The following is a 57164-nucleotide window of genomic DNA, read 5'->3' on the forward strand; positions in this document are numbered from 1 at the left end:
TCCCTCCGCGAGAACCTCGTGCTCGGCCTGCAGGCGCTGCGCGGCTGGGCGCACCCGCTGTCGGCCGCCGAGACCGACGCGCTCGTCGCGACCTACGTCGAGGCGCTCAACATCACTCCCGCCGATCCGGACACGCCGGTCAAGTACCTCTCCGGAGGCAACCAGCAGAAGGTGGTCCTGGCGCGCTGGCTCGCGACCAGGCCCCGCCTCCTCGTGCTCGACGAGCCCGCCCGCGGCATCGACGTGGCGTCGAAGGTCGAGATCCAGGCGCACATCGCGCAGCTCGCGAAGGAGGGGGTGTCGGTCGTCTACATCTCCTCCGAGCTGGAGGAGGTGGTGCGGCTGAGCGACCGCATCGTCGTCTTCAAGGACCGCGAGAAGATCGGCGAGGTCAGCAACGGCCCGTGGCTGACCGTGGACACCATCGTCGAGATGATCGCCGCCGACACCTCCGACGAGGCCGACGACACCTGGTGACCGCGGGCGCGGCCGGCGAGCGCTGCGGCTGTTGACCCCTCTGAAAGGTTTCACATAGGGTGGCACCGCCGGGGGAAAGCGCATTCCTGCAGCCCGGTCGCCATCGATGCCGAGGGATTCAATGCCGAATTCACGTCCACACACCGCTGCCCGCACGTCCGCCGCGGGGCTCCCGCGGCGCCGCTCCGCTCTCCGCTCCGGCCTGGGGCTCGCCCTGATCGCGGGCGTCGCGCTCGCCGCCGCGTCGCCCGCCGGCGCTCAGACCGCCGCCACCGCGAACCCCGCCCTGACCGTGCAGCTCGAGGACCTCGACCGCGGCGTCGTCGCGCTCGCCTCGCCCGACGGCGGCGTGTTCGTCAGCTGGCGCCTGCTCGCGACCGAGGTCACCGGCTCCTCCGGCACCGGGATGGTCGGAGCCGACTTCGCCGTCTACCGCGGCGCGGAGCGCGTCGGAGTCGTCACCGACAGCACCAACCTGCACGACCCCGCCGGCTCCCCCGGCGACGAGTACCGCGTGGTGGCGCTGGTCGACGGCGAGCCGGGCGAGCCCAGCGCGCCGGCCACCGCCTCCGCCGACGCGTTCGAGACCCTGCCGCTGCAGAAGCCGGCCGACGGGGTCACTCCCGCCGGCGAGGCCTACACCTACAGCGCCAACGACATGAGCGTCGGCGACATGGACGGCGACGGCGACTACGAGTACGTCGTGAAGTGGTACCCCTCCAACGCCAAGGACGTCTCGCAGAAGGGCTACACCGGCAGCACCTACCTCGACACCTACGAGGCCGACGGCACCCTGCTGCACCGGATCGACCTGGGCGTGAACATCCGCTCGGGCGCCCACTACACGCAGTTCATGGTCTCGGACTTCGACGGCGACGGCCGCTCCGAGATCATGACCAAGACCGCTCCGGGCACCGTGACGCTGCCCGGCGGCGACCCGGCGCGGGCGGAGTCGATCACGCTGCTCCCCGAGGACGTCGCCGCGGGAGTCACCCCCGCCGACGACTACCGGCTCTCGGCCGCCGACTACCGCGAGCACCTCATCGGGGTGTTCGAGGGCTGGAGCACCCGCGACGAGGTGACGAGCGGCCAGTGGCCCGCGACCCTCGAGGAGGCGTTCGGCACCGCCCCCACGCACACGTACCCGCTCGACCGCGCCGGGGCCACCGAGCTCGTCGACTACTTCATCGACGTCTACGCGCCCAGCCGCAGCGACCGCAACGACCTGACCACCTTCGAGGGCTTCATCCTCGACGGCCCCGAGTACCTCACCGTGTTCGACGGCGAGTCGGGCGTCGAGCTCGAGACCGTCGCCTACGAGCCGGGCCGCGGAGACGACGGCCTGCTCTGGGGCGACTACGCCTACTCGCGGATCGAGCCGGGCAACCGCAACGACCGCTTCCTCGCAGCAGTCGCCTCCTTCGACGGCGAGACCCACTCGGCCGTCTTCGCCCGCGGCTACTACACCCGCGCCGTCGTCGTCGCCTACGACTGGGACGGCACCTCGCTCACGCAGCGCTGGGTCGCCGACAGCGGCCACGTGCCGATGACGAACCCGTTCAACGACGCCCCGCACGGCCGGGAGGGGACCAGCCCCGAGTGGGCGACCCTCACCACCCAGGGCTTCCACTCGCTGAGCGCCGCGGATGTCGACGGCGACGGCCGCCAGGAGATCGTCTACGGCTCCGCGACCCTCGACGACGACGGCAGCCTGCTCTACAGCTCCTACGACACCCTCCCCGAGGGCAGCTCCGCGCCCGGGACCTCCGCGAAGCTCGGCCACGGCGACGCGATGCACGTGACCGACATCGACCCCGCGCGCCCGGGCCTCGAGATCTTCACCGTGCACGAGGGCGGTGTCGGCGCCCCCTACGGGTACGCGCTGCGCGACGCCGCGACCGGCGAGGTGCTCTTCGGCGCCTACTCCGGCAAGGACACCGGTCGCGGGATGATCGGCGACATCGACCCGGCGATCCCGGGCCAGGAGGTGTGGGCGATCGGCGAGCTGTCGGCCGCCGGCGAGCCGCTCTCGGACACGCAGCCCGGCACCAACCAGAGCATCCGCTGGGCGGCCGACATGACGACGCAGATCGTCGCGAGCACGACGATGCAGGACGCGACCCCGGTCACTCCGACGATCGTGACCGGCGACGGCACGGTGCTGCTCTCGGCCGACGGCACGGTGACGAACAACGGGACGAAGGGGAACGCGTCCCTGGTCGCCGACGTGCTGGGCGACTGGCGCGAGGAGCTGCTGCTGCCGACGGCCGACTCGAGCGCGATCCGGATCTACTCGAGCACCGAGGTCACCGACCGCAAGCTCACCACGCTGATGCACGACCCGCAGTACCGGGTCGAGGTCGCGCGCCAGAACACCGCCTACAACCAGCCGTCGTACACCTCGTACGGCCTGGCGAGCGACATCGACTGGTCGACGGTGCCGGTGCTCGCGCAGGAGGGGACCGAGCCGACGCCGGTGCCGACGCCCGCGCCGACCGAGCCCGCGGTGACGCCCGCGCCCTCGCCCGAGCCGACCGCGGTCGTCGTCCCCGTGACGACTCCGACCGCTGCGCCGGCGGCGGGATCGCACGACGCCCTCGCCGCGACCGGCGCCGACCTGTCGCTGCTCCCGGCAGGAGCGCTCGCGCTCCTGCTCGGCGGCGGGATGCTGCTGCTGCGCCGCCGCGCCGCCTGACACCGAGGGAACCCCGGAGCGTCGAGGGAGCCCGCCCTACGGGGCGGCCTCGACGGTTCGGGGTTCCCTCACTGCTCGTGCGGCGCCGTCCCGAGCAGCTGCAGCGACGGGGCGCGGCCCTTCTCGATGTGGGTGAAGGCGATCGACTCGGCGAGGCGGTCGTTGCCCGCGAGGATCGCCTCCAGGAGGCCCTGGTGCTCGTCGGACTGCTGATGCTGGTCGCGCGCCGACGTCAGGTAGAACAGCCACGTCATCCGCCCGCTGACCGCCCGCATCAGCGAGCCGAGCAGCGCGCTGCCGGCGATGTCGACGATCGCCTCGTGCACGATCGTGCTGGTCTCGGCGACGAGCAGCCAGTCCTCGCTGTCGAGCGCGCGGTGCTCGGCGGCGATCGCGTCGTGCAGCGGGGCGGGCGACACGCCCTCCGCCACGCGGCGCGCGGCCAGTCGCGCGGCCAGGGTCTCGAGGCTGAGGCGCACGTCGAACAGCTCGGTGACGTCGGCGGCGGTCCACTCCGAGACGCGGGAGCTGCGCCTCGGCAGGGTGCGGACGAAGCCCTCGTTCTCGAGCTGCGGCACCGCCTCGCGGATCGGGAGCCGCGACACGTTCAGCTCGCTGGCGAGCGTCGACTCGACCAGCCGCGAGCCCTGCGGGTAGCGGCCGAGGATGATCTCGCGGCGGAGCGTGCGGTAGGTCTGGGCGGTCAGCGACTCCTCGGGGGCGATGCTCGACACGCGGGCCTCCTTCGCTCGACTCCCCCTATTCAACCGGGTCGGCACGCCCACCGTCACCGCGCGGCCCGCGTCTCGACCTCGACGCCGAGCGCCGCCCGTTCGGCCCGGGCGAGGACGTAGGCGCCCGCGGCCAGATCCTGCAGGCCGATGCCGACGGAGTTGAACACGGTGACGTCGTCGTGCGAGCGGCGGCCGGTGGCGCGCCCGACCAGCACCTCGCCGAGCTCGGCCACATCGGCGGGCCGGAGTCCGGAGCGGCGCACGTTGTCCGACTCCGAGAAGGCGATCCCGCGGGTGTCGACCACCACGCGGTCGGCGCGCGCGAAGGCGTCAGCGCCCAGCTCGCGGTAGCCGTGCCGGGGCGGCGAGCCGACCGCGTTGACGTGCACGCCGTCGGCGAGCCAGCCCGCCTCGAGCAGAGGCTCGACCGACGGCGTCAGGGTGCACACGACGTCCGCGCCGCGCACGGCGCTCTCCAGGTCGTCCGGCGCCGTCGCCGGGACGCCGTTGGCGACGAGCTCGGCGGCGAGCGCCGTGGCGCTCGATCCCGACGGCGACCACACGCGGACCTCGTCGAGGGTCAGCACCGAGCCGAGGGCGAGCGCGTGCTCGCGGGCGAGCGGGCCGGCGCCGACGAGGGTGAGGATCCGGGATCCGGGGCGGGCGAGCGCCCCCGTGGCGAGCGCCGAGACGGCGGCCGTCCGCAGCCGGGTCAGCGCGCGGCCGTCGATCAGCGCGAGGCACTCGGCGGTGTCGGCGGAGTAGAGGGAGACCGTCGAGCGCTGCGGAGGAAGCCCGCTCGCACGGTTGCGCGGGGCGTCGATCAGCAGCTTGACGGCGGCGAGACCGAGGTAGGGCGCGAAGGCGCTCATCGGGACGGCGGCGGGGCCGTCGGCGCTGGCGTCGCCGGGGATCCGCAGGGCCTCGGGGACCGGCTGCACCGCGCCTGCGTCGGCGAGGGCCCGGTGGGCGTCGGCCAGCGCGGCGATGAGCCCGGGCCATTCGGTGAGCGCCTCGCACTCCTCCGACGTGATGATGCGTGTCGACATGTCGTCCTCCTGCGCCCATTCTGTATGCAGAATTACCGCCACCGCACCTGGGCGAGCAGCGGCCTCGCGCCCGGTGCCGGTATGCAGAAGGTGCTGACGGGCCGCGAAATGAGCGGAATTCGGGCGACAACTGGTGCTTTGCGGATACAGAACCGCGGTCCGGATGTTTACACTCCCGAAACCTCCCGTGATGCGCACGAAACAGAGAAGCGGCAATTCTGTATACCGACAGCAGTACCGACAGCAGTACCGACATCCCACGAGAACGGAGGTGGCGCCATGGGCCCGTACATCTGCCGACGACTCCTGCAGGGTCTCGCGACGATCTTCGCCGTCGTCACGATCGCCTTCGGCCTGGGCCGCCTCAGCGGCAGCCCCGCCGCGCTCCTGCTCACCGAGAACGCGTCGCCCGAGCAGATCGCCGACCTGAACCACCGTCTCGGCTTCGACCTGCCGCTCTGGCAGCAGTACCTGCAGTACCTCGGCGGGCTGGTCACCGGCGACTTCGGCGACTCCTACCGGCAGGCCGGCGTCTCGTCGATGCAGCTGGTGCTCGAGCGGCTGCCCGCGTCGCTCTCACTCGGCGCGGTCGGCCTCGTGCTCGGCCTGGCCCTCGCGCTCGTGGCCGGAGTCGTCATCCAGCTCACCCGCTCCCGAGGGCTCCGCGCCCTGTCGCTCGGGCTCGGCTCCACCCGCCAGGCCATCCCGGACTTCTTCTTCGGCCTGCTGCTGGTCCTGGTCCTGTCGGTCTGGCTGGGCCTGCTGCCCTCGCTCGGCAACCGGGATCCGCTGGCGATCATCATGCCGGCGCTCACCATCGCGACGGGCCAGTTCGTGCTCTACACGCGACTGCTCGACAACGCCCTGACCGAGCAGTCGACGCAGGACTACGCCCGCACCGCCTTCGCCCGCGGCGAGAACCGCTTCCGCGTGGTCGTCGGCGAGCTGCTGCCCAACGCGTTCCTGCCGGTGCTGACGGTCGCCGGCATCAGCCTCGGCTCCTTCCTCGGCGGCCTCGTGATCGTCGAGAACGTCTTCGCCTGGCCGGGCATGGGGCAGCTGATGCTCGGCGCCGTCTACTCCCGCGACTTCCCGGTCGTGCAGTCGGGCCTGATCGTGGTCGCCCTGCTGTTCATCCTCGCCAATCTGCTCGTCGACCTCGTGTCCGGGCTCATCGATCCCCGAGTGAGGCTCGCATGACGACCACCGAGATCATCCGCACCGGCGCCCTCCGCGCCGGCATCACCACCGCCTTCGCCCGCGGGCGCCGGGTGCCCGCCCTGCAGGTCCTCGGCGCCGCGATGGTCGGCTCGATCGTCCTCTTCTCGCTCGTCTACCCGCTCCTGCCCGGCTACGACCCCTTCGCCCAGGACCTCTCGACAGTGCTCGCCGCGCCGGGAGCGTCCGCAGAGCACTGGCTGGGCACCGACGCGCTGGGCCGCGACGAGGCGAGCCGCCTCGCACTCGCCGGCCGGGTCACGCTGGGCATCGTCCTGCTGATCGTGGTCGTCAACAGCCTCGTCGGCATGGCGATCGGCACGTGGTCGGGCTACGTGGGCGGCAGGACCGACAACGTGCTGATGGGCCTCGCCGACATCCAGCTCGCGATGCCCGTGATCCTGGTGCTGATCGCCCTCGCCGCATCACTCGGCCCGAGCGTCTGGCTGATGATCACCGTGCTCGCCGCGACCTACTGGGTCGGCTACGCCCGGGTCGCCCGCAGCACCGCGATGGCGCTGCGGGACCGCGACTTCGTGCTCGCCCCGCGGATCCAGGGGGCCGGCGGTCTGTGGACCGTGCGGCGGCACATCGTGCCGAACGTCGCGGTGCAGATGATGATCCTCGCCTCCAGCGACATCGGCGCGGTCATGCTGCTCACCTCCTCCTTCGACTTCCTCGGCCTCGGCGTGCAGGCGCCGACGCCCAGCTGGGGCCTGATGATCAGCGAGGGCCAGGACTACGTCCGCCAGGCGCCGCACCTCGCGGTCATCCCCGGCGTCGCGATCTTCCTCACGGTCGCCGGCACCAACCTGCTGAGCCAGCGCTTCACCGCAGAGGGCTCGGCGACCACTGTCCGACGCACGTCACGACGATCCGTGAAGCGGAGCCTCCGATGACCCCCCTCGACGACACCTCGCCCGCCGACGACCGAGCGGTCCTGCTCGACGTCCAGAGCCTCAGCGTCGGCTACACCGACGAGCACGGCGACACCGTCACCCTCGTCGACCGCGTCTCGTTCACCCTGCACGAGCGCGAGGTGCTCTGCCTGGTCGGCGAGTCGGGCTCGGGCAAGAGCGTGACGATGCTCGCCGTGCTGGGCCTGCTCCCCGCGGGCCTCGAGGTGCTCGGCGGCACCGTGCACTACCGCGGCCGCGACGTGCTCGGGATGCCGGAGCCGGAGCTGCGGGGCCTGCGCGGCAGCGAGCTCGCGATGATCTTCCAGGACCCGATGACGGCGCTGAACCCGGTCAAGCGGGTCGGCGGTCAGATCGGGCGGGCGCTGCAGGTGCACGACCGCTCGCTCGGCCGCGCCGAGGTGCGGCGCCGGGTCACGGGCCTGCTCACCGACGTCGGGGTCCCCGATCCGGAGCAGCGCGCCAAGGCCTATCCGCACCAGTGGTCGGGAGGCATGCGGCAGCGGGCCGTCATCGCGATGGCGATGGCGAACGAGCCCTCGGTGCTGATCGCCGACGAGCCGACCACCGCGCTCGACGTCACGATCCAGGCGCAGATCATGACCGTGCTGGGCACCGTGCGGGCCGAGACCGACGCGGCGATGGTGCTCATCACGCACGATCTGGGTCTCGTGGCCGAGGTCGCCGACGTCGTGTGCATCCTCTACTCCGGCCGCGTGGTCGAGCGGGGATCGGTCTGGGACGTCTTCGCCCACCCCGCGCACCCCTACACCGCGGGGCTGCTCGGCAGCCTGCTGTCGGCCGAGCACAGCGGCGACCGGGTCTACGCGATCCCGGGGTCGCCTCCGTCGCCGCAGAACCGCCCGCGCGGCTGCCCGTTCGCGCCGCGCTGCGAGCTGCCCGCCAAGTCGGAGCTCTGCACCCAGCTCGAGCCGCTGCTCGACGACGTCGGAGGCGACCAGTGGGCCGCCTGCCACTTCGCGCGGCAGACCCCGCGGTTCGCCGCCGAGGTGACCGCGTGAGCGCGCCGGTGCTGAAGGTCGACGACCTGCACGTGCGGTTCCGTCAGCGCACCGGCCTCCGCTCGCGCCGCGTCATCGAGGCCGTCAAGGGCGTCTCGTTCGAGCTCGGGCGCGGCGAGACCCTCGGGCTCGTCGGCGAGTCCGGCTGCGGCAAGTCGACGCTCGTCCGCACGATCTTCGGCCTCAACCCCGTCGCGAGCGGCTCGATCGAGGTGCTCGGGCGCCGGCTCGACACCCTCTCGACCCGCGAGCGGCGGAGCGTGCAGAACCGGATGCAGCTGGTGTTCCAGGATCCGTACTCGGCCCTCAACCCGCGGTTGACGGCGCACGAGATCGTCGCGGAGCCGCTGCGCATCGCCGGACGCTACTCCCGCGACCGCGTGGTCTCGCTCCTCGACGACGTGGGCCTCGGCACCGACGCGCTCGAGCGCCGCCCCGCCCAGTTCTCGGGCGGGCAGCGCCAGCGGATCGGCATCGCCCGCGCCCTGGCGCTCGAGCCCGACGTGCTGGTGCTCGACGAGCCCGTGTCGGCCCTCGACGTCTCGGTGCAGGCGCAGGTCATCAACCTGCTGAAGGACCTGCAGGCCGCCCGCGGACTCTCGTACCTCTTCATCGCCCACGACCTGGCCGTGGTGCGCTACCTCTCCGATCGCGTCGCGGTGATGAACCGCGGCGAGTTCGTCGAGGTCGGCACCCGCGACCAGGTGTTCGACGCCCCCGCGCACCCCTACACGCGCTCGCTCCTGGACTCCATCCCGCTCTCCGACCCCCGGCAGCGCCCGGACGCGCCGGCCGCCCCGCACCCCACCGAAGCCCCCTCACTCATCGAAGGAACCCACCGCTCATGACCAGGAACCGCGCCACGCCCGTCATCGCCCTCACGACCCTCGCGCTCACGATCGCGGCCCTCACCGGCTGCTCGGGAGCCTCGAGCGGAGCCTCGGCCGACCGCGACATCGTCATCGGCCAGGTGGCGGAGCCGGAGAGCGCGCCCGACCCGATCATGGACGGGTCGCTCGCGGGCTACAACTACTACTACAACGTGTTCGACCAGCTCACGAAGCTCGACGCCGACGGCGTGATCGAGCCCTCGCTCGCCACCGAGTGGACTCCGAGCGCCGATCTGACGACCTGGACCTTCACCCTCCGCGACGACGCCGTGTTCTCGAACGGCGACCCGGTCACCGCCGGCGACGTCGCGTTCACCTACAACACGATCCTGGCCTCGCCCGACTCCGACAACCTCGGCTACATGGGCGTGCTGCAGTCGGTCGAGGCGACCGACGACACCACCGTCGTCTTCACCCTGAACGCGCCGTTCTCTCCGTGGCCCTCGATCACGACCGCCATCTCGATCGTGCCCGAGACGGTCTACACCGAGCTCGGCTCGGAGGGCTTCGCGGCCGCCCCCGTCGGCAGCGGCCCGTTCCGCTTCGTCAGCTACACCCGCGGCGTCGAGTACGTCATCGAGAGGAACCCCGACTACTGGGGCGAGGAGCCCGAGGTCGAGAAGGTCACGTTCCAGACGGTCGGCGACTCGGATGCGCGGCTCAACGGAGTCTCGTCGGGCAGCCTCGACATCGCCCTGATCTCGCCCAACCAGGTCGACTCCCTGAGCGGCAGCGGCGTCGACGTGGCCTCGCGCACCGCCAACGGCGTCACCTTCCTCGGCATGAACTCGAGCACCGGCGTGCTGGCCGACGCGCGCGTCCGCCAGGCGATCCGGCTCGCGATCGACAAGCAGTCCCTGGTCGACGGCGTGCTCAGTGGCCGCGCGGTCGCGAACGACCAGATCGTGGCTCCGGATGTGACGGGCTACGCCGACATCGACGCCACCGAGTACGACCCCGAGGCCGCGGAGGCGCTCCTCGCGGAGGCGGGTTACGCCGGCGAGACGATCCCGCTCCAGTACGCGACGGAGGGGCGCATCCCGCTCTCGTCCGAGATCGCGCAGGCGATCGGCGGCTACCTCGAGGCGGTCGGGATGACGGTCGAGCTGAAGGGCACCGACCAGGCGAGCCTCTCGAACATCATCTACGGCACCGTCTCGGTCGAGGGCCTGTACCTCAACACGTGGGCGCCGTCGACGATGGACGGCGACATGCCCGCCACGAACCTCTTCGCGGGCGGGCAGAACGACTACGCGAAGTCGCCCGAGCTCGCGGCGCTCGTCGAGGAGCAGCGGACCGTGACCGGCGACGAGCGCGCGGCCGTCTTCGCCGAGATCGCGCAGACCAACATCGACAACGCGTTCATCGACCCCCTGTTCACTCCGGACGCCGACTACGCAGTCGCCCCCGGCATCGAGTGGACGCCCCGCGCCGACGGCGAGTACGTGCTGAGCGACGTGACGTTCACCGACTGAGCATCGGACACCGACTCCCTCTCGATCTGAAAGGCTCCACCCCATGCCGAGCTCCACGCTCCTCCGCGACGTCCGCCCCTGGGGAGGCGAGGCGCGCGACGTCGTCGTCGACGAGACCGGGATCGTCGCGATCGCCCCCGTCGGCGAGGGCGCGGCCGACGCGGTCGTCGACGGCCGCGGCGGCATCCTGGTCCCGTCCTTCTCGGACGTGCACGTCCACCTCGACTCGACGCGCCTCGGACTGCCGTTCCGGCCGCGGACCGGAGAGGAGGGCCGCTGGGGCCGGATCATGAACGACCGCGCGCACTGGCGCAGCGCCGAGGCCTCCGTGGCCGACCGCGCGACCTCGACGCTGGGCACGATGATCGAGAAGGGCGCGACCCGCGTGCGCAGCCACGCACAGGTCGACGCCGACTCCGGTCTCGAGAAGTTCGAGGGCGTGCTCGCGGCCCGCGAGGCGCACCGCGACCGCAGCGACGTCGAGATCGTGGTGTTCCCGCAGGTGGGCGTCTTCGTGGAACCCGGAGTCGTCGAGCTGCTCGACGAGGCCCTCTCGCTCGGCGGCGACCTGATCGGCGGGATCGACCCGTGCGAGATCGACCGCGACCCCGTGCGCCACCTCGACGCCGTCTTCGCCCTCGCCGAGAAGCACGGTGTCGGCCTCGACATCCACCTGCACGAGCGCGGCTCGCTCGGCCTCTTCTCGATGGACCTGATCGCCGAGCGGGTCCGCGCCCACGGTCTGCAGGGTCGCGTCTCGATCTCGCACGCGTTCGCCCTCGCGTCGACCGACCGCGGAGTCGCCGCGGCGATCGAGACGCTGGCCGCCCTCGACGTCGCGCTCACCACGATCGCCCCCGGACCGGGCGCCGAGCTGCCGCTGCTCGACCTGCTCGCCGCCGGCGTCCGCGTCGGCCTCGGCATGGACGGCCAGCGCGACTACTGGTCGCCGTGGGGTAACGGCGACATGCTCGAGCGCGCGTTCCTGCTCTCCCACGGGCAGGGCTTCGACAACGACGTGGACATCGAGCACGCGCTCGCGGTCGCGACGTGGGGCGGCGCCTCCGTGATCGACGGCGGACTGCACCGTCTCTCCTCCGTCGCCGACCGCCCGGGCCTCGCCGTCGGCGACCCGTCGGAGCTCGTCGTCCTGCGGGGCGACACCCCGACGGCCGCGGTGATGGACCGCGACCCCGACCGCCTCGTCGTGCACCGCGGCCGCGTCGTCGCCTCGGGCGGCACCCTGGTGTGACGCCGCGTCGATCCGTCACAGAAGCACCGTGTGCGCGACTCGCACGGTGCTTCTGTGACGGATCGGATCCGCAACGGCTGCCGATCTGCGCCCGCGCGATGCGCCTCCGCTGAGCCGCTACTCGACCAGGGTCGAGCGCGCGGCCGCCGACGACGCGATGACGGGCGCGCCCGCCTCGAGCACGGCGGTGCCGTACGGAGGCAGCTGCACCGCAGAGTCGACGCCCCAGCCCTCGAGCGGCACGTCGACCGGAGCCGACCCCTGGTTGATCACGAACAGCAGATCGCCGCGGCGAACGATCTCGACACCCGCGGGAGCCGCCGGCGGCACGATCACGGAGGCGGCGGTCAGCACCGCGTCGAGCAGCAGGTCGACCCCCTCCGGAGACGGCTGCGTCGCGACGTACCACGCCGCGCCCGAGCCGTGCGCCCGGCGGGTGACCGCGGGCAGCCCGTCGAGGTCGCCGCCGACGAAGCCCGCGAGGACCGTCGCCGTGGTCGGCACCACGATCTCCGACCACACGGTGCCCACGAACGCACCGAGCTCGAGTCCGTCGACCACCACGGTCGAGTCGACCGCGCCCTCGAGCAGCAGCGGGGCGAACTCCTCGACGCGCACGCCCAGAACCTGCCCGAGCGGGCCCGGATAGCCGCCGTCGTGGATCCGCTCGACCTCGTCGACGATGCCCGAGTAGTAGCCCACCAGCAGCACCCCGCCCTCGGCGGCGAAGCGCTCGAGCCGCGCGGCGTCCTCGACCGACAGCACGTAGAGCTGCGGCGCGATGACCACGCGGTAGCCGCTCAGATCGGCGGAGGGCGGCACGAAGTCGACCGGCACGTTGCGCGCGTAGAGCCCCCGGTACCAGCTCTCGACGCCCGCGAGGTAGTCGAAGGTCTGCGCGTGCGCGCCTGCCTCCATCGCCCACCGGCTGTCCCAGTCGAGCACGATCGCGACCTCGGACCGCGAGCGGACGCCCTCGACGGCTCCGAGCCGCGACAGCGCGTCGCCCAGCTCGACGACGTCGCGCCAGATCCTCGTGTCGGTGCCGCCGTGCGGCAGCATCGCCGAGTGGAACTTCTCGGCGCCCGAGACCGACTGGCGCCACTGGAAGAAGTTGATCCCGTCGGCGCCGCGCGCCAGGGCCTGCAGCGACATCGAGCGCATCTGGCCCGTGGGCTTCCGCGCGTTCGTCGTCCGCCACTGCACGTGCGAGGTCGCCTGCTCCATCAGGAGCCAGGGGCGGCCGCCACCGAGCGAGCGCATCAGATCGCGCGAGAAGGCGGCCTTCATCGGGCTCGACTCGTCGAACGGGTCGTAGTAGTTGTCGTCCGAGATCACATCGAGGTGCGGCGCCCATCGCCAGTAGTCCAGCGGCTCGAACGCGCCGATGAAGTTGGTGGTGACGGGGACGTCCGGTGAGATCTCCCGCACGATGGCCTTCTCCATCAGGAAGCACTCGAGGAGCGCGTCCGAGCTGAAGCGGCGGAAGTCGAGCAGCTGAGTGGGGTTCCGGAAGTTCGGCGCGATCCGCGGCGGCAGGATCTGCTCGAACGAGGTGTAGTGCTGCGACCAGAAGGCCGTGCCCCACGCGGCGTTCAGCGCGTCGATGCCGCCGTAGCGTGCCTCGAGCCAGACGCGGAACGCCCGCGCCGCGTCGTCGGAGTAGTCGAGGTTGGTGTGGCAGCCGTACTCGTTGTTGATGTGCCACATCACGAGAGCCGGATGCGCGCCGTAGCGCTCGGCCATCGCCCGCACCAGCCGCGCGGCGTGCGCGCGGTACGCCGGGGAGGTGGGCGAGTAGTGCTGCCGCGAGCCCGGCCAGCGCCGCACGCCCCGCTCGTCCTCGGGCAGGATCTCGGGGTGCGCGGCGAACAGCCACGGCGGAGGCGACGCGGTCGCGGTCGCGAGGTCGACGCCGATGCCCGCGCCGTGCAGCAGATCGAGCACGCGGTCGAGCCAGCCGAAGTCGTAGCGGCCCTCCTCCGGCTCGAGCAGCGCCCACGAGAACACGCCGACCGTGACGAAGTTCACGCCCGCCTCGCTCATCAGCCGCACGTCCTCGGCCCAGACCTCCTCGGGCCACTGCTCGGGGTTGTAGTCGCCTCCGTACTTCAGCGCCACGCGTCAGCCCTTGCTTCCACCGGCGGTGAGGCCGGACTGCCAGTACCGCTGCAGGAAGAGGAACGCGATGATCAGCGGCAGCGTCGAGATCAGCGAGCCGGTCAGCACGGAGGAGAACAGCGCCTCACCGCCGTTGCCGCGGGTCGCCGAGGCCTGCCACTGCGCGAGACCGACGGTCAGGGGCAGCAGGTCCTTGTTGTTCAGCATGATCAGCGGCAGGAAGTAGTTGTTCCAGGTCGCGACCAGCGAGAACAGGAGCACGGTGACCATGCCGGGGGCGAGCAGGCGGAAGCTCAGAGTGCGGAAGATCCGGAACTCGCCCGCGCCGTCGATCCGGCCCGCCTCCAGCATGCTGTCGTCGATCGCGCCCTGGGCGTAGACGAGCATCAGGTAGACGCCGAACGGGTTGACCAGCGAGGGCAGGATGATCGCCCACGGGGTGTCCGTCAGCCCGACGGAGCTGAACAGCAGGAACGTCGGGATCGCGAGCGCCGTCGCCGGCACCATGATCGCGCCGAGCACGATGCTGAACATCGCCCTCTGCCCGCGGAACGCGTACTTCGCGAAGGCGTAGCCGGCGAGCGTCGACAGCAGCGTCGCTCCGACCGCGCTGACCCCGGCGTACACGACTGTGTTGAGCAGCCAGCGGGTGAAGATCCCGCCGTCGCGGGTGAAGACGTCGGCCGCGTTCTGGAAGAACGCGAAGTCGGCGCCGAACGCGAAGCCGAACGAGTTGAAGAGCCCGCTGTTGGTCTTGGTCGAGGCGATCGCGAGCCACGCGATCGGGAGCAGGAAGTAGGCGGCCGCCAGCAGCATGAGCGCCGTGAGCGGGAAGCTCGGGCGGTCGAACCGGGGCCGGCGGGGCTTCCGGCGAGCCGGGGCCGTGGTCGTCGCGACCGCAGCGGGGGGCGGGAGTGTGGCAGTCATCGCGACCGCTCCTTCCTGGTGGTGCTGAGCTGCACGACGTACGAGACGACCATGATCACGAAGCCGAGGAGGAACGAGACCGCGGCGGCGTAGTTGAGCTCGTTGCGACCGAAGGCCAGCGTGTAGGCGTAGAGGTTGGGGGTGAAGGAGCCGTCGATCACGGTCGGCGCGATCGCCTTGAGCAGCTGAGGCTCGGTGAAGAGCTGGAACGAGCCGATCACCGAGAAGATCGCCGAGAGGATCAGCGCGGGGCGGACCGCGGGGATCTTGATGCTCCAGGCGACGCGGATCGCTCCGGCGCCGTCCATCTTCGCCGCGTCGTAGAGCTCCTCCGGGATCGAGCGGAGCGCCGCGTAGATGACGATCATGTTGTAGCCCACGAACGACCACGTCACGATGTTCGCGATCGAGCCGAGCACCCACTCGCTCGAGAGGAACGCGGGCGCCGGCAGCCCGATGCTGCGGGCGATCTGTGCGAAGGGGCCGAAGTCCTGCCCGTAGAGGTAGCCCCACATCAGCGCCGCGATGACGCCGGGGATCGCGTACGGCAGGAAGATGCTGAGCCGGACGAACCCCGAGAGGCGCAGGCGCCCGGTGTCGAGGATCAGCGCGAAGATCAGCGCCAGGGCGAGCATCACCGGCACCTGGAGCACGAGGAACAACGCCACGCGTCCGAGTCCGCCGAGGAAGTCGGGGTCGGTGAGCGCGCGTGCGTAGTTGGCGAGGCCGACGAAGCTCTGCCCGCCGACGAGCTGCACGCGGTAGAGGCTGAGCCAGAACGCGTAGACGAGGGGGACGACGAGCATGAGCGCGAACACGATCATGAACGGCGCGACGAAGCCGTAGGCGGCGAGCGTCTTCTGGCGGGTCGCGGGCGACGCGCGCCGGCGCTCGGGCGCGGGGCGGGCCGGCGCGGTGACTTCTGCGGTCATGGTGTTCTTCCTCTGAAGAGGTGAGCGGGAGGGGGAGCCCCGGAGCTGAGCCCCCGGGGCTCCGCGCGGTGAGCTGCAAGGCGGAGGAGGGAGCGATACCGGCGGTATCGCGACCGACGACAACGCCGCAGATCGCCGTGTGGAGCCCCGGGAGTCAGAGCCGGGGCCTTCAGTCACTTGACGGTGAAGCCCTGGCTGGTCGCGTACTCCGTGACCTGGTCGTCCCACGCCTGGAGGGCGTCGGTCAGGCTGGTCTTGTCCGTGAGCGCCTTGCCGAAGGTGTCCTGGTAGGCCTCGGACACCGGGTCCATGAACGGGAGCCACTGGAAGTCGGCGCTGACCGTCGGTGAGATCTCGGAGTAGAGCTCGTTGGTCTTCTGGCCGCCGAAGAACTCGACCGGCGCGTCGGTGAACGCGGGGTCCTCGAGCGCCGAGGTGGCCGCGGGGAACAGCGAGAGGTCGTTGCCCATGGCGAGCGCGGAGTCGTGGTCGCTGTTGATGAACTCGGCGAACTTCGCGGCCGGGATCGGGTTCTGGCTGGTGCCGATCACCGTGTTGGCGGATCCGCCGACGCTGCCGGAGACGTCCTGGCCCTCCTCCCACTGCGGGAGCTTCGACGCCGACCACTTGCCGGCCGTGTCGGCCGCGGTGCCCTGCAGGAACTGCGGGCCCCAGGCGGCGGCGACCCACGAGGCGTACTTGCCGCTCGCGAGACCCTGATACCACTGGTCGGTGAAGTCGGGGTCGGTCGAGACGAGGTCGGAGTCGACGAGCCCCTGCCAGTACTCGGCGACGTTCTCCATCTCGGGGCTGGTCAGGTCGATCCCGACGGTCTGGTCGCCGTCGTAGCTGAACGGCTTGGCCCCGCCCTGCCAGAAGAGGCCGAGGGTCGCGGTGGCGTTGCTGGGCGAGATGTTGGCGATGTAGGTCGACGGGTCGGCCGCGTGGATCGTGGCGGCGTCGGTCGCGAACTCGTCCCAGGTCGCGGGCGAGGTGGTGATGCCGTTGGCCGAGAAGATGTCGTTGCGGTAGAGCAGGCCGAGAGGGCCGGTGTCCTGCGGGACTCCCCAGATGCCGTCGTCGGTGGCGACCTGGTCCCACGCGAAGTCCTGGAACTGCGACGAGAGGTCGGCGTCGAGGTACGGGGTGAGGTCGGCGAACTGCTTCTCGAGGATGAACGAGGGCATGTTGTGGTACTCGATCTGCGCGACGTCGGGGGCGCCCTTGCCCGCCTTGAGAGCGCTGCGCAGCTTCGTGTAGTAGTCGTTGCCCGAGCCCACGTTGACCAGGTCGACGGTGATGTCGGGGTACTCCTCCTCGAACATGGCGACCTCGGCCGAGAGGTCGTTCCAGGTCCAGAAGGTGATGGTGGTCGGAGTCGTCATCGCGGTGTCGATGTCGTCCTGCGACACGTCCGCGGCGGCCGGTGCGGCCGACGGCGTCGAGCACCCGGTCAGCACCAGGACGGAGCCGAGAGCTGCAGCCGCCAGCATCGTCGCTGCGCGGCGGGAGGGAGAGCGCATGTTCACTGCTTTCGATCGGCCGTCGGTTCCGTGTCGGAGCCGGCGGCGGGTGACCGACGGACGTCGCCTCGTCGGTGAGTTCGGTTACCGGTAACAGTTGCTGTTACCGGTAACCGCTCTGCGAGACTAAGCGCGCACGAGGCGGAGCGCAAGGCCGGTCCGTCACCGAGCGGCGGTCGACCTCCGGACCACCAGCGAGACCTCGTCCGGCTCCGCCGGACTGTGCTCGGCATCGGCGCGGCCCTCGATCATCCCGATCAGCTGCTCGACCGCCGATCGGCCCCGCACAGCGAAATCGAGCCGCACCGTGGTCAGCGGCGGCACCGTGAACGCCGACTCCGGCACGTCGTCGAAGCCGACCACGCTCACCTCGCCGGGGACGTCGACGCCCCGCTCCCACAGCGCGCGGAACACGCCCATCGCCATCTGGTCGTTCGCCGCGAAGATCGCCGTGGCCTCGAGCGGGTCGGAGAGTCCGCGGACGGCCTCGTACCCCGACTCCGCCGTCCAGTTGCCCTCCACCACGGGCAGGAGGGGGAGTCCGGCCGACTCGAGCGCCTCCCGGTAGAGCGCCTCGCGGTTGATCGCCGAGATCCAGTCGCGCGGCCCGGAGACGTGCAGGATCCGGCGGTGCCCGAGCCCGAGCAGGTGCTCCATCGCGAGCCGCGCGCCGCGCGAGTTGAGGCTCTCGGTCGCCGGGGTGCCGTCGTAGACCGGCTCGGTGTCGGGCAGGAACGGCACGCGGTGCTCGAGGCCGGCGAGCGCGTCGCGGAGGCGGCGCGTGGGCGCCATCGCGAACACCCCGGCGAGCTGCTGATCCTCGAGGAGGTCGATGGCGTGCGCGATCTCGACGTCGTTCTCGGGGTCGAGGCTGATGATGTCGAGGAGGTACCCCGCCTCGCGCGCCGCCCGCGCGGCTCCGGCGACGATGCGGTTCGGGCCGAGCTCGTGCAGCTGGTAGACGAGGGCCCCGAGCCGGTAGGACCGGTTGGTCGCGAGGGCGCGGGCCGTCTGGTTGGGGCGGAAGCCGAGCTCCTCGATCGCCGCCTCGATGGCGGCGCGGGTCGCATCGCGGATGGTGGTGCCCTTGACGTACCGCGACACCGACTGGTGCGAGACCCCGGCGCGATCGGCCACGTCGTAGATGGTCGGGCGCCGCTTGCGGGTGGTGTCGGGCAGTGCCATCGGTCACCCACTCCCCTCGGCGGCGGGCGTTCCCGGCGGCGCTGGAAAGACCCTACGACCTCCGCCGCGGGGGCGAGTCCGGCGGTGGTGCCCAATCGTTACACGAGCACTGCGGACGCCTGTTGCGTCACAAGAATTGTTCACGGTAACATCCGGGGTGAGGACGCGCTCAGTCGTTGTCCACTGCACATCCTGCTCTCACTGCACCCCGGGCCACCAGGCCCGCTTTCAGGGCCCCTGGGCCCACACCCGCACGGGCGCACCCGCGTGCCCGTGATCTCAAGGAGGAGATCCATGTACAACACGAGGCGTTTCGGCCAGATCCTCGGATTCGCAGCAGTCGGCGCCCTGGCGCTCGGCCTCGCCGGCTGCTCCGGCGGATCGGACTCCGGCTCCGGTTCGGACGACGACCTGACGACCATCGGCTTCGTGGCCGTCGGCCCCGAGGGCGCCTGGCGTCAGGCGAACGAGACCAACATCGAGGAGACGTTCACCGAGGACGCCGGCTACGACCTCAAGTACGCACCCGCCACCAACGGAGACCAGAAGTCGCAGATCGACTCCTTCACCTCCTTCGTGGACGAGGGCGTCGACGTGATCCTGCTGTCGGCGACCGAGGGCTCGGGCTGGGAGGACTCGCTCGAGCGCGCTCAGGAGGCCGAGATCCCGGTCATCCTGATCGACCGCGGCATCGAGCCCGACAACACCGACCTCTACGTCACCCGCATCGCGCCCGACAACATCGCGGTCAGCACCTCGGTCGCCGACTGGGCCAAGACCGCGTTCCCCGACGGCGCCAAGTACTTCACGCTCGAGGGCCCCGCGGGCGTCTCGGTCGTCAACGAGCGCAACGAGGGCTGGGACGAGGTCATCGGCGCCGACTCCGCCTTCACCAAGGTCGGCGCGCAGACCGCCAACTGGTCGACCGAAGAGGCGAAGAGCGTCTTCGAGACCGTCCTGAAGTCGAACAACAACGACGTGCAGATGGTCTTCGCCCAGAACGACGAGATGGGCCTCGGCGCCGTCCAGGCCGTCGAGGAGGCCGGCCTCACCCCGGGCGTCGACGTCAAGATCGCCACGATCGACGGCACCAAGAACGCCCTGCAGGCGCTCGCCGACGGCAAGCTCAGCTTCGTCGCCGAGTACAACCCGCTGTTCGGAGAGACCGCCCTCGACGCCGTCGAGGCGACCCTCGCCGGCGAGACCGTCGAGTCCTCGATCGTCGTGCCGAGCGAGACCTTCGACTCGCCCGAGGCCGCCTCGGCCGCCCTGCCCGACCGCAAGTTCTAGAGCGCACCTCTAGGAAGACCACTCCACGCGGAGCGACCGGGGCCCCCAGCGGGTCCCGGTCGCTCCGGCCTCCGGCGCAGCGAAGCGCCACTCGAGAACGGAACGACGCGGCATGACAGGTTCGCCTCCGATCGTCGAGATGAAGAACATCTCGATCAGCTTCCCCGGCGTGAAAGCCCTCGACGGAGTCGACTTCCGCCTGTTCCCGGGCGAGGTCCACACCCTGATGGGCGAGAACGGCGCCGGCAAGTCCACCCTCATCAAGGCGCTCACGGGCGTCTACACGATCGACAGCGGAGACATCGTCATCGGCGGCGAGACCCGTCGTCTGACCGGCACGGCCGATGCGCAGTCCGCGGGGATCTCCACCGTGTACCAGGAGGTCAACCTCTGCACCAACCTCAGCATCGGCGAGAACGTCATGCTGGGCTACGAGGTGCGCGGTCCCTTCGGCATCAACTGGCGAGCGACCCACGAGGCCGCCCGCACCGCGCTCGAGAAGCTCGGCCTCGGTCACCTCGACCCGCGCCGGCCGCTCGCGTCGCTCTCGATCGCGATGCAGCAGCTCGTCGCCATCAGCCGCTCGACCGTCAGCGACTCCCGGGTCCTGATCCTCGACGAGCCGACCTCGAGCCTGGACGCGAACGAGGTGGAGAACCTCTTCGTCGTCATCCGCCGCCTCCGCGCGGAGGGTGTCGCGATCCTCTTCGTCTCGCACTTCCTCGACCAGGTCTACGCGATCAGCGACCGGCTCACGGTGCTGCGCAACGGGCAGTACGTCGGCGAGTACCTCACGCACGAGCTCGACCGCACCTCGCTCATCTCGAAGATGATCGGCAAGGACATCGCGGCGCTGCGCTCGCTCGACTCCGAGCGCGAGAACAGCGACCACCTCTACCGCGAGGCCCCGCTGTACTCAGCGAAGGGCCTCGGCAAGAAGGGCTCGATCGAGGCGACGGACCTCACTCTGCACCGCGGAGAGGTCGTCGGACTCGCCGGGCTCCTCGGCTCCGGCCGCACCGAGCTCGCGCGCCTGATCTACGGCGTCGACAAGCCCGACACGGGCGAGATCACGCTGCACGGCAAGAAGATCGACGTCCCGACGCCGACCGCCGGCCTCGCGCACAAGATCGCGTTCTCGAGCGAGAACCGCCGCGACGAGGGCATCATCCGCGACCTGTCGGTGCGCGAGAACCTCATCCTCGCGGTGCAGGCCAAGCGCGGCTGGGCCCGCCCCCTCTCCAAGAAGGAGAAGGACGAGATCGTCGGCAAGTACCTGGTCGAGCTCAACGTGCGCCCGGCCGACCCCGACCGCCCCATCAGCAAGCTCTCCGGCGGGAACCAGCAGAAGGTCCTCCTCGGACGCTGGCTGGCCACCGCCCCCGAGATCCTCATCCTCGACGAGCCCACCCGCGGCATCGACGTCGGAGCCAAGGCCGAGATCCAGGAGAAGGTCGTCGCTCTCGCGGGCGAGGGCGTCGCCGTCGTGTTCATCTCGTCCGAGCTCGACGAGGTCGTCCGCCTCAGCGATCGCATCATCGTCCTCAAGGACCACCGCGTGATCGCGGAGATCCTCAACGGACCCGCTGTCACTGCGGAGTCGATCGTCACTACCATCGCCGCAGAGGGAGTCGTCGACGAGGACGTCGTCGTTCTCGAAGGCGCCACGCAGGAGGCCGCATCATGAGCAGCGACAGCAAGCCCGACCGGGGCTCCGTGCTCGCCGGGCTGATCCGCCGTCAGTACTTCTGGGGAGCCGTGGCGATCGCGCTGCTGCTGCTCGTCAACGTCGTGAAGGATCCGAGCTACCTCGCCGTCTCGGTCAGCCCGACCACGGGCTACCTGGTCGGCAACGTCATCGACATCGCGCGGGCGGCAGCGCCCATCCTGATGATCGCGGTGGGCATGTGCCTGGTCGTGGCGACCGGAGGCATCGACCTCTCGGTCGGCTCGATCATGGTGGTCGCCGGCGCGGTCTCGATGGAGTTCCTGAACGCCAACGGCGCTCCCGACTCGCTCGGCGCGGCCGCCGCGGCCTTCGCCGTCGCGCTCCTGGTCGCCGGGGTCCTCGGGGCCGTGAACGGCATCCTGGTCTCGGTCGTGGGGCTGCAGCCGTTCATCAGCACCCTCGTGGTGATGCTCGCCGGCCGCGGTCTCGCCAAGGTGATCACCGGCGGGCAGAACACCGCCGCGACGAACGAGCCGTTCCGCTGGATCGCGAACGGCTACGTCTTCGGACTCCCCGTCGTCTTCCTCCTCGCCATCGCGATCGTCGTCGTGGTCGGAGTGCTGGTGCGCCGCACCGCCCTCGGCCTGATGATCGAGGCGATCGGCATGGACCCGAAGGCGGCCCGTCTCGCCGGCATCAACCGCCGCGGCCTGCTGATGACCGCCTACATCGGCAGCGGCCTGCTCGCCGGAGTCGCGGGCGTCTTCGCCACGGCCAGCGTCATGACGGTGGACGTGTCGCGGACGGGCTACCAGCTCGAGCTCGACGCGATCCTCGCGGTCGTGGTCGGCGGCACCTCGCTCGCGGGCGGCAAGTTCAACATCACCGGAGCCGCCATCGGCGCCATCCTGATCGCCACGCTCGACAAGACGGTCGTCTTCCTCGGCGTCTCCTCGAGCGCGACGCCCGCCTTCAAGGCGATCGTGATCGTCGCCCTCTGCCTGCTGCAGTCCGAGCGCGTGCGCTCGGCCTTCACTCAACGTCGCGAGGCGCGCCGCAGCGCACCGCAGAAAGAGGCGATCCCCGCATGAGCGCCGTGATGACCCGCTCCGCCCCTCCGACGAGCTCGAACCGCTCCTCGGCGCGGTCGTGGCTGACCCAGCACCTCGACAAGCTGCCGACCCTCGCCGCGCTGATCATCTTCCTCGCGATGATCGTCTACGGAGAGGCCGCGTACGGCCGCATCCTGCAGGCGAGCACCGTCTCGAACCTGCTGATCAACAACGCGCACCTGATCATCCTGGCCGTGGGGCTCACGTTCGTGATCCTGACCGGGGGCATCGACCTCTCGGTCGGCGCGATCATCGCCTTCAGCAGCGTGAGCGGCGTGCTGCTCATCAACGCCGGCTGGAACCCGTGGCTCGTGATGGTGCTGATGATCCTGATCGGCTCGGGCTTCGGCCTCGTGTCGGGCGTGCTCATCCAGTACTTCAACGTGCAGCCGTTCATCGCGACGCTCGCCATGATGTTCCTGGCCCGGGGCCTCGCCTCGATGCTGAGCACCGTGCCGGAGCGCCTCCCCGAGGACTCGGCCGTGCTCAGCCTGGCGGCTCCGATCAAGCTGATCGACGGCCCGAAGGTCAACGACTTCGTGATCAGCCCCGGCGTGATCATCGCGCTGCTGGTCGTCGCGGGGGCGTTCTTCGTCCTGCACCGCACCCGCCTCGGCCGCACGGTCTACGCGATGGGCGGCTCCGAGCAGTCGGCGGCCCTCATGGGCCTGCCGGTGCTGCGGACGAAGCTTCTGATCTACGTGATCAGCGGCACCCTCGCGGGCCTCGCCGGCGTCGTCTACACGGCCCGTCTCGGCAGCGCGCAGAACATCACCGGCACCGGCTGGGAGCTCGACGCGATCGCGGCGACGGTCATCGGAGGCACGCTGCTCACCGGCGGCGTCGGCTTCGTGCTCGGCTCGGTGATCGGCGCCCTGGTGCTCGGCCTGATGAACGTCCTGATCACCCGCGACGGCGGCATCCCGCCCGAGGCGACGACGATCATCACCGGCGGCATCCTCCTGGTCTTCGTGCTCCTGCAGCGCGCGGTGATGGCCCGCAACAAGACCTGACGCGCCTCCGCGCCACGTCCACCGCCCCCTCGCTGCTCGTCCGGCGAGGGGGCGGTGCCGTCTCTCCTCCTCCAGGCGGGCGCGGCCTGCCCGAGGTCTGAGAGAGCGGGCAGATTCGTCGTCGCGTTGACGTCAACATCGTGTTACCGTGAACATCGCCGACTCGCGTCGGACCCCCTCTCCTCAGCAATGGTGCCGAACTAGGAGCAAGTGCGATGAAGCCCTTCCTGCGACCGCTCGTCCTCGCGACGACACTCGCGCTCGCCGTCCCCCTCCTCACGGCGCAGTCCGCCGCGGCGGCACCGGCCGACGATCTGATCCTCCGCTACGCCCTCGACGAGACGAGCGGCACGGTCGCCGTCGACAGCTCGGGCAAGGGCCGCAACGGCACCCTCTCGGGCGGCGCCGTCGCCTCCGGCACCTCGGGCGTGAAGCTCGACGGCGTCGACGACTACGTGAAGCTCCCCGACGACGTGCTCGCCGGGCTCACCTCGATCACGGTCAGCGCCGAGGTCCTGCTGAGCACCACGCAGGGCACGCCCTACTTCATCTGGGGACTCGGCAACACGACCTCCGGCGCCGGCAACGGCTACCTGTACACCACGGGCAACAGCTACAAGGCCTCGATCGCGACCGGCAACTGGACCACCGAGCAGACCGTGAACTCGGGCGCGAACCTCGCGCGCGGCGTCTGGAAGACGCTCACCTACACGCTCGACGACGCCTCCGACACCGCGCGCCTCTACCTCGACGGCACCCAGGTCGCGCAGCAGACCGGAGTCACCATCACCCCCGGCGCCATCGGCGGCGGGAAGACGACCGCGAACGCCATCGGGCGCTCGGTCTACACCGCCGACAAGACCCTCTCGGGATCGGTCCGCGACTTCCGCATCTACAGCAGCGCGCTCACCGCCTCCGACGTGGCGGGCCTGCAGGCCACCGACACCACGAGGGTCGCGCGCGACACCGCCGCTCTCGACCTCGGCGACCTCTCGTCGGTCACCGCGAACCTCACCCTCCCGACCACCGGCGCGAACGGCTCCGCCATCGCCTGGTCCTCGAGCGACACCGCCGTGATCTCGACCAGCGGAGTCGTCACCCGCCCCGCCAGCGGCGTCGCCACGGCGACGCTCACGGCCACGGTGACCCGCGGCTCCGCGACGCAGACCCGGACCTTCACCGCGAAGGTCCCCGCGCAGGACGTGAACGCCGACGCGCAGAAGGCGCTCGACGCGCTGCGCATCGTCAACGCGGGCGACGTCCGCGGCAACGTCACACTGCCCGCGAAGGCCGGCGCCTACGACGTCTCCTGGACCTCCTCGAACACCGCCGTGATCGACGCGACCGGAGTCGTGAAGCGCCAGGCCGCGTCGACCCCCGTCACCCTCACGGCGTCCGTCGCCGGCACCACCGCGACGCGGCAGATCCCCGTCACCGTCACCGCCGCTCCCGCCGGGCTCGACACCGACTACGACGCCGGCTACCTCTGGACCCACTTCGCCGCGACCGACTACGAGAAGATCTACTTCGGCTCGAGCACCGACGGCCTGCACTGGTCGAAGCTCAACGGCAACAAGGCCGTGCTCGCCAACCTCGCCGGCACGCTCGGCGTCCGCGACCCGCACCTCGTGCGCTCCCCCACCGGCGACGAGTACTGGATCCTCGGCACCGACCTCCACGCCGAGGGCACCGCGGCCGGAGGCTCGTGGGACCAGGTGAACGCGAGCCAGAAGCTCGTCGTCTGGCGCTCCACCGACCTCGTGAACTGGAGCGACCAGAGCCTCGTCTTCGCCGGCTCGCCGAACGCGGGCAACGTCTGGGCTCCCGAGGCGATGTGGGACGAGACGACGGGCCAGTACTACGTCTACTGGTCGGGTCGCGACAAGACGCAGGTCGGCACCGACGACTGGGCGCTGCGCGTCTACGTCAGCACCACCCGCGACTTCACGACGTTCTCGACCCCGACGGTCTGGCTCGACGAGAACTCGCCGACCAACAACGCCGACGGCCCCAACATCATCGACACGACCATCGCCAAGGAGAACGGCGTCTACTACCGCTTCTCCACCTCCGACTGGCGCACCGTCGTCGACACCGCCCCGAGCCTCGCCGGACCGTGGAAGCGCGTCATCGCTCGGGGCGAGGACACCGCGCACGGCCTCTCGAACCACATCGAGGGCCTGACGGTCTACCAGCTGCCCGACGGCCGCTGGGTCGTGATGGGCGACTCGGGCGGATACTCCGCCTTCGTCACCGACTCGCTCGCGAGCCTGCAGTTCACCGCGCTCACCACCGGCGCGACCGGAGCGAACACCTACTCCTTCGCGGCCCCGTTCCGCCACGGCTCGGTCCTGCGCCTCTCGAGCGCCGAGGAGGCGCGCATCACCGCCGCCTACGGCACCTCGACCGGCCCGACCCCGAAGCCGGTGAACGCCGCCGGCGAGATCCTGCGCTACTCCTTCGACGGAGGATCCGGCACGACCGTGCAGGACGTCACGGGCCACGGACTCACCGGCACGCTCGTCTCGGGCGCCGCCTGGCAGACCGGCTCGGTGAAGCTCGACGGCACCGACGACTACATCGACCTGCCCGACAACCTGCTCACGGGAGTCACCGACATCACCGTGCAGGCCGACGTCTGGATCGACTCCGCCCAGAGCGGCGCGTACTTCATCTACGGACTCGGCAACACGACCGCGGGCGCCGGCGACGGCTACCTGTTCACCTCCGGGAACAACTACCGCACGAGCCTCGCGACCGGCAACTGGACCACCGAGCAGACCGTCTCCTCCGGCTCGGCCCTGCCGCGCGGGACGTGGGCGCACCTGACCTACACGCTCGCCGGCACCACCGCCACGGTCTACCTCGACGGCGTCAAGGTCGGCACGGGCACCGTCACGGCCGACCCGAAGGACATCGGCGGCGGCACGACCACCGCCAACGCGATCGGACGCTCCAACTACGACGCCGACAACCGCTTCCGCGGGCAGATCCGCGAGTTCGCGATCTACAACCGGGCGCTGAGCTCGGCCGAGGTGCTCGCCTCCTCGGGCAACACCACGGTCCTCGCCGACGCGACGCTGACCGGCGACGTGCTGAAGACCGCTCCGATCGTCGACCAGGCGAACCGCGTCATCACCTTCCCGGTGAAGCCCGGCACCGACCGCACGAAGCTCACCCCGACGTACTCGACGGCGGCGGGGGTCACGGCGAGCCCCGCCTCCGGCACCGTGCGCGACCTCTCCACCCCCAAGACCGTGGTCCTGACTCCCGTGGGCGGCGGCGCGAGCACCACCTGGACGCTCAAGGCCGTCGAGATGAAGAGTCCGGTGATCCCCGGCCTGTACGCCGACCCGAACATCGCGGTCTTCGGCGACACGTACTACATCTACGCGACCACCGACGGCACCCCGGGATGGGGCGGCAAGGACTTCTACGTCTGGTCGTCGAAGAACCTCGTCGACTGGACCCGCTCTGCGACCCCGTTCCTGACCCTCGACGGCGCGAACGGCAACGTCCCCTGGGCGACCGGCAACGCCTGGGCGCCGACGATCATCGAGAAGGGCGGCAAGTACTACTTCTACTTCTCGGGCCACAACGCGGCGCTCAACCGCAAGACGATCGGAGTCGCGGTCGCGGACAGCCCGATGGGCCCGTTCACGGCGCAGCAGTCCCCGATGATCACCAACGGCGAGTCGGTGAACTCGGGTCAGGCGATCGACCCGGCCGCCTTCACCGACCCGGCCACCGGCAAGAGCTACCTCTTCTGGGGCAACGGCTCGCCGGTCTACGCCGAGCTGTCCGACGACATGCTCTCGGTCAAGGCGGGCACCATCAAGCGGATCAGCGGTCTCACCGACTTCCGCGAGGGCGCCTTCGTCAACTACCGCCAGGGCCTGTACCACCTGACCTACTCGATCGACGACACCGGCAGCGAGAACTACCGGGTCGGCTACGCGACCTCGACGAGCATCGACGGACCGTGGACCTACCGCGGCGTGATCCTCGAGAAGGACGCCTCGCTCGGGATCCTCGCCACCGGCCACAGCTCGATCATCAACGTCCCCGGCACCGACGACTGGTACATCGCCTACCACCGCTTCGCGATCCCCGGCGGGAACGGGACCAACCGCGAGACCACCGTCGACAGGATCACCTTCGACCCGGCGACGGGGCTGATGCAGAAGGTCGTCCCCACCCTCGAGAGCGTCGCCCCGCAGAAGGTCCCGACGGCCGCACCCGCGATCGCGGTGACCGCCTCCGCGAGCACCCGCTGCATCTCGGGCAAGGTCGTCCTCTCGGTCCTCGTGACGAACCCGAACGCCTTCCCCGTGAAGGTCGTCATCGGATCGACCTACGGCTCGAAGACGATCGCCGAGGTCGCCGCGGGCAAGTCGGCCACCCACTCCTTCACCACCCGCGAGGCGAGCATCCCGGCCGGTCAGGCGAGCGTGAGCGCGACCGCGTTCGTCGCGGGCAAGCCGGCCACCGCCGCCGCCACCGCCCCCTACTCCGCTGCCAGCTGCGGCTGAGAACGGCCCCCACCCGAACACCACCCCATCGAGCCGGCGACGCAGCCGGCCGGAGAACGGAGAACACCCGCAATGAACACTCGCTCCCTCCTGACCCGAGGCGCCGCCGGACTCGCCGGAGGACTCCTCCTCCTCGGAGTCGCCGGAACCGCCATGGCCGCCGAGATCGAGGTCGGCAACGACGACGTCGACGTCAACGTCGACATCGCACCGCTCACCACCCCCGGATCGCTCTCGATGTCGGTCGCCGGCACCTCGACGAGCCTCACCGAGAACGGATCGACCAGCGTCATCCGCCAGTTCACCGGCACCCTGCCGACCGTGACCGTCACCGATACCCGCGACCCCGAGGACATCCCCGAGGGTGCCGGCTGGTACGTCCTCGGCACCGCCAGCGACTTCACCAGCACCACCGGCGACGTCATCGGCGCCGAGAACTTCGGCTGGGCCCCGAACCTCATCGACGGCGGAGACTCCGGTCTCGTCGCCGAGGGCGACGTCGTCGACACCGCCATCGACGGCGGACCCGACGGAGTCGGCCTCGTCGACCAGGAGCTGCTCGCCATCACCAACGACTCGGCCGCCGTGGCCGAGGAGGGATCCTGGACCGCGAACGCCGACCTGTTCCTCCGCACCGAGCCCACGGTGGACGCCGGCCAGTACAGCTCGACCCTCACCCTGTCGCTCTTCGAGTGATCCCCGGGGGCGGGACCGCCCCCTCCCCCCGCACGATGCGGCCGAGCCCTCCGCCCGGCCGCATCGTGCGTCCCCCGTGAGATCCTGAAGGTGCCATGACCGATCAGCGCCGATCCCCCGCCCGTCCGACCGTGCGCCTGCGCGCGCTGCTCGCGCTCCTCGTCGGCGCGCTGGCGCTCAGCGCCGCTCCCCCGGCGTCCGCCGCCGATCAGATCTCCTGGGCCGTGAGCCCCGCCTCGGACGGCGCCCCCGACAAGCGCTCGTGGATCGAGCTCGACCTCGACCCCGGCGCTGTCGTGTCGGAGGAGGCCGCGGTCACCAACCTCAGCGACCAGACGGTCACCTTCCGGATCGACGCCGCCGACGGCTACTTCACCGACAAGGGCCGCTTCAACATGCTCCCCTCGGACCAGGAGTCGGTCGACGCGGGCACCTGGATCCAGGCCCCCGAGACCGTCACCGTCGAGCCCGGGGCGGTCGGCATCGTCCCGTTCACGGTGACCGTGCCGGACAACGCCGAGCCCGGCGACCACGCGGCCGGCATCGCCGCCTCCCTCGTCTCCGTCGGCGCCGACGCCGGCGGCTCCTCCGTCGGGGTCGAGAGCCGCATCGGCTTCCGCGTGATGACCCGCGTGACCGGTGACGTCGCCCCCTCCGTCGCCGTCGAGGACATCGCGACCGACTACCGCCTCTCGTGGAACCCGTTCGCGCCCGGATCGCTCTCGGTCGACGCCGAGATCGTCAACACCGGCAACGTCCGCCTACTGCTCGACGGCACCGTGAGCGCGCAGGGCGCCTCCGCCCCGCTCGTGGCCGAGGACGCGGCCGCCCAGGAGCTGCTGCCGGGCGACCGGCGGACGATCTCGGTCGCGCTCGACGGCGTCTGGCCGCTGTTCGCGATCGGCGCCGACGTGACCGTCGCGCCGACCGTGGTGGCCCCCGACGGAGTCGACCCCGCGTCGATCGCGCCGGTCACCTCCTCCGCCACCGTGCTCGCCGTGCCGCTGCCGCAGCTGCTGGTGCTGCTCGGGGTCGCGCTCATCCTGGCCGCACTGCTCGCCGGCCGCTCGCGCTCGCGCCGCCGCATCGCGCAGCTCGTGCGCGAGGCCCGCGAGGAGGGCCTGCGCGAGGGCGCGGACGCGCGCTGACGCACGGAGACCACTCCGAAGAGCGGCGCTACTGGTAGGTGATCAGGTCGGGCAGCGGCGCGACCTCGGCCATCGTCTCGGCCGGAGTCAGCATCGGCAGGTCCTCGTCGTAGAAGTTCTTCCAGCCCCACGCGACGCCCTCCGGCGCGTCCTCGTGCAGCGCCGCCCACGTCGCCTGCTTGTCGGGCTGCCCGCCCTGGCCGTCGACGTGGATGAGGAACTCGAGCTCGGGACGATCGCGGCGGATGCTCTCCCTGTCCTGCAGCATCGACAGCCGGAACTGGTGCAGCACGAACATCTTCGGCGGCAGCCCCTCGGCCTGCACGAGGTCGGCGAGCCACTCGGACACGCTGTCGACCTCGGCCGCCGACACCCGCCCGATCTGCTCGAGCGGCACCTGGTCGGGCAGCAGCCGCCACTCGGGGTCGAGGGCCAGCCCGACGTTCGGCAGCCGCAGCAGCTCCTCGTAGGCCCTCGCCTGGGTCAGGAAGTCGGAGCGCCCCGGCTGCAGGTCGAGCACGACGTACATGCCGGCCTCGGCGGCGGCGTCGATGTAGGGGCGGATCCCCTCGGCGGAGAGCTCGTTGGAGTAGTCGCCGTCGTCGCCCGCGCTGCCCGCGGCGACCGTCGTGATGATCTCGAGGCTCGGGACCACCTGCAGCCCGGTCAGCGAGCGGTACGGCTCGGCGACCGCCTCCGCGCGCGCGATCGTGGCCTCGAGGCCCTGCTCGCCCAGGACGCCGAGGACCGGCGCGCCGGGGGTGCCGTAGATCGCGACGAACAGGTGCCCGCCGAAGAGGCGCTGCCCGCCGCCCGGCAGCTGCCAGCCGCTCGCGGCGGCGCGCACCGACCACTCCGGCGCGGTCTGCGCGGCGAGCCCCGGCCCGAGCAGCAGGGTGCAGGAGGCGCGCGACTCGGCGATCGCCGTCACCGCCGGCCCGGAGGCGAGCAGGTCGGCGGTGTCGACGAGCGTCACGGGCACGCCGGCCGCCCGCGCGTTGGCGACCGCGGCGACATCGGAGTCGACGGGCTGCGCGAGCGCCGCCACCCCTGCGAGCGGCTCGGCCCGGACGGGCAGCGCCCCGAAGGGCGGCTCGGCGGGCGTGCCGGGCGAGAACGAGACGAGACCGGAGGCGTCCAGCCCGCCGACCGCGACGCCGGTCGCCTCCTGGATCGAGTCGGCGTCGGCCGCCGCGGGCACGGTCTCGATGCCGTCGCGCTCGGAGACGGCGCCGATCGCGAGGATCCGGGTGGTGCCGAGCCGGGCGAGCTCCGCGGCGAGCGGGGAGCCGGGGTCGGGCGAGGCGGCCGAGGCCGCCGAGCCCTCGGCCTCGACCAGCAGCGGGACTCCCCAGGCGATGCCCACCTGCGCGGCGAGGAGGATCGAGGCCGGCACGTCCTCGACCACGACCACCAGCGGCGCCGCCGTGAACAGCAGGCCGCTCGTTGTCGCGGGGTCGGCGGCGAGCGCCACGGGCCCGGCGGGCGCCGCGGTGCGGGTGCGGGGCGTCTCCTGGGTCGCAGCGTCGGAGGACTCCTCGGCGTCGAACGTGCACGCGCTCAGCAGCGGCAGCACGGCGAGTCCGCCGAGGACGACGCCACGGCGCGACAGCAGACGGGAGGCGGGGAGGGGTCGGGGTTCGGAGGACACGGCAGACCTCTCCTCTCGGAGCCGGCGGGCTCGCTCGTGGGCGGGTGGTCCGCCTCCACTATCGCAGGAGCCTCCGACACGGCGTCGCTCGGCACGGAGAAGGGGCGGCGCCGTTCGGCACCGCCCCTCCCACTGCGCGACGATCTAGACCGTGCGCGGGGCCTTCGCGAGGTTCGCCTCGAGCTCGTCGCGGTTCTGGCGCACGACGTAGGCCGGGCGGTCGCGCTCGACCCGCCACGACTCGCTCAGCGGAGTGATCGCGACGGTGTCGAAGCCGAGGCGGTCGTAGAGGTCGGTGACGAAGTGGATCGCCTCCGGGTAGTCGCTCGACGTCGCGAGCGCGCGCCGGTCGGCGGTGCCGGCGGGAGTGCCGGTCGTCGTGATGTCGGCGGCCATGATGTGGTTGAACGCCTTCACGACCTTCGACTCGACCAGGCGCTGCTGCAGCATCTCGCTGACGGTCGTCTCGCCCTCATCGAGGGCCGCGATCCGCCCGTCGCGCTCGAAGTAGTAGTTGTTCGTGTCGATCACGATCTTGCCGGCGAGCGGCTCGACCGGGATCGCGTCGAGCGCCTTCAGCGGCACCGTCACGACCGCGATGTCGGCGGCCTCGGCCGCCTCCTGCGCCGTCGCCGCGCGCGCCTTGGGGCCGAGCTCCGCGATGAGGTCGGCCAGCGTCTCCGGGCCGCGGGAGTTCGCGATCACGACCTCGTCCCCGAGTCCGATGACCGCTCGCGCGACCTGGCTGCCGATGTTGCCTGCTCCGATGATTCCGTACGTCGTCATGCCACAGTCCAACGCGCCCGGCTCGGGGGCATTCCGGCTCCCCGTCTTCTCCCACGCCGCATCCAGGCTCGCCCGGCGGACGGATCGGGAGATCGTGCTCTCTGCGGTAGTTTCGAGCGTTCGACGTCGACACCGGGTGAGCACCGCCGCCGCCCCGCCAGAAGGAGACCTGATGCCGCAGTTCGACCTCCCGCTCGAGCTCCTCGAGCAGTACGCGCCCGAGCTGCCGGCGCCCGAGGGCTTCGCGGAGTTCTGGCGAGGCACGATCGCCGAGGCCCGCGCCGCCGCCACCGAGCCGCGCTTCGAGCCGGTCGACGCGGGCTACGCGCTGCTCGACACGTACGACGTGACCTACTCCGGCTTCGGCGGCCACCCGATCCGCGGCTGGCTGATCCTGCCGCGCGGCATCGAGGGCCCCCTGCCCGCGCTGGTGACCTTCATCGGCTACGGAGGCGGCCGGGGCCTCCTCGACGAGTGGACCGGGATGAGCGCCGCCGGCTACGCGCACCTCGTGATGGACACCCGCGGCCAGGGGTCCGGCCACCGCAGCGGAGCGACGCCCGACCCGGTCGGCAGCGGCCCGCACGCGAGCGGATTCATGACCCAGGGCATCGAGTCGCCCGACGACTACTACTACCGCCGCGTCTTCACCGACGCGGTCCGCGCGCTCGACGTGCTGCGCGCGCACCCGGCGGTCGACCCCTCGCGGGTCGCGATCTCGGGCGGCAGCCAGGGCGGCGGCATCTGCCTCGCCGTCGCGGGCATCCTCGGGCTGCTCGGCGAGTCGTCGTCGGCGCGGGCGGCGATCATCGACGTGCCGTTCCTCAGCCACATGAGCCACGCGGTGCGGATCATCGACACGTTCCCCTACGGCGAGGTCGGGCGCTACCTGCGCACGCACCGCGGCTCGGAGTCGTTCGTGTTCGACACCCTCTCCTACTTCGACGGCACGTCGTTCGCCCCGCACGCCGAGGTCCCCTCGATGTTCTCGGTCGGCCTGCTCGACGACATCTGCCCGCCGTCGACGGTCTACGCCTCCTACAACCGCTACTCCGGCCCGCGCGAGATGCGCGTCTACCCCTTCAACGGGCACGAGAACGGCGAGGCGTACCAGACCGCCGAGCACGTCCGCTTCCTGGCACGCGAGCTGGCGTAGCCCCGGGAGGGACAGCGCGACGGCCGTCGGTTTGTGACGCCGCGAGTCGGCGCCGCCGCCCGCACTCAGGCGCGGTCGGCACCATCGACGCATGACCCGTCAGATCCGCTTCAACGCGTTCGACATGAACTGCGTCGCCCACCAGTCCTCCGGCATGTGGCGCCACCCCGAGGACCAGTCCTGGCGCTACAAGGACCTCTCGTACTGGACCGACCTCGCGAAGCTGCTCGAGCGCGGCACCTTCGACGGCATCTTCATCGCCGATGTGCTGGGCACCTACGACGTGTACGGAGGCTCCAACGAGGCCGCGATCCGCCACGGCGCGCAGGTCCCCGTCAACGACCCGATCCTGCTCGTCTCGGCCATGGCGGCCGCGACCGAGAACCTCGGCTTCGGCATCACCGCCGGCACCGCCTACGAGCACCCGTACCCGTTCGCCCGCCGGATGTCGACGCTCGACCACCTCACCAAGGGCCGCGTCGGCTGGAACGTCGTGACCGGCTACCTCCCGAGCGCCGCCCGCAACATGGGCCACGAGGACCAGCTCGAGCACGACGACCGCTACGACGTCGCCGACGAGTACCTCGAGGTGCTCTACAAGCTGTGGGAGGGGTCGTGGGAGGACGACGCGGTCATCCGCGACCGCGATTCCGGGGTCTTCACCGACCCGGCCAAGGTGCACGAGATCGGGCACAGCGGCAAGAACTTCACCGTCCCCGGCATCCACCTCTCGGAGCCGTCGGTGCAGCGCACCCCGGTGATCTACCAGGCGGGCGCGTCGCCCCGCGGGATCCGCTTCGCGGCGGGCAACGCCGAGGCGATCTTCGTGGCCTCGTCGACGAAGGCGGGCCTCAAGGCCACCGTCTCGCGGATCCGCGACGCCCTGGAGGCGGCCGGCCGCGACCGCCACTCCGCGAAGATCTACACGCTGCTCACGATCATCACCGATGAGACCAGCGAGAAGGCGCACGCGAAGCACCGCGACTACCTCTCGTACGCGAGCGAGGAGGGCGCGCTGGTCTTCATGTCGGGCTGGATGGGCATCGACCTGTCGCAGTACGACCTCGACGAGCCGATCGGCAACGTGAAGAGCAACGCGATCCAGTCGACGGTCGCGAACTTCCAGGAGGCGAACGAGGACGGCTCGGAGTGGAAGGTGCGCGACATCGCGCGCCTCGGCGCCATCGGCGGGCTCGGCCCGTTCATCGTCGGCTCCCCGTCGGAGGTGGCCGACCACCTGCAGGAGTGGGTCGAGGACACCGACGTCGACGGCTTCAACCTCGCCTACGCGATCACGCCGGGCACCTTCGAGGACGTCGTCGAGTACATCGTCCCCGAGCTGCGCCGCCGCGGCGCGTACCCGGAGGAGTACGTCGAGGGCAGCCTCCGCAACAAGCTGCACGGGCGCGGCGACCGGCTCCCGGAGGAGCACCTCGGCGCCGGCTTCCGCTATCGCACCGAGGCCTGAACGCAGAGGCACCCCGCCGCAGTGCGCGACGGGGTGCCTCTGTCGGTGCGGAGAGGGTCAGCTCTCGAAGGTCGCGTCGAGGGTGATCTCGACTCCGGTCAGCGCCTTGCTGACCGGGCAGGTGTTCTTGGCGTCCTCGGCGGCCTTGAGGAAGGCCGCCTCGTCGATGCCGCTGACCTCGCCGCTGACGACGAGGGCGATCGTGGTGAGCTTGAAGCCGCCGGCCGAGTCCGGGCCGAGCGAGACGTCGGCGCGCACGTCGAGGGCCTCGACGGTGCCGCCGGCCTGGCCGAGGACGGCCGAGAACTGCATGGCGTAGCAGGCGGAGTGCGCGGCGCCGAGGAGCTCCTCGGGGCTGGTCGCGCCGTTGGCGTCGTCGGCGGCGCGCTTGGGGAACGAGACGTCGTAGGTGCCGAGCTTCGAGCTCGAGAGCTCGACCTGGCCCTCGCCGGTCTCGAGCGAGCCGTTCCAGGCGGTGCGTGCAGAACGAGTGGGCATGGTTCCTCCTTCGTGGCGGGAGCAGGCCGCAGAACGGTCGTTCTCCCTGGATGGTCCGAGCATACGGGGAACGAGCGTTCTCCCGCAACGCCCCGCACTCAGTGCAGAACCTTCAGCCCGATCACGCACGCCACGATGCCGAGCACGAGCAGCGTCCGGACGACCGAGAAGCCCTCGCCGCCGAAGAACATGCCGTAGAGCACGGTCAGCGAGGCGCCGATCCCGACCCAGACGGCGTAGGCGGTGCCGGTGGGCAGCTCGCGCATCGCGAAGGCGAGGCCCGCCATGCTGGCGACGACGGCGACTCCGAAGACCACCGACGGGCCGAGGCGGGTGAACCCCTCCGACTTGCCGAGGGCGGTGGCCCACACGGCTTCGAGGACTCCGGACACCACGAGGACGATCCACGACACTCTCGACTCACTCCTTCGAGTCAGTCTTGTCGCGCTGCCGGGTACTGCTCCCTCGTCCGGATCGCCGTCATCGGCTCCTGCCATCGTGCCACCGGGCTCTGTGCACGGCCTGGGCAGCCGGGGGTCAGGAGGCGCGCGACGCCCGGCGGGTCACGAGGTGCACGACGACGCCGACCGCGAGCAGGATCGCCGCGTAGAGCCAGACCTCGGGGTCCTGCTGCGTGAGCAGGAGCACGCAGGACGCGACTCCGAGCACCGGGATCGCCGTCCAGACGCGGAAGTGGTCGTGCTCGACGCGGTCGCGGCGCAGCACCAGCACCGAGACGTTCGTGCTGATGAAGACGAGCAGCAGCAGGAGCACCACGGTCTCGGCGAGCGTCGCCAGATCGCCGACGAGCGTGAGCAGGGCGGCGGCGAGGGTCGTCACCGCGATCGCGACCCAGGGAGTCCGGCGCTCCGGCAGCACGCGGCCGAGCACGGCGGGCAGGAGGCCCTCCTTCGCCATGCCGTAGGTCACGCGGCTCGCCATGATCATGGTGAGCAGGGCGCCGTTGGCGACGGCGATCAGGGCGATGAGGCTGAACAGCCACGCGGGCACGCCCGCTCCCGAGGCGGTCACGACGTCGAGCAGCGGGGCGGAGGACCCGGCCAGTTCGTCGGACGGCAGCGCGATCGAGCTCGCGAGACCGACGAGGACGTAGACGCCGCCCGCCGTGAGCAGCGCACCGAACAGCGCGCGCGGGTAGACGCGGCTCGGATCACGGACCTCCTCGGCGACGTTCGCCGAGGTCTCGAAGCCGACGAACGAGTAGTAGGCGATGATCGCCGCTCCGAGGACGGCGAGCGCCGGAGCCTGCTCGGAGCTGAGCTCGACGGTGCGGCCCAGGTCGCCGCCCCCGCCCGCGACGAGCAGCGCGACGCACGCGATGACGATGAGCAGGCCGGACACCTCGATGATCGTCATCACCGTGTTGCTGAGGAGCGACTCCGCCACGCCCCGGGCGTTGAGCAGGGCCACGAGCACGAGGAACACGATCGCCGTCGGCACGGGCGGGACATCGAGGAAGGTGCCGAGGTAGTCGCCCGCGAAGGCGAGCGAGAGGCCGGCGGCGCTCGTCACGCCAGCCGCGAGCATCGCGAAGCCGACGAGGAACGAGACCACCGGGCGGCGGAACGCGCGCTGCGCGAAGACGGCGGCGCCTCCGGCCCGCGGGTACTTGGTGACCAGCTCGGCGTAGGAGCCGGCGGTCAGCAGCGCCAGGCCGAGCGAGAGGAGGAGCGGCATCCACACGGCGCCGCCCACCTCGGCCGAGAGGGTGCCCATGAGGGCGTAGATGCCCGCGCCGAGCACGTCGCCGAGGATGAAGAAGTAGAGCAGCGGGCCGGTGATGCGGCGCTTGAGCGAGGGCTGCTCTGCGCCCGCCGTCGAGGCCTCGGTCGTCGCGCGGTCCATGGGCGTCCTCTCGTCGATCGCGCTCCGCGCGACCGGGCCACGATAGGCAGCGCGGGCGCGCGGCGGGCAGGCGGTTGACCGGGCGGCGACGAGGGCGCTACGGAGACCCTCGGAGTGGAGCCTGCTCAGTCGGAGACGATGTGGCCGCCTCCGCGCTGCCACGCCATCTCGGCGCCGAGCTGCTCGGCCTCGTCGCGGGAGTCGCCGTGGTGGGTCAGCGCGACGGAGGCGTCGGCGACGCGGTTGTGCCAGCCGTGCTCGTCGGAGTAGGTCTCGATCGGGGCGATGTGCGGACGGGTCATCGGATGGGGCTTCTCTCGGTAGGGGAGCTTCCAGGGAACGCCGGACGGCGCCCGCCCTCCAGAGGGTTGACGCGACGCGCGTCCCGTGGCCGCCTCCGGCTCGCAGGAACACGTTCGGCTCGCGGAATCGGGAGGATTCGACGAGCCGAACGTGCTGTCACGAGCCGGCGGTCACTCCGGGCGTGCGGGGCGGAGGGGTCAGACGATCGCGGCGCGCAGGGCCTTGGCGGCCTCGCCCACGTCGGGGGCTCCGTAGATCGCGCCGCCGGCGACGGCGACCTGGGCGCCCGAGCGCTGGACGGCCTCGATCGTCGCGGTGCTCACTCCGCCGGCCACCGAGAACGGCACGCCGGAGGACTCGCCGTCGCTGAGCAGGGAGTCGAGCGTGTAGCCGTCCTCGGCCTGCTCGTCGAGACCGGCGTGCATCTCGACGAACTCGGCGCCGAGGGCGACGACCTCCTTGGCGCGAGCGGCCTTGTCGGGCACCCCGATGAGGTCGACGACGACGCCCTTGCCGTGCTTCTTCGCCGCGGCGACGGCTCCCGCGACGGTGCTGTCGCCGGCGACGCCGAGGACGGTGACGAGGTCGGCGCCGGCCTCGAAGGCCATGCCGGCCTCGAGCTCGCCGGCGTCCATGGTCTTGAGGTCGGCGAACACGATCTTGTCGGGGTGCGCCTTCTTGATCGCGGTGATGGCCGAGAGACCCTCGCTCTTGATGAGGGGGGTGCCGAGCTCGAGGATGTCGACGTGCGGCGCGGCCGCGGCGGCGAGCTCGAGGGCGGCGTCGGTGCTGAGGGTGTCCATGGCGAACTGGAGCTTCATGAGGTTCTGCTTCCTGTTGGGGTGGGGGTCATTCGAGATTGGAGTGGCGCGGCCAGAGCTCGTCGGCGCCGGCCCCGCTCCGCTTCCACAGAGCGTGGAACAGCGCGTCGCCCGTGAGCACGACGACCTGCTCGAAGAGGCCGCCGGAGTACTGCGCCGAGGCGCGCCCCGAGCGGTCGAGCTTGTCGGCGGCCGGCACCACGACCACGGCGGAGGCGAGCCCGGCGAGCGGGGAGTCGCCGGCGGTGGTCAGCGCGGCCACCCGGGCGCCGGTGTCGACCGCCGACTGCGCCGCACGGACGATGCCGCCCGTGGTGCCCGAGCCGCTCGCGGTCAGGAGCACGTCGCCGGGGGCGATCGCCGGAGTCGTCGCATCGCCGACCACGTGCACGCGCAGCCCGAGGTGCATCAGCCGCATCGCGGTCATCCGCAACGCGAGGCCCGATCGGCCGGCGCCGTGCACGAAGACGCGCTCGGCCTCGTTCAGCAGGGACGCGACCTCGTCGAGGCCCTCGAGCGCACCGGCGGCCGCGGTGACCTCGGCGACGATCGCGGCGAGGGCGCGGGCGGGGTCGGTGGTCGGATCGGCGGGCGGAGTCGAGGCGTCGGACATCTCCTCAGCGTGCGCCTCCGCCCCGGGCGGGGCCGCCACCTGTCCGAGCAGGACCCCCTACCCGAACGGGTGGTTCGGGTCACGGCGGGTAGGCGAGGCGGGTAGGTTCGCAGGATGACCTCGACACCCGCCTCCCGCTCGGTCCTGCTCGAGCACGCCCGCCTCGTCGCGGAGCAGGCCGACCGGCACGCGGTCGCTCTCGAGTCGGTGCTGGCCGCGCTGCGCGCCCCACGGCTGGACGATCGCGCGGCCCGGGCCGAAGCGGTCGAGATCGCGACGAACGCCCTGGTCGAGCTGCGCACCGCGACCGACGAGCAGCGCAGCGCGATGCTCGAGCCCGTCGTGGGAGCCTTCGCGCGCCTCCGGAGCGACCTGCGGCCGCTGGTGCGCTTCGGCGACCTCGACGTGCAGTTCGTCGAGCCGCCGGCGACCGGGCGGGCGCTGCCCGGCGAGGTGGCCCACGCGGCGCGGGCGATCGTGCGGAGCGCGGTGCTCGCCTCCGTCGAGTCGGAGGAGACCCGCCGCGTGCGCATCCAGTGGGACTGCGACGGCCTGAACCTGCTGATCGAGATCCGCGACGACGGCCGCGGCGAGCTGACCGCCCGCGACGAGGCGCTGCGCCCCATCGCCGAGCGCGTGAGCGGACTCGACGGCGAGCTCGAGATCACCTCGACCGCCGGATGGGGGTCGACCCTGTCGATCCGCCTCCCCCTCGACCCGCCCGCCCAGCCCGACGGCCTCGACGTGGTCGAGCTGAGCGCCCGCGAGCGCGAGGTCCTGCACCTGATCACGCTCGGCGCCTCCAACCACCGCATCGCCGACGACCTCGGCATCAGCGAGAACACCGCGAAGTTCCACGTCTCGAACCTGCTGCGCAAGGCCGGCGCCCGCAACCGCGCCGAGCTGGCCGCCCTGGCGCGCTGAGGCGGGGCCTCGCCCGTCGTTGACAGAGTGAGGACTCCTCAACATGCTGACCGTGCGCACCGTCGCTCGCGCACGCACTCACCGGGGGAGAAGGACATGTCCGAGGCTCGTCTCCGGCGGAGCAGCCGGCCGAGATGAGCGCCTCCTCGTCCCCGGCGGGCACCGATCTCGAGTCGGCCCTGGAGGTGCTGGTCGACCTGCTGCCCGTGGACTGCGCCGCCGCCTCCTCCCTCGGGCACCCGTTCGCCGTCGAGACCCTGGCGGTCACCACGATGCTCGCCGCGACCCTCGACGAGACGCAGATCGACCTCGGTCAGGGCCCCGCCTGGGAGGCCTTCGGCACCCGGCGGCCCGTCGTCCTGCAGTGCGACGACTCCGACGACCGGCGCCGGTGGCCGTTCGTCGAGGCGGCGCTGAGCAGGCACGGGATCGCGACCGCGACGGCCCTGCCCCTCCGCTTCGGCGCCCTCGACATCGGCGCCGTCTCGCTCTACAGCCGCCTCCCCGTGCGGTTCCGGCCCGAGCAGACCGCCCTCGCCGAGGAGCTCACGCTCGTGGTCGCCCACCGCCTCATCGCCCGGATGACCGACGACGGCGACCGGGCGGACCCGCTGCTCTCGCGCCGCGACATCCACACCGCGGCGATCACCCTCTCGAGGCTCACGCGCCTGAGCCCGGCGGACGCCCTGCTGGCCATGCGGGCCCGCGCCTTCACCGCGGGCGTGAGCGTCCGCGACGTGGCCGCCGACCTGAACACCGGCCGCCTCGCACTCGCGCGGGACCTCGGCCTCCTCGACGGCCTCCGGTGACGGTGCCGTCTCAGACCGGGAGGAATGCAGTGTGCTGCGAGGCGGAGGGGGCGATCAGCAGCACGAGCAGGGCCGCGACCGTGAGCAGGAGAGCGGCGCGGGGATCGTCTCATCTCGGCCGTGACGACCCCGTCGCCCCCTCGACCACCGCGGGGCGGGAGGCCCTCCGGAACCAGGCCGCGAGGGCGGGAGTGCGCCGGTAGCGGAGGAAGTCCCGGTCGAGGTCGGCGGCGCCGCGGTAGCCGGAGGCGCGGGCGATGCCCTCGAGAGCGCCCGGGCTGTGCGGCGTCCTCTCCATGAGGATGCACGCGAGCTCGAGGCGCCGCGAGGCGAGGTGCTCCTCGACGGGCAGCGCGTAGAAGCGCCGGAACCGCAGCCGCAGCATGAGCGTCGGCACCCGCAGCTCCCGGCTGAGGCCGGGGATCGTGAACCGGCGGTCGAGGTAGCGCTCGTTGACCAGCGCTGCGGTGGCGATCGCGAGCACGTCGTGCCTCCTCCTCGAGGGACTCGCCCGGGCGAAGAGCGCGCCGGCCACGCGGGAGTCGAAGGCGAGGAGTGTCGTGCGGGTGGAAGCCATGCCTGAGAGACACGGGGAGGTCCCCGTCATGACGGCGTTGCGCGAAACGCGGTGGTGGAGACGCGGTTGGGCGGCCGAGGCGGCGGCGGCCGTCGCAGCGGCGGCATCCGGCGTCGCGGTGTCGACCGAACGGTGCGGCTGCGCGCGCCGACGGGTGCGGTCGCGGAGCCGCGGCACGGTCGCGGAGGCGCCGGCACCGTCGCGGAGGCGCCGGCACCGTCGTTCGAGGTGTCGGTCGTGTTCCGTCGGCGACGGTCGCACCGCCGGTGGGGTCGCGATCGGCACCGATGCCGAGTGATGACGGGTCGGCCGGGCGCGTCAGAACGGTGGCGGGTCGTCGTCGAACCGTGGGGGTGGTGCGGGTGGGCGTCCGGGGAGGGCGGGGGGTCGGGTGGTGACGCGGCGGCCGGTGGGGGTGGTCCAGTCCGTGGTGCCGTCGGGGTGGAGGCGGTAGGTCCAACGGTCGCCGTGGCGGACGTGGTGGTGCGCGGTGCAGAGGGAGGCGAGGTTCTCGAGGGTGGTCTGGCCGCCGTGGCGCCATTCGATCGTGTGGTCGGCCTCCGCCGTGGACGCTCGGCGGGTGCAGCCGGGGAAGCGGCAGGTCTGGTCGCGCAGCTGCAGGCGCAGGCGCATCCGGGGTGGTGGGAGGCGGTGGGTGCGGCCGACGGAGGTGACGGCCCCGGTGTCCGGGTCGGTGAGGATCCGCGTGAACGACGCCCCGACGCGGACCAGGTCGCGCGCGAGGTCGGCGGGGACGGGTCCGTAGCCGTCGAGGTCGGCAGGGGCGTCATCGAGACCGGCCGCGGTGCTCGCCGCGAGGGTCAGCCGGATCTCGGCGCGCACGCCGGGCACGAAGGTCGCAGGGGCGTCGCGCTCGTCGCCGAGGGGCGTCGTCCCGGCGATGTCGCCGTCGCAGAGCAGATCGGCGAGGGCATCCGCGCGCAGCTGCGCGAGAGTGCGGGTCTCGTCGCTCCCGGCAGAGCCGTCGCGGAGTGTCCGGGCGATCCGGTCGAGGCGGTCGTAGACGCCGACGGCGATCGGCGCCGGCAGATACGCGGAGAGAGTCGCCATCCCGTCGACGTCCGGCGTCAGCCACACCGCCCGGTCCTCCTTGGCTCGGGTGTGCCGTTCGGCGAGGGGCTTCTCGTGCAGCTCCTCCCGCAGCCGCGCCAGGAAACGGCGCAGCTGCGTCGGGGTCCTCGTCGCAGCCGCGTCGGCCGCGCGCTCGTCGAACACGGCGAGCGACTCCTTCGGCAGGGTCGCCGCGACGGAGCAGATCACCTTCCCGGCCTCCCACCGCATCCGCGACTCCGCGAGCGCCGCCCGCGTCACCGGGAGATCCTCCACGAGCAGGTGCGCGCGCTCCAGATCGTGCGCCACGTCCCGCTCGGACACCCCCGACCCGACCGCCAGCTCCGCCCTGATCGACCGCTCCACCAGATGGTTCGACTCCCGCGCCGACAGGCCGCCGCGCGCGAACGACAGCGGGATCGCCAGCGCCGCCCGATACACCTCGTAGAGTCGGACGTCGGAGGCGAGCAGTCTCGGCGACGCCTCCCGAGCGAGCCGGCCGACCTCGTCGGCGCCCTCGCGCACCTCCTCGAGCGGCGTCACCGCCGCCTCCACCACACCCGCTCCTGCCATACCGATATTGAATCAGGGACCACCGACACCCGGGCGACCCGAGGGCCGGAACGGGACAACCCGCACCCGAAGAAGACCTGTGGAGGAACGACACGCACCCGTCCGACTCGTGCTCCCCCGCGGAGTCGGCCCGTCGACCCCGCCGGCGCCTCGAGGGAGCGGCCCGCCTGCTCCGTGACCCGTCGGGTTCGTTCGGATGGGTAGTTCTACTGGCGAAGGGCAGGCGAGCGCAGTGCGGGCCGGCCCGCGGTCACCTCGTCATGGGCGTGAATTCGATCCGGATCGGGCGCTGTCACCGCGACCGTGACGGCCGATGCCCCCGAACAGGTCCTATGCGTTCCCTGTGAGAGCCACCACGCTGAGCTGCCCTCCCCCGATAGCCGCGGAACGTCTCGCGATCGGACTCTGCAGGCGCAGCACCGCCACCCGACCCGCCGCTCGCTCCCTGGAGTCCCACCATGCCGCTGTCCCGCCCTGCCCGCTCGCGGGTCGTCGCCGCTGCGTGGATCGCCGCGCTCGTCCTTCTGGCCTCGACTCTGTACGCACTGCCCGCGCAGGCCGCCGGCCAGGGGATCAGAGTCGACCTGACCGGCACGATCCGGACCACCGCGGTGGATCCCGTCGAGCTCTTCGATGGTTCCGACCTTCCGAAGGCCCCTCTCGAGGATGAGTACCGGAAGGTGCTCCTCGTCGGCGAACGCGCCTACGACCTCGACGACTCCATCACCCTGAACAACATTCAGGCTCGAGTCGTGGGTCTGCTGACCGGCAACCGGATCGCAGCTCTCACCGTCACGCCGCTCGGCACCGCGAACAACGCGCGCGGTGTTGAGAGTCTCGGAGCGCTGCCCACCTCGGGGACCACTCACGTCCTCACCATGCTCGTCAATTGGACTGCACCCGATTCGGTGACTCCCGAACAGGCGGCATCGCAGATGTACGACGACAGCAACAACTGGTATCGCGACGCTTCCTACTCCGCGCTCGGGCAGACCGGCGACGTCACGCCTTGGATGAAAATCACCGGCCCGACCAGTGGGTGTTACGCCGACCGGTACCCGATCCTCAATCAGGCCAAAGAAGCTGCGGCAGCTGCGGGCTTCGACCTCGCGGCTTACGACAACTACGTCGTCTACTTCCCCAATTGCGCCGGCGACGCCGCCGGCTATGCCGGGTGGGGAACTGTCGGCGCCCCGAACACCTGGTTGAACGGTTACATGGATCGTCGCGTGACGGTCCACGAGCAGGGACACAACTACGGGTTGTGGCACAGCCACTCCTACATGTGCAGCAACGGCGGACTGATCGGCGACTGCGTCCTGAGCGACTACGGCGATCCTTTTGATGCGATGGGCGACTCACGCAAGGTGGGTCATTTCAGCGCATCCCAGAAGACGATCCTCGGCTGGCTCGACGGACGAACGGTGGATCTCACCGAGGGAGGAACGGCAACGCTCGTTCCCATGGCAGACGACGGACGGACCACGCACGCGGCGGTGATCCGCCGCGAGGACGGCACGGACTACTGGCTCGAATACCGTCAACCGGTCGACTACGACTCGAATCTTCCGTGGTTCGGGACGGAAGGCGTGATCGTGCACGCGACGGGGACCGCCTCCGGCAGCCCCAACTCAGGCCCGAGCCTCCTCGACGTCCGACCGGATGACGGGATCTCCGTCTCCAGCGCGACTCTTCTCTCCGGGCAGTCGTGGACATCGAACGACGGAGTCACCGTTTCCGTCGGCCAGGTCACGCGGGAAGGCGCCTCCGTGACCGTCAGGACCGGAGCCCCTCCTCAGATCCAGACATCGCCCTCGCAACTCGCGTTCCCCTCCACCGCGGTGGGAAGGTCCTCTGCCGCGCAGGTCGTCACCATCAGCAACCCCGGCAGCACACCGCTCGCGATCACCTCCCTCGCGGTGACGGGCGCCGACTCCGCCGACTTCGCTCTCGGCGCGAGCGATTGCGCGAACTCCATCCCAGCGGGCGCGAGCTGCACCGCACCGATCGGGTTCATCCCGACCCTGGACGGCACCCGATCGGCCGAGTTGACCGTCAGGGACGACGCCCCCGGCAGCCCTCACGTCGTACCCCTGACCGGCACGAGCGTGAAAGGGCTTCTCGTCTCCACCCCCACCCCTCTGATCAGCGGATCGACGACCGTGGGCCAGACCCTGACCGTGACGCCGGGGAGCTGGGACACCGGAAGCACCCTCACCTACCAGTGGAAGCGGAACGGCGGGACCACCATCGCCGGAGCCACGAGTGCCTCCTACGTCCTCACCAGCGCCGATCTCGGCGCGACCCTCACCGCTTCTGTAACGGCCGCCAAGCCGGGCTACTCCCCGGTCACGAAGACCAGTGCCGCCACCGCCACCGTCACCGGCGCGACGTCCGTGAGCGGCCCCACTCCGACCATCACAGGCAACCCCGCTGTCGGGCAGACCCTCTCGGCCGTCCCCGGAACGTGGACTCCCGCGCCGGTCGCGCTCAACTACCAGTGGAAGCGTGACGGCGTCTCCATCGTCGGAGCGACCACACCGACCTTCATCCTGACCGCTGCCGATGCCGGCACCGCGGTCACTGTCTCCGTCACGGGAACGAAGACCGGTCTCGCGTCGGCCACGAAGACCAGCGCGCCGGTGACCGTCACTCCCGGCCTGCAGACCCTGATGCCCACCCCCACCATCACGGGATCCCTCACCGTCGGCTCCACGCTCACCGCGAACCCCGGCACGTGGGACTCGGGCACGACCCTCACCTACCAGTGGAAGAAGAACAACGGCGTCTACATCTCGGGCGCCACGGCGAAGACCTACGTGCTCCGGTCGACGGACGTCGGCGCGATCGTGTCCGTCTCGGTCACCAGCACCAAGCCGGGCTACTCCCCCGCCACGAAGTCCACCTCCGCGAGCGGCCCGGTCACCGCCGGCGCCGTCATCACCGGGGCGACGCCGACCGTCACGGGCACCGCGACGGTCGGCCAGAAGCTCACCGCCAACGCTGGAACGTGGACGCCCTCGCCGGTCGCCCTCGCCTACCAGTGGAAGCGCAACGGCACCGCGATCAGCGGAGCCACCGCCGCGACCTACACGCTCGTCGCCGCCGACTCCGGCGCCGCGATCACCGTCGGCGTGACCGGCTCGAAGTCGGGCTACACCGCCGTCACGAAGACGAGCGCCGCCGTCACGGTCAAGGCTGCAGCGCAGACCCTCGCGCCCACCCCGACGATCACCGGCACCACGAAGGTCGGCTCGACCCTCACCGCCACCCCCGGCACCTGGGACGCGGGCACCACGCTCGCCTACCAGTGGAAGAGGAGCGGCGTCGTCGTCTCGGGAGCCACCGCGAAGACCTACGTCCTCAAGGCCGCCGACGCCGGATCGACCCTCACCGTCTCCGTCACCTCGACGAAGCCGGGCTACACGCCCGTCACCAAGTCGAGCGCCGCCACCGCGGTGGTCACCGGCGGCGTCCTCACCGGAGCGACCCCGACGATCACGGGAACCGCGAAGGTCGGGCAGACCCTCACGGCGGTTCCGGGCACCTGGACCCCGGCGCCGGTCGCCCTGAGCTACCAGTGGAAGCGCGCGGGTGTGGCGATCCCGGGCGCGACGGCCGCGACCTACAAGACGGTGTCGGCCGACGCAGGGAAGTCGGTGACGGTGACCGTCACGGGCACGAAGGCCGGCTTCACGACGCTCGCCAAGACGAGCGCCGGCAAGACCGTCGCGAAGTAGGCCCGCCCGCTACGGCGAGACCATGCCTCCGTTGACGTTGAGGGTCTCGCCGATGACGTAGCTCGACTCGGCGGAGGCGAGGAACACGTAGGCGGGGGCCTGCTCGGCGGGCTGCGCGGCGCGGCCCATCGGGGCCTCGCTCGAGCCGAAGTCGGGGAGGCTCTCGGGGTCGACTCCGCCGGTGACCTGCAGCACGGTCCAGGTGGGGCCCGGGGCGACCACGTTCACGCGGATGCCCTTCGCGGCCAGCTGCTGCGCCATGCCCTTCGAGAGGTTGTTGATCGCGCCCTTGGTCATGGCGTAGTCGAGGCGGTCGGGGGCGGGCGCGTGCGCCTCCGCCGACGCCGTGTTGATGATGGTGGAGCCCGCGGGCAGGTGCGGGAGGGCGGCGCGGATGATGCGGAACGGTGCGAAGACGTTGACCCTGAAGGTCGTCTCGAACTGCTCGTCGGTGAGCTCGAGCATGTCGTCCTGCCAGATCTGCTTGCCGGCGATGTTGACGACGGCGTCGAGTCCGCCGAGGCCCTCGACGGCCTGCTCGACGAGGTCGGAGCAGTACTGCGCGTCGGTGAGGTCGCCGGGGATCGGGACCGCCGTGCGCCCGGCGGCGCGGATCAGCTCGACGACGTGCTGCGCATCCGCCTCCTCCTCGGGGAGGTAGGAGAGGGCGATGTCGGCGCCCTCGCGCGCGAAGGCGATGGCGACCGCGGCTCCGATGCCGGAGTCGGCACCCGTGATCAGCGCGCGACGGCCCACGAGGCGGCCGGTGCCCCGGTAGCTCTCCTCGCCGAGGTCGGGCACGGGCGTCATCTTCGACTGCAGACCGGGCTCGGGCTGCTGCTGCACGGGCGGGGTGACGTCGGGGTACCGGGTCGCGGGGTTCGTGAACGCGTACTGATCGGGTGCTGACTGATCGGGCATGACGACTCCGTGGCTCGCGGCCCGACGGGTGGGCCGATGCCTCCAGACAACGACCGGACACCCCCCGCCGACCACCCGTTTACGGAACGGCCCGCGGATGCTAGAACCGGGCGACGGGGCCGGCACGCCCTCGGAGGCGGTCCTCAGTACTCGAAGACGAGCCGGGCGAGCACGCGGCCCGAGAGGACCTCGTCGATCGCGTCGTTGACCTGCTCGAGCGAGCGCTTCTCGGCGATGATCCGGGTGCGTCCTGCGGCGTGCAGAGCGAAGACCTCGACGAGGTCCTGACGGGTGCCGACGATCGATCCGATCACCGAGATCCCCTTCAGGACGGTCTCGAAGATCGAGATGCTCATGTGCTCCTCGGCGGGCAGTGCGACGCAGAGGAGGCGGCCGCCGCGGTTCAGCGAGGCGAACGCCTGCTCGAAGACCCGCGGCGAGGCCGCCAGGACGACGGCGACGTCGGCTCCCCCGACGGCCTGGATGGCGGTCACGGGATCGACCTCGGAGGCGTCGACCGTGTGCGCCGCTCCGAGCTCGCGCGCCAGGTCGAGCTTGGGGGCCTCGACGTCGACCGCGATGACCTCGCCGCCCATGATGCGCGCGTACTGGACCGCGAGGTGGCCGAGGCCGCCGATGCCGAAGACCGCGACCTTCTCGCTGGGCACGATCTGCGCCAGCTTCAGGGCCTTGTAGGTCGTCACGCCGGCGCAGGTCAGGGGTGACGCCTCGAGGGCGGGGATCCCGTCGGGAACGGGCACGACGAACCGCGCGCTCGCGACGGCGTACTCCGCGAAGGCCCCGTCGACCGAGTAGCCGCTGTTGCGCTGCTGCTCGCAGAGGGTCTCGCGGCCGTCGACGCAGAACCGGCACTCTCCGCAGGCGTACCCCAGCCACGCGATCGACACCCGGTCTCCGACAGCGCGCTCCGTGACGCCCGCTCCGAGCTTCTCGACGATCCCCACGCCTTCGTGGCCCGGCACGAACGGCACCGTGGGCTTCACCGGCCAGTCGCCGTGCGCCGCGTGGATGTCGGTGTGGCACAGTCCGCAGGTCTCGAGCCTGACCAGGACCTCTCCGGCGCCGGGCTCGGGGACGTCGCGCTCCTCGATCCGGAGGGGTGCGCTGAAGCTGGTGACGACGGCGGCTCTCATGCGGTGATCCTTCGCTGGGTGCGGGTGGCCGCCGCTCGCTGCGAGGGGGCCGGGACGGGATGTCCTCGTTCGCGAGACTGCCCGCGCGTCGCCGCGGGCCGGGGGCCGAAGGTCCTCCCGGGGCGGTCCGGGGCGGGAGGACCCGCCTCCGCGGTGAGCGAGGTGCCGTCAGAGGGTGAGCACGAGGGTGCCGCCGACGGCGGCGGAGCGCAGCTCGGCGATCCCGCGCTCGAGCTCCCGGAACGGGACGCGAGTGACCGTCGGAGTCAGCCGGAGCGTGCCCGCGAGGCGCAGGAGCGTGTCGCCGTCGGCACGGGTGTTCGCGGCGACGCTGCGCAGATCCCGCTCCTGGAACAGGTGGTTCCGGTAGTCCATCGCCGGGATGTCCGAGAGGTGGATGCCCGCGGCGACGACGGTGCCTCCGCGATCGGTCGCGGCGAGCGCCGCCATCAGCAGCGGCCCGGAGGGGGCGAAGACGATCGCGGAGTCGAGCGGGCACGGCGGAGCGTCGCGCTCTCCTCCCACGTAGGCCACGCCGAGCGCCGCCGCCGCCGCGCGGTGGTGCTCGCCGCGGGTCATGACGAACACCTCCGCCCCCGCCGCCATCGCCAGCTGCGCCGTGATGTGAGCGCTCGAGCCGAAGCCGTAGACGCCCAGCCGGCCGCCCGGCGGGAGATTCGCGCGCTCGAGGGCGCGGAAGCCGATGATGCCGGCGCAGAGCAGTGGCGCGGTGGTGACCGGGTCGGCGTCACGGGGCAGCCGGTAGGCGAACGCCGCGGGGACGCTGACGTACTCGGCGAAGCCTCCGTCGGCGTCCCACCCGGTGTAGACCGAGCCGGGGCACAGGTTCTCGCGTCCGGAGCGGCACCAGCGACAGCTCCCGCAGGTGCGACGCAGCCAGGCGACCCCGACGACGTCGCCGCGGGAGTAGCCCGTGGCGGTGGCCCCGACCTCCTCGACCACGCCGACGACCTGGTGGCCGGGAACGACCCGCCGACGGTGGACCGGCAGCTCCTGGTCGATCACGTGCAGGTCGGTCCGGCAGAGGCCGCAGGCCCGCACCCGCACGACCAGCTCGTCGGCCACGGGCTCGGGGAGCGGCATCGAGGAGAGGGTCAGCCGTCCCCGGTCGCTGCGCCAGCCCGCCATCCCCGAGAGGGCGGAGCCGATCATCCGCGACTCCTCGCGGCTCCCCGGGCACCGACGACGATCCTGCCTGCCACGATGTCCTCCCGTGCCCGTCCGGACACCAGTCGATCGGCTCGCCGCCGCGCGGGACAGGGCCGATGGTCCCGCGCTCAGGCGGTCGGGCGCCCGGCCTTCGTCAGGTGGCGCTGGAAGGACCGGCCGCGCACCGACGTCGGCGTGATCCGGACGTAGGTGTGGTCGGCGATCGGGATCCACTCGGGCAGCGGTGATCGCGCGGCTCGGATCGGATCCCTCTCGCGCCGGTCGGGCGCCGCCTCGCCGATCAGCACGACGCTCCACGCCGCCTCCGCCGAGCGCTCGTCGGACTCGAGCGCGACGTGCGGATCGGCCTCCAGCGCGCGCAGCTTCGTCCCCTCGGCGGTGCGGAACAGGATCGTCCGCTCCTCGACGACGAAGTCGATCGGGAAGACGTCGGGCCGACCGTCGACCGTGACCGCGAGGCGCCCGAACGACGCCTCCTTCAGCAGGTGCCAGCAGCTCAGCTCGGACAGCTCGATCACCGGACCCTGCGGGGTCCACTCGATCTGGCTCACGCGCCGAGCGCCCGGGACTTCAGCTGCTCGAACTCCTGGGCCGAGATCGTGCCGTCGTCGGCGAGGCTCTTCGCCTTGGCGATCTCGTCGGCCGCGCTCGAGGCGGGCACCGCGGCGCGGCGGTAGTCGTCGACCACGGCCTGCATCTGCCGGGTCGCGCGCTCGGCGCGCTCCTGCATGCCGCGGCCGCGGGCGATCAGGTAGACGAGGACGGTGAGGAACGGGACGAAGACGAGGAAGAGCACCCACAGCGCCTTCCAGCCCCCGCTGAGCTGGTGGTCGCGGAACAGGTCGGTGATCACCGAGAAGAGCGCGGACAGATAGGCGATGAAGGCGAAGACCCAGAAGAATCCCCAGAGGATCGTCCAGAAATCGCTCGTGTCGAACATGGCAGTGCCCGCTTCCCTCGCAGATCCGCGCGGCGGCCGCCGTCGCGCGGCGCGCGCTTCGTCGCGCCCGCACGCTCACTCTCGTCCCGCGCCGCTCTCCGGGGAGGGACGATGGTCCCGCCGGGTAGCGACGCCGCAGGCGAGGGTTCTCCGTCCCGCCGGGCCCATGCGGCGCTCGCTCGTGCGAAGCTGGAGGGTCGTCTCCCCTCCACCCCTCTGGACACCGTGAACACCCCTCAGAACCCCCGCTTCCCCTGGATCGGCCTGCTCACCCTCGCCGGCGCCATCTTCGTCTCGGTCACGAGCGAGTTCCTGCCGACCGGTCTCATCCCCGACATGTCGCGCGATCTCGGCGTCAGCATCTCGCTGACCGGCCAGCTCGTGACGATCTTCGCGGCGACCGTGGTCGTCGCGACGACTCCGCTGACCCTCGTCACCCAGCGCTACTCGCGCAAGAGCCTCGTGCTGGTCGCGCTCTGCACCATCGCGCTCGCGAACGTGCTCGCCGCACTGGCGCCGACGTTCGGGCTTCTGGTGGGCGCGCGGATCCTCGGCGGGCTGGCGCACGGGCTCTTCTGGGCGGTCGTCGCCGCCTACTCCGCGCACCTCGTCGCGCCCGAGCAGCTCGGCCGGGCGACCGCGATCACGGCGGGCGGAGGCTCCGCGGCGTTCGTACTCGGCGTTCCGGTCGGCACCGCGCTCGGCCACGCCTTCGGCTGGCGGCCGACCTTCGCGATCCTGGGCGGGATCGTGCTCGTGCTCGCGCTGGTGGTCGTGAAGTTCCTGCCCGCCGTCGACCACCGCATCCCGGTGAAGACCGGGGAGATCCGGCTGCCGGCGCGCAAGGACCGCTCGCTGCCGCGCATCCTCGGGGTGTGCCTGGTGATCCTGCTCGTGCTGATCGGGCAGAACACCCTCTCGACCTACATCACGCCGTGGCTCGAGAACGCCTCGTTCTCGCCCGACAGCATCCCGCTGGTGCTCTTCGCGTTCGGAGGCGCGGGGGCGGTCGGCCTCGTGCTCGCCGGCTTCGCGACCGACCGCTTCCCGCGCGTCGGGTTCATCATCGCGGCGGTGGCGGTCGTCCTCGCACTGGCCGGGCTGGCCGCGGCCGCCGGAGCCCAGGCGACGGCGCTGGTCGTCGCGGCGGCGGTGGTCTGGAACATCGCGTTCGGCGGCATCCCGGCGATGCTGCAGACGCGGATGCTGAGGACGTCGTCGTTCCAGCTGCGCAGTCTCGCGGCGGCGCTGCAGACGACGGCGTTCAACATCGGCATCGGCGGCGGCGCGATCGTCGGCGGTGTGGCGATCGACGTCGCGGGGCTCGAGGTGCTGCCGTGGGTGGCGATCGTGATCGTGGCGATCGGGCTCGTGGTGAGCCTGGTGATCGAGGCGCGGGCGGCGCGCGCGGTGCGGGAGAGCGTCGCGGCGTAGGCGGCTCCTCCCCCCGACCGATGACCTCGGCCACAGGTGGCGGATAGCGTGGCGGAATGCCTCCGATCACTCAGCCCTACTACGGCGCCCCTCCGCTCGAGGCGGTGCGACGCTTCTTCACGAAGTACGCGACCTTCCGCGGCCGGGCGAGCCGCGCCGAGTACTGGTGGATCATCCTCGCGGGGATCCTGCTGAATCTCGCCCTCCGCGCGCTCGACGGCTCGGTCTCGGGGCTGGAGCTCTCGTTCACGCCGTTCCGCTCGGGGAACGCGCAGTTCGAGACGCCGTGGGTGGCGGTGCTCGCGGGAGTCCTCGCGCTCGGCACCCTGATCCCCTCGCTGGCGCTGCTCTGGCGGCGGCTGCACGACGTGAACCGCAGCGGCATGTGGATCTTCGCGCTCTTCATCCCGATCGCGGGCGCGGTGTTCCTGCTCATCCTGTTCCTGCTGCCGCCGCGGCCCGAGGGCGCGCGCTTCGACTGACGGGCGCGACGGCTAGCCTGGTCGCGGCCCGCTCGACGGGCGGAGGATCGGAGGACCGCGGATGAGCGATCTCCTCGGACTCCACCACCTCGCGATCATCGTCAGCGACTACGAGCGCTCGAAGCGGTTCTATCTCGATGTCCTCGGCTTCCGCCTCGACTCCGAGGTGCACCGGGCCGACCGAGGGTCGTGGATGGCGAACCTCAGTCTGAACGGCAGCTACCTGATCGAGCTGTTCACCTTCCCGCGCGCGCCCGATCGAGTCTCCGATCCGGAGGCGCTCGGGCTGCGGCACCTGGCGTTCGCCGCGTCCGATCCGCGGGCGGTGCGCGAGCGCTTCGTGGCGGCGGGGATCGAGTGCGAGCCCCTGCGCGAGGACCCGCACACGGGCCGGACGCTGTTCTTCCTCCGCGACCCCGACGGCCTGCCGATCGAGATCCACGAGGCCTGACCTCAGCGCGGGGGCGCGGTGCTCCCCCGGACGACGAGGGTCGGGGCGATCAGAGGAATCGCGCCCACCTCCTCGCCCCGCATCAGGGCGAGGACCCTGTCGACGGCGAGCTGGCCGACCTGCGCGAAGTCGAGGTGCACCGTCGACAGGCTCGGCCGGTAGAAGCCGGCCTCGGGCACGTCGTCGAAGCCGATGACGCTCCGATCGCCCGGGACGCTGATCCCGTGGTCGTCGAACGCCTTGATCACGCCGAGCGCGAAGGGGTCGTTCGCGGCGAAGACCGCGGTGACGTCGGGATCGGCCGCGAGCTCGACTCCTGCGCGGTAGCCCTCGGCGACGCTCCAGTCCGCCGTGCGGACCGCGGGCCGGAGGACCCGGCGCTCGCGAGCGAGCTCCGACGCCCAGCCGCGCTCACGCGCGTCGGAGGCCATCCAGCCGTCGGGCCCGCGCACGTGGGCGACACTCCGGTGACCGAGGTCGAGCAGATGGCGGACGGCGAGCTGCGCGCCGTGCACCTCGTCGATCGACACGCTCGACGGACCGGGCGAGGATCCCTGCTCGAAGGAGATGACGGGGATGGTGGAGTCCGTCCCGCGGAGCGTCTCGACCGCGCTCACGAGCGGGACGAGGACGATGATGCCGTCGACCTCGTCGGCGGTGAGCTCGTCGAGCGCGTGCCGGATGCTCGCCCGGTCGACGTCGCCGAGCGTGATCAGCCTCGTCGAGTAGCCGTTCCGGCGGGCCTGCTCGGAGATCCCGTACAGCGCGACCGACGGCCCGTGCACCGAGAGGGAGTAGCTGACCACTCCGATGTTCATGGTCTTGCTGCTCGCCAGGGCCGCCGCCGCGGTGTTGCGGCGGTAGCGGAGCTGGGCGATGGCCTGCTCGGTGCGCGCACGGATCTCGGGCGACACGTTCGGCGCGCCGTTGATCACGCGCGAGACCGTCTGCTGCGAGACCCCGGCGAGCGCCGCGACGTCGACCATCCGCGGCCCCTGGGACCGCGACGACATCCGGCTCATCCGGCGATCCCGCTGCAGCGGGGAGGGGTCGGCGGTTCGGTCGAGGCCATGGCTGAATTATGCCCCGAGCCGAACCGCCGGTCCTGTCAGGGGCGCCGGTAGCGCAGCACCTCCGGGTGGCGCTCGTAGGGCCACTCGGCCTCGGGCACCATGTACTTCGTCGTGGTGTAGCTGCCGTCCATCGTCGCCTTCAGCGTCGGAGGACCGTCGAAGCCGATGACCGCCCAGCCGACGCGGTTCTCGTTGCCGCCGTAGACCGGGTCGCCGTAGAAGCCCTGCCGGGTGTTCAGCACCAGCAGGGGGAAGAACTCGAGGAAGTCCTCGTTGACCGGCTGGTTGCCGGCCGGCGCTCCTCCGCTGCCCTGACCGTCCGACTCCGCGAAGAGGAACCGCACCGGCTTCTCCTCCCGCGAGAGCGCGACGAGCACCGCGTCCTGCTGGTCGTCGTCCAGCTCGACGAACGTGCCGCCGTACTGCTCACCGGCCAGACGGTCGAGCTCGACGACGCCCTCACGGTAGAAGACCCGCCGGCTGTCGATCCGCTCCTGCCACGCCTGCTCCTCGAGGCCCTCCATGCGGAGCCAGCCGATGCCGTCCGCGGCGGGGAACACGAACGCCGTGCCCGAGAGCATCCGATCGATGAAGCGCACCACCTTCGCCTCGCGCGCGCCGGGGTGGTGGTCCGTCGGGATGATCCGCGCTGTGGCGGCCTCGATCGTGTCCCACTCGTGCTGCTCGAAGAACAGCGGCCCGTCGACGTCGCGCGTCGAGATCGGTACCGTGACCCACTCTGCCTGTCCCATGATGATCGTCCTTTCCTTCGTCTCGTCTGATCAGTCGTCCGACGACCAGCCGCGGGAGTCGACCGCGATGATGCGGTCGCTGCAGCGCCAGGCGTTGGCCATGATCGTGAGCGCCGGGTTGATGCCCGTCGCAGTGGGGAAGAAGCTCGCGTCGAAGACGTAGAGGTTCGGCACCTCGTGCGAGCGGCACCACTTGTCGACGACGGAGGTGGCGGGGTCGTCGCCCATCCGCACCGTGCCGAGCTCGTGCGAGGTGTTGCCGGTGATCCGCTCCATGTTCACCGGCACGACCTTCTTGGCCCCCGCGGCCTCGAGGATCTCGCCGTTCTTGGCGACCTGCCACTTCTCCTGCGCGAAGTCGTTGGGGTGCGGGGTGTGCGTGATGCGGGCGACAGGGAGCCCCCAGGCGTCCTTCACCGTCGGGTCGAGGTCGACGCGGTTGGTCTCCCGGGGCAGGTCGTGCAGCAGGATGCCGATCTTCATCGAGTGGTTGAAGAGCTCGCGGTCGGCGTCCTTCGACGCCTGGCCCCAGCTCGGGCGCCCCGGGAAGCTCCAGTTCACCGGGTGGCCGATCATCGACGGGAAGATCAGCGAGCCGAGGATGTGGCCGCGGCTCGCATCGGTCTCGTAGAAGTCGAACGAGCACAGGCTCATGTAGTGGCCGGCCCAGCCGTACAGCGGGTCGCTCACCTCGCGGTCGAAGAGCCCGACCGAGAACGAGTACTGGTGGAACGTGGCGTTGCGACCGACCTGGCCGCTGCCGTTGGCCAGCCCGTCGGGGAACTGCGCCGACTTCGACATCAGGAGGAGTCGGGGCGTCTCGATCCCGCCGCCCGCGACGATCACGGCGTTCGCCTTCTGCACGAACTCGTTGCCGTCCTCGTCCTGGTAGCGCACGCCGGTCGCCCTGCCGTCGGGGCCGACCAGGATCTCGCTGACGTAGCAGTCGGGGCGCAGGTCGTAGAGCCCGGTGGCGATCGCGTCGGGGATGAAGTTGATCAGCGTCGACGACTTGCCGGTGCCCGGGTCGGGGTACTGCTGCCAGAACCCGTTCTCGCTGAACGGCTGACGGCCGCGGTAGGGCTCGGTGACCATGCCCTGCGGCATCGGGAACGTCGAGTGCCCGAGCCTGTCCATGGCCGTGGCGAACGTGCGGCCGATCTGGCTGAGCGGCGACGGCTTGGTGGGGTAGCCCTTCGAGCGTCGGCCCTCCCAGCGGTTCGCGCCGGCGAGGCCCGACGTGCCGAACTCCCACTCGACCCGCGTGTAGTACGGCTCGAGCTCGTCATAGGTGATCGGCCAGTCGACGAGGCTCGCGCCCTCGACGTCGCCGTGCAGCGACCGGAGCTTGAAGTCCGACTCCGTCATGCGGGGGACCATCCCTCCCCAGTGCGTGGTGCCGCCGCCGACCACCTGCGGGGTGGCGGAGAAGTTCGTGACGGCCGCCTCCTCGCTCTCGTTCTGGCGATAGGTGCGCGGCTTGAGCTTCGGGTCCTGCCAGATGAAGTTGCGGTTGAGGTACTTCAGCTCGTCGCCGGAGGCGTGCTCGGGCTTCAGCCACGGACCTCGCTCGAGGCCGACGACCCGAAGGCCCGCCTCGGTCAGGACCTTGGCGGCGGTCGCGCCGCCCGCTCCCGCCCCGACGATGACGACGTCGACGGGCTCGGGGTTCTTGATGGTGCTCATCACGGTGTTCCTTCCTGGACCCTGAGGGTCACTTCTCGATGCCGTCGCGGCCGACCGCGGCGAGCGGGAGCAGCGCGTCCCAGAGCTCGTCGGGGATCGCGGTCTCGGTGAGGGCGAGGGTCTGGTCGATGCGGGCGGGCTCGGACATGCCGACGATCGTCGAGGCGACCCGCGGGTCGCGCGTCGAGAACTGGAGCGCCGCGGCGGCCAGGGGGACGTCGAAGTCGGCGCAGAGCCGCTCCATCTCGAGGACGCGCGCGAGGGTGCGCTCGCCCACGGGGGCGTAGCAGTAGCGCGGGACGGCGCGGGGGCCCTTCACGAGCATCCCCCCGCCGAACGGGGCCGCG

49 protein-coding genes and 1 riboswitch (2 of these 50 running past the window's edge) are annotated in these 57164 nt (G+C 71.4%); of the genes, 23 read left to right on the forward strand and 26 right to left on the reverse strand.

Annotation, left to right across the window (positions count from 1 at the left end):
- Window positions 1–477 carry the final stretch of a sugar ABC transporter ATP-binding protein gene (locus tag GSU68_RS16890; RefSeq protein WP_348272499.1) on the forward strand. The gene continues 1092 nt to the left of window position 1, outside the view, so the window shows 477 of its 1569 coding nt (coding positions 1093–1569); its start codon lies off the left edge, out of view; its stop codon occupies window positions 475–477.
- A gap of 121 nt (window positions 478–598) precedes the next feature.
- Window positions 599–3172 (forward strand): rhamnogalacturonan lyase, encoded by a 2574-nt coding sequence (locus tag GSU68_RS16895; protein WP_159909807.1) that lies wholly within the window; start codon window positions 599–601, stop codon window positions 3170–3172.
- A 68-nt stretch (window positions 3173–3240) separates the two neighbouring features.
- Here the strand turns inward: GSU68_RS16895 and GSU68_RS16900 are convergent, their stop codons facing one another.
- Together GSU68_RS16900 and GSU68_RS16905 are read right to left on the reverse strand one after the other, a co-directional pair.
- Window positions 3241–3906 carry a GntR family transcriptional regulator gene (locus tag GSU68_RS16900; protein ID WP_159909808.1) on the reverse strand — a complete coding sequence of 222 codons (666 nt, stop codon included), beginning with the start codon at window positions 3904–3906 and terminating at the stop codon, window positions 3241–3243.
- Window positions 3907–3959: 53 nt separating this feature from the next.
- Window positions 3960–4955, reverse strand: a complete 996-nt coding sequence (locus GSU68_RS16905) for an ornithine cyclodeaminase family protein (RefSeq protein ID WP_159909809.1) — start codon at window positions 4953–4955, stop codon at window positions 3960–3962.
- A gap of 279 nt (window positions 4956–5234) precedes the next feature.
- Between GSU68_RS16905 and GSU68_RS16910 the strand changes: the two genes are divergently transcribed.
- From GSU68_RS16910 to GSU68_RS16935, 6 genes are read left to right on the forward strand one after another with little or no spacing between them, the layout of a single operon-like run.
- Window positions 5235–6155, forward strand: a complete 921-nt coding sequence (locus GSU68_RS16910; protein ID WP_159909810.1) for an ABC transporter permease — start codon at window positions 5235–5237, stop codon at window positions 6153–6155.
- On the forward strand, window positions 6152–7072 hold the full coding sequence (locus tag GSU68_RS16915; RefSeq protein WP_159909811.1) for an ABC transporter permease: 921 nt from the start codon (window positions 6152–6154) through the stop codon (window positions 7070–7072). Before GSU68_RS16910 ends, GSU68_RS16915 begins: the two co-directional genes overlap by 4 nt.
- Entirely contained in the window at window positions 7069–8112 is a 1044-nt protein-coding gene (locus GSU68_RS19740; protein ID WP_159909812.1) for an ABC transporter ATP-binding protein, read from the forward strand. The genes GSU68_RS16915 and GSU68_RS19740 overlap by 4 nt, the downstream gene beginning before the upstream one ends.
- Window positions 8109–8960 (forward strand): ATP-binding cassette domain-containing protein, encoded by an 852-nt coding sequence (locus GSU68_RS19745; protein ID WP_159909813.1) that lies wholly within the window; start codon window positions 8109–8111, stop codon window positions 8958–8960. Before GSU68_RS19740 ends, GSU68_RS19745 begins: the two co-directional genes overlap by 4 nt.
- Window positions 8957–10477, forward strand: coding sequence for an ABC transporter substrate-binding protein (locus GSU68_RS16930; protein WP_159909814.1), 1521 nt, complete (start codon window positions 8957–8959; stop codon window positions 10475–10477). The genes GSU68_RS19745 and GSU68_RS16930 overlap by 4 nt, the downstream gene beginning before the upstream one ends.
- Window positions 10478–10520: 43 nt before the next feature.
- Window positions 10521–11729, forward strand: a complete 1209-nt coding sequence (locus tag GSU68_RS16935; RefSeq protein ID WP_159909815.1) for an amidohydrolase family protein — start codon at window positions 10521–10523, stop codon at window positions 11727–11729.
- 117 nt (window positions 11730–11846) lie between these two features.
- On the opposite strand, the gene GSU68_RS16940 is transcribed toward GSU68_RS16935, so the two are convergent.
- The 5 genes from GSU68_RS16940 to GSU68_RS16960 form a co-directional block, all read right to left on the reverse strand.
- Window positions 11847–13850, reverse strand: a complete 2004-nt coding sequence (locus GSU68_RS16940) for a beta-galactosidase (protein ID WP_208544603.1) — start codon at window positions 13848–13850, stop codon at window positions 11847–11849.
- 3 nt (window positions 13851–13853) lie between these two features.
- Window positions 13854–14777: a carbohydrate ABC transporter permease gene (locus GSU68_RS16945; RefSeq protein WP_159909816.1), complete on the reverse strand. Its 924-nt coding sequence runs from the start codon at window positions 14775–14777 to the stop codon at window positions 13854–13856.
- The gene (locus GSU68_RS16950; RefSeq protein ID WP_159909817.1) at window positions 14774–15709 is read right to left on the reverse strand and encodes a sugar ABC transporter permease; all 936 of its coding nucleotides are present in this window, start codon (window positions 15707–15709) and stop codon (window positions 14774–14776) included. The genes GSU68_RS16945 and GSU68_RS16950 overlap by 4 nt, the downstream gene beginning before the upstream one ends.
- 173 nt (window positions 15710–15882) lie before the next feature.
- Entirely contained in the window at window positions 15883–17232 is a 1350-nt protein-coding gene (locus tag GSU68_RS16955) for an extracellular solute-binding protein (protein ID WP_159909818.1), read from the reverse strand.
- A gap of 162 nt (window positions 17233–17394) precedes the next feature.
- A complete protein-coding gene (locus GSU68_RS16960) occupies window positions 17395–18417 on the reverse strand; it encodes a substrate-binding domain-containing protein (protein WP_159909819.1) in 1023 nt (340 codons plus the stop codon).
- A 294-nt stretch (window positions 18418–18711) separates the two neighbouring features.
- On the opposite strand from GSU68_RS16960, the gene GSU68_RS16965 reads away from it, so the two are divergent.
- The 7 genes from GSU68_RS16965 (at window position 18712) to GSU68_RS16995 (ending at window position 29877) form a co-directional block, all read left to right on the forward strand.
- Window positions 18712–19707, forward strand: a complete 996-nt coding sequence (locus GSU68_RS16965; protein WP_159909820.1) for an ABC transporter substrate-binding protein — start codon at window positions 18712–18714, stop codon at window positions 19705–19707.
- A gap of 112 nt (window positions 19708–19819) precedes the next feature.
- Window positions 19820–21394 (forward strand): sugar ABC transporter ATP-binding protein, encoded by a 1575-nt coding sequence (locus tag GSU68_RS16970; protein WP_159909821.1) that lies wholly within the window; start codon window positions 19820–19822, stop codon window positions 21392–21394.
- On the forward strand, window positions 21391–22467 hold the full coding sequence (locus GSU68_RS16975) for an ABC transporter permease (RefSeq protein WP_159909822.1): 1077 nt from the start codon (window positions 21391–21393) through the stop codon (window positions 22465–22467). The genes GSU68_RS16970 and GSU68_RS16975 overlap by 4 nt, the downstream gene beginning before the upstream one ends.
- Window positions 22464–23501 (forward strand): sugar ABC transporter permease, encoded by a 1038-nt coding sequence (locus GSU68_RS16980; protein WP_159909823.1) that lies wholly within the window; start codon window positions 22464–22466, stop codon window positions 23499–23501. The genes GSU68_RS16975 and GSU68_RS16980 overlap by 4 nt, the downstream gene beginning before the upstream one ends.
- Window positions 23502–23716: 215 nt before the next feature.
- Complete coding sequence (locus tag GSU68_RS16985; protein ID WP_159909824.1) at window positions 23717–28033, forward strand: family 43 glycosylhydrolase; 4317 nt, start codon at window positions 23717–23719, stop codon at window positions 28031–28033.
- A 72-nt stretch (window positions 28034–28105) separates the two neighbouring features.
- Window positions 28106–28729, forward strand: a complete 624-nt coding sequence (locus GSU68_RS16990) for a hypothetical protein (protein ID WP_159909825.1) — start codon at window positions 28106–28108, stop codon at window positions 28727–28729.
- A 95-nt stretch (window positions 28730–28824) separates the two neighbouring features.
- Window positions 28825–29877 (forward strand): DUF916 domain-containing protein, encoded by a 1053-nt coding sequence (locus GSU68_RS16995; RefSeq protein WP_159909826.1) that lies wholly within the window; start codon window positions 28825–28827, stop codon window positions 29875–29877.
- A gap of 28 nt (window positions 29878–29905) precedes the next feature.
- On the opposite strand, the gene GSU68_RS17000 is transcribed toward GSU68_RS16995, so the two are convergent.
- Together GSU68_RS17000 and GSU68_RS17005 are read right to left on the reverse strand one after the other, a co-directional pair.
- Entirely contained in the window at window positions 29906–31528 is a 1623-nt protein-coding gene (locus GSU68_RS17000; RefSeq protein ID WP_244259322.1) for a hypothetical protein, read from the reverse strand.
- A gap of 144 nt (window positions 31529–31672) precedes the next feature.
- Window positions 31673–32605: an NAD(P)-binding domain-containing protein gene (locus GSU68_RS17005; protein WP_348272502.1), complete on the reverse strand. Its 933-nt coding sequence runs from the start codon at window positions 32603–32605 to the stop codon at window positions 31673–31675.
- On the opposite strand from GSU68_RS17005, the gene GSU68_RS17010 reads away from it, so the two are divergent.
- Entirely contained in the window at window positions 32487–33470 is a 984-nt protein-coding gene (locus GSU68_RS17010; protein WP_159909828.1) for an acetylxylan esterase, read from the forward strand. The two genes, GSU68_RS17005 and GSU68_RS17010, sit on opposite strands and share 119 nt — an antisense overlap.
- Window positions 33471–33561: 91 nt before the next feature.
- Window positions 33562–34938, forward strand: coding sequence for an LLM class flavin-dependent oxidoreductase (locus GSU68_RS17015; RefSeq protein ID WP_159909829.1), 1377 nt, complete (start codon window positions 33562–33564; stop codon window positions 34936–34938).
- A 57-nt stretch (window positions 34939–34995) separates the two neighbouring features.
- On the opposite strand, the gene GSU68_RS17020 is transcribed toward GSU68_RS17015, so the two are convergent.
- The 6 genes from GSU68_RS17020 to hxlB form a co-directional block, all read right to left on the reverse strand.
- The gene (locus GSU68_RS17020) at window positions 34996–35436 is read right to left on the reverse strand and encodes an OsmC family peroxiredoxin (protein ID WP_159909830.1); all 441 of its coding nucleotides are present in this window, start codon (window positions 35434–35436) and stop codon (window positions 34996–34998) included.
- 98 nt (window positions 35437–35534) lie between these two features.
- A complete protein-coding gene (locus GSU68_RS17025; RefSeq protein WP_056039201.1) occupies window positions 35535–35849 on the reverse strand; it encodes a multidrug efflux SMR transporter in 315 nt (104 codons plus the stop codon).
- A gap of 14 nt (window positions 35850–35863) precedes the next feature.
- A riboswitch (guanidine-III (ykkC-III) riboswitch) is annotated at window positions 35864–35929 on the reverse strand.
- Between the two features lie 44 nt (window positions 35930–35973).
- On the reverse strand, window positions 35974–37302 hold the full coding sequence (locus GSU68_RS17030; protein ID WP_159909831.1) for an APC family permease: 1329 nt from the start codon (window positions 37300–37302) through the stop codon (window positions 35974–35976).
- A 125-nt stretch (window positions 37303–37427) separates the two neighbouring features.
- The gene (locus tag GSU68_RS17035; RefSeq protein WP_159909832.1) at window positions 37428–37604 is read right to left on the reverse strand and encodes a hypothetical protein; all 177 of its coding nucleotides are present in this window, start codon (window positions 37602–37604) and stop codon (window positions 37428–37430) included.
- 198 nt (window positions 37605–37802) lie between these two features.
- Window positions 37803–38426: a 3-hexulose-6-phosphate synthase gene (hxlA, locus tag GSU68_RS17040; RefSeq protein WP_159909833.1), complete on the reverse strand. Its 624-nt coding sequence runs from the start codon at window positions 38424–38426 to the stop codon at window positions 37803–37805.
- Window positions 38427–38454: 28 nt separating this feature from the next.
- Window positions 38455–39039 (reverse strand): 6-phospho-3-hexuloisomerase, encoded by a 585-nt coding sequence (gene hxlB / locus GSU68_RS17045; protein WP_159909834.1) that lies wholly within the window; start codon window positions 39037–39039, stop codon window positions 38455–38457.
- 114 nt (window positions 39040–39153) lie between these two features.
- Between hxlB and GSU68_RS17050 the strand changes: the two genes are divergently transcribed.
- Both GSU68_RS17050 and GSU68_RS17055 read left to right on the forward strand, forming a co-directional pair.
- Window positions 39154–39963 carry a LuxR C-terminal-related transcriptional regulator gene (locus GSU68_RS17050; protein WP_159909835.1) on the forward strand — a complete coding sequence of 270 codons (810 nt, stop codon included), beginning with the start codon at window positions 39154–39156 and terminating at the stop codon, window positions 39961–39963.
- A 134-nt stretch (window positions 39964–40097) separates the two neighbouring features.
- Window positions 40098–40772 (forward strand): GAF and ANTAR domain-containing protein, encoded by a 675-nt coding sequence (locus GSU68_RS17055; RefSeq protein ID WP_159909836.1) that lies wholly within the window; start codon window positions 40098–40100, stop codon window positions 40770–40772.
- Between the two features lie 109 nt (window positions 40773–40881).
- On the opposite strand, the gene GSU68_RS17060 is transcribed toward GSU68_RS17055, so the two are convergent.
- Window positions 40882–41349, reverse strand: coding sequence for a hypothetical protein (locus GSU68_RS17060; protein WP_159909837.1), 468 nt, complete (start codon window positions 41347–41349; stop codon window positions 40882–40884).
- Between the two features lie 318 nt (window positions 41350–41667).
- The gene (locus GSU68_RS17065; RefSeq protein WP_159909838.1) at window positions 41668–42993 is read right to left on the reverse strand and encodes an HNH endonuclease signature motif containing protein; all 1326 of its coding nucleotides are present in this window, start codon (window positions 42991–42993) and stop codon (window positions 41668–41670) included.
- A 458-nt stretch (window positions 42994–43451) separates the two neighbouring features.
- Here GSU68_RS17065 and GSU68_RS17070 point away from each other — a divergent pair, with 458 nt between their 5' ends.
- The gene (locus GSU68_RS17070) at window positions 43452–46733 is read left to right on the forward strand and encodes a choice-of-anchor D domain-containing protein (RefSeq protein ID WP_159909839.1); all 3282 of its coding nucleotides are present in this window, start codon (window positions 43452–43454) and stop codon (window positions 46731–46733) included.
- Window positions 46734–46742: 9 nt separating this feature from the next.
- Here the strand turns inward: GSU68_RS17070 and GSU68_RS17075 are convergent, their stop codons facing one another.
- The 5 genes from GSU68_RS17075 to GSU68_RS17095 form a co-directional block, all read right to left on the reverse strand.
- Window positions 46743–47654, reverse strand: coding sequence for an SDR family oxidoreductase (locus GSU68_RS17075; protein WP_159909840.1), 912 nt, complete (start codon window positions 47652–47654; stop codon window positions 46743–46745).
- Between the two features lie 143 nt (window positions 47655–47797).
- Window positions 47798–48808, reverse strand: coding sequence for an alcohol dehydrogenase AdhP (gene adhP / locus GSU68_RS17080; protein WP_159909841.1), 1011 nt, complete (start codon window positions 48806–48808; stop codon window positions 47798–47800).
- A gap of 168 nt (window positions 48809–48976) precedes the next feature.
- Window positions 48977–49981 carry a zinc-binding alcohol dehydrogenase family protein gene (locus tag GSU68_RS17085; RefSeq protein ID WP_244259323.1) on the reverse strand — a complete coding sequence of 335 codons (1005 nt, stop codon included), beginning with the start codon at window positions 49979–49981 and terminating at the stop codon, window positions 48977–48979.
- 125 nt (window positions 49982–50106) lie between these two features.
- Window positions 50107–50550: a pyridoxamine 5'-phosphate oxidase family protein gene (locus GSU68_RS17090; protein ID WP_159909842.1), complete on the reverse strand. Its 444-nt coding sequence runs from the start codon at window positions 50548–50550 to the stop codon at window positions 50107–50109.
- Window positions 50547–50939, reverse strand: coding sequence for a PLDc N-terminal domain-containing protein (locus GSU68_RS17095; protein WP_159909843.1), 393 nt, complete (start codon window positions 50937–50939; stop codon window positions 50547–50549). Before GSU68_RS17095 ends, GSU68_RS17090 begins: the two co-directional genes overlap by 4 nt.
- Before the next feature lie 225 nt (window positions 50940–51164).
- Between GSU68_RS17095 and GSU68_RS17100 the strand changes: the two genes are divergently transcribed.
- The 3 genes from GSU68_RS17100 to GSU68_RS17110 all read left to right on the forward strand — a co-directional run bounded on the left by GSU68_RS17100 (window position 51165) and on the right by GSU68_RS17110 (window position 53306).
- Window positions 51165–52373, forward strand: coding sequence for an MFS transporter (locus GSU68_RS17100; RefSeq protein WP_159909844.1), 1209 nt, complete (start codon window positions 51165–51167; stop codon window positions 52371–52373).
- Window positions 52374–52429: 56 nt separating this feature from the next.
- The gene (locus tag GSU68_RS17105) at window positions 52430–52855 is read left to right on the forward strand and encodes a DUF805 domain-containing protein (RefSeq protein ID WP_159909845.1); all 426 of its coding nucleotides are present in this window, start codon (window positions 52430–52432) and stop codon (window positions 52853–52855) included.
- A gap of 61 nt (window positions 52856–52916) precedes the next feature.
- Complete coding sequence (locus GSU68_RS17110) at window positions 52917–53306, forward strand: VOC family protein (RefSeq protein ID WP_159909846.1); 390 nt, start codon at window positions 52917–52919, stop codon at window positions 53304–53306.
- 2 nt (window positions 53307–53308) lie between these two features.
- Here GSU68_RS17110 and GSU68_RS17115 read toward each other — a convergent pair whose 3' ends face one another.
- From GSU68_RS17115 to GSU68_RS17130, 4 genes are all read right to left on the reverse strand, one after another.
- A complete protein-coding gene (locus GSU68_RS17115; protein ID WP_159909847.1) occupies window positions 53309–54292 on the reverse strand; it encodes a substrate-binding domain-containing protein in 984 nt (327 codons plus the stop codon).
- A 122-nt stretch (window positions 54293–54414) separates the two neighbouring features.
- Window positions 54415–55131 (reverse strand): gluconate 2-dehydrogenase subunit 3 family protein, encoded by a 717-nt coding sequence (locus GSU68_RS17120; RefSeq protein WP_159909848.1) that lies wholly within the window; start codon window positions 55129–55131, stop codon window positions 54415–54417.
- A 30-nt stretch (window positions 55132–55161) separates the two neighbouring features.
- Window positions 55162–56817 (reverse strand): GMC family oxidoreductase, encoded by a 1656-nt coding sequence (locus GSU68_RS17125; RefSeq protein ID WP_159909849.1) that lies wholly within the window; start codon window positions 56815–56817, stop codon window positions 55162–55164.
- Between the two features lie 28 nt (window positions 56818–56845).
- Window positions 56846–57164 carry the final stretch of an aldo/keto reductase gene (locus GSU68_RS17130; RefSeq protein WP_159910365.1) on the reverse strand. 644 nt of this gene lie beyond the right edge of the window, so 319 of the gene's 963 nt are visible here — the last part of the coding sequence; the start codon falls outside the window, past its right edge; its stop codon occupies window positions 56846–56848.

The organism is Rathayibacter sp. VKM Ac-2759 (genome assembly GCF_009834225.1).
Classification (GTDB): domain Bacteria; phylum Actinomycetota; class Actinomycetes; order Actinomycetales; family Microbacteriaceae; genus Rathayibacter.

Excerpts from the sequence above, each read along its gene's own strand:
- GSU68_RS16895 (WP_159909807.1), top strand. The coding sequence starts at position 599 with ATGCCGAATTCACGTCCACACACCGCTGCCCGCACGTCCGCCGCGGGG.
- GSU68_RS16905 (WP_159909809.1), bottom strand. The coding sequence starts at position 4,955 with ATGTCGACACGCATCATCACGTCGGAGGAGTGCGAGGCGCTCACCGAA.
- GSU68_RS16910 (WP_159909810.1), top strand. The coding sequence starts at position 5,235 with ATGGGCCCGTACATCTGCCGACGACTCCTGCAGGGTCTCGCGACGATC.
- GSU68_RS16915 (WP_159909811.1), top strand. The coding sequence starts at position 6,152 with ATGACGACCACCGAGATCATCCGCACCGGCGCCCTCCGCGCCGGCATC.
- GSU68_RS19740 (WP_159909812.1), top strand. The coding sequence starts at position 7,069 with ATGACCCCCCTCGACGACACCTCGCCCGCCGACGACCGAGCGGTCCTG.
- GSU68_RS16930 (WP_159909814.1), top strand. The coding sequence starts at position 8,957 with ATGACCAGGAACCGCGCCACGCCCGTCATCGCCCTCACGACCCTCGCG.
- GSU68_RS16935 (WP_159909815.1), top strand. The coding sequence starts at position 10,521 with ATGCCGAGCTCCACGCTCCTCCGCGACGTCCGCCCCTGGGGAGGCGAG.
- GSU68_RS16945 (WP_159909816.1), bottom strand. The coding sequence starts at position 14,777 with ATGACTGCCACACTCCCGCCCCCCGCTGCGGTCGCGACGACCACGGCC.
- GSU68_RS16950 (WP_159909817.1), bottom strand. The coding sequence starts at position 15,709 with ATGACCGCAGAAGTCACCGCGCCGGCCCGCCCCGCGCCCGAGCGCCGG.
- GSU68_RS16955 (WP_159909818.1), bottom strand. The coding sequence starts at position 17,232 with ATGCGCTCTCCCTCCCGCCGCGCAGCGACGATGCTGGCGGCTGCAGCT.
- GSU68_RS16960 (WP_159909819.1), bottom strand. The coding sequence starts at position 18,417 with ATGGCACTGCCCGACACCACCCGCAAGCGGCGCCCGACCATCTACGAC.
- GSU68_RS16965 (WP_159909820.1), top strand. The coding sequence starts at position 18,712 with ATGTACAACACGAGGCGTTTCGGCCAGATCCTCGGATTCGCAGCAGTC.
- GSU68_RS16970 (WP_159909821.1), top strand. The coding sequence starts at position 19,820 with ATGACAGGTTCGCCTCCGATCGTCGAGATGAAGAACATCTCGATCAGC.
- GSU68_RS16975 (WP_159909822.1), top strand. The coding sequence starts at position 21,391 with ATGAGCAGCGACAGCAAGCCCGACCGGGGCTCCGTGCTCGCCGGGCTG.
- GSU68_RS16980 (WP_159909823.1), top strand. The coding sequence starts at position 22,464 with ATGAGCGCCGTGATGACCCGCTCCGCCCCTCCGACGAGCTCGAACCGC.
- GSU68_RS16985 (WP_159909824.1), top strand. The coding sequence starts at position 23,717 with ATGAAGCCCTTCCTGCGACCGCTCGTCCTCGCGACGACACTCGCGCTC.
- GSU68_RS16990 (WP_159909825.1), top strand. The coding sequence starts at position 28,106 with ATGAACACTCGCTCCCTCCTGACCCGAGGCGCCGCCGGACTCGCCGGA.
- GSU68_RS16995 (WP_159909826.1), top strand. The coding sequence starts at position 28,825 with ATGACCGATCAGCGCCGATCCCCCGCCCGTCCGACCGTGCGCCTGCGC.
- GSU68_RS17010 (WP_159909828.1), top strand. The coding sequence starts at position 32,487 with ATGCCGCAGTTCGACCTCCCGCTCGAGCTCCTCGAGCAGTACGCGCCC.
- GSU68_RS17015 (WP_159909829.1), top strand. The coding sequence starts at position 33,562 with ATGACCCGTCAGATCCGCTTCAACGCGTTCGACATGAACTGCGTCGCC.
- GSU68_RS17020 (WP_159909830.1), bottom strand. The coding sequence starts at position 35,436 with ATGCCCACTCGTTCTGCACGCACCGCCTGGAACGGCTCGCTCGAGACC.
- GSU68_RS17030 (WP_159909831.1), bottom strand. The coding sequence starts at position 37,302 with ATGGACCGCGCGACGACCGAGGCCTCGACGGCGGGCGCAGAGCAGCCC.
- GSU68_RS17035 (WP_159909832.1), bottom strand. The coding sequence starts at position 37,604 with ATGACCCGTCCGCACATCGCCCCGATCGAGACCTACTCCGACGAGCAC.
- hxlA (WP_159909833.1), bottom strand. The coding sequence starts at position 38,426 with ATGAAGCTCCAGTTCGCCATGGACACCCTCAGCACCGACGCCGCCCTC.
- hxlB (WP_159909834.1), bottom strand. The coding sequence starts at position 39,039 with ATGTCCGACGCCTCGACTCCGCCCGCCGATCCGACCACCGACCCCGCC.
- GSU68_RS17050 (WP_159909835.1), top strand. The coding sequence starts at position 39,154 with ATGACCTCGACACCCGCCTCCCGCTCGGTCCTGCTCGAGCACGCCCGC.
- GSU68_RS17055 (WP_159909836.1), top strand. The coding sequence starts at position 40,098 with ATGAGCGCCTCCTCGTCCCCGGCGGGCACCGATCTCGAGTCGGCCCTG.
- GSU68_RS17060 (WP_159909837.1), bottom strand. The coding sequence starts at position 41,349 with ATGGCTTCCACCCGCACGACACTCCTCGCCTTCGACTCCCGCGTGGCC.
- GSU68_RS17065 (WP_159909838.1), bottom strand. The coding sequence starts at position 42,993 with ATGGCAGGAGCGGGTGTGGTGGAGGCGGCGGTGACGCCGCTCGAGGAG.
- GSU68_RS17070 (WP_159909839.1), top strand. The coding sequence starts at position 43,452 with ATGCCGCTGTCCCGCCCTGCCCGCTCGCGGGTCGTCGCCGCTGCGTGG.
- GSU68_RS17075 (WP_159909840.1), bottom strand. The coding sequence starts at position 47,654 with ATGCCCGATCAGTCAGCACCCGATCAGTACGCGTTCACGAACCCCGCG.
- adhP (WP_159909841.1), bottom strand. The coding sequence starts at position 48,808 with ATGAGAGCCGCCGTCGTCACCAGCTTCAGCGCACCCCTCCGGATCGAG.
- GSU68_RS17085 (WP_244259323.1), bottom strand. The coding sequence starts at position 49,981 with ATGATCGGCTCCGCCCTCTCGGGGATGGCGGGCTGGCGCAGCGACCGG.
- GSU68_RS17095 (WP_159909843.1), bottom strand. The coding sequence starts at position 50,939 with ATGTTCGACACGAGCGATTTCTGGACGATCCTCTGGGGATTCTTCTGG.
- GSU68_RS17105 (WP_159909845.1), top strand. The coding sequence starts at position 52,430 with ATGCCTCCGATCACTCAGCCCTACTACGGCGCCCCTCCGCTCGAGGCG.
- GSU68_RS17110 (WP_159909846.1), top strand. The coding sequence starts at position 52,917 with ATGAGCGATCTCCTCGGACTCCACCACCTCGCGATCATCGTCAGCGAC.
- GSU68_RS17115 (WP_159909847.1), bottom strand. The coding sequence starts at position 54,292 with ATGGTCGACGTCGCGGCGCTCGCCGGGGTCTCGCAGCAGACGGTCTCG.
- GSU68_RS17120 (WP_159909848.1), bottom strand. The coding sequence starts at position 55,131 with ATGGGACAGGCAGAGTGGGTCACGGTACCGATCTCGACGCGCGACGTC.
- GSU68_RS17125 (WP_159909849.1), bottom strand. The coding sequence starts at position 56,817 with ATGAGCACCATCAAGAACCCCGAGCCCGTCGACGTCGTCATCGTCGGG.